Source organism: Pseudomonas sp. CCC3.1, assembly GCF_034347405.1.
Classification (GTDB): domain Bacteria; phylum Pseudomonadota; class Gammaproteobacteria; order Pseudomonadales; family Pseudomonadaceae; genus Aquipseudomonas.
In genome coordinates this window covers 2,816,510-2,874,180 of the sequence record NZ_CP133778.1, presented here as the reverse complement: position 1 = coordinate 2,874,180, position 57,671 = coordinate 2,816,510, and the positions used below count along the sequence as shown (strand labels likewise).

The 57,671-nt window shown below is 57.7% G+C and carries 37 protein-coding genes and 1 pseudogene (1 of these 38 cut by a window edge); 23 read left to right on the top strand and 15 right to left on the bottom strand.

The genetic code is table 11. The annotated features are described in order from the left end of the window. From RHM56_RS12735 to RHM56_RS12655, 17 genes are all read left to right on the top strand, one after another. Positions 1 to 11,769, top strand: the 3' portion of a protein-coding gene (locus tag RHM56_RS12735; protein ID WP_322241600.1) for a filamentous haemagglutinin family protein. The gene continues 741 nt to the left of window position 1, outside the view; the window shows 11,769 of its 12,510 coding nt (coding positions 742-12,510); the start codon falls outside the window, past its left edge; its stop codon occupies positions 11,767 to 11,769. A 1,252-nt stretch (positions 11,770 to 13,021) separates the two neighbouring features. Beyond that, entirely contained in the window at positions 13,022 to 14,626 is a 1,605-nt protein-coding gene (locus RHM56_RS12730) for a ShlB/FhaC/HecB family hemolysin secretion/activation protein (RefSeq protein WP_322241599.1), read from the top strand. Between the two features lie 25 nt (positions 14,627 to 14,651). After that, on the top strand, positions 14,652 to 16,469 hold the full coding sequence (locus RHM56_RS12725; protein ID WP_322241598.1) for a DUF2341 domain-containing protein: 1,818 nt from the start codon (positions 14,652 to 14,654) through the stop codon (positions 16,467 to 16,469). An 11-nt stretch (positions 16,470 to 16,480) separates the two neighbouring features. Then, positions 16,481 to 16,906 carry an ExbD/TolR family protein gene (locus RHM56_RS12720; RefSeq protein WP_019409629.1) on the top strand — a complete coding sequence of 142 codons (426 nt, stop codon included), beginning with the start codon at positions 16,481 to 16,483 and terminating at the stop codon, positions 16,904 to 16,906. A 6-nt stretch (positions 16,907 to 16,912) separates the two neighbouring features. Next, positions 16,913 to 17,593, top strand: a complete 681-nt coding sequence (locus RHM56_RS12715) for an energy transducer TonB (RefSeq protein WP_322241596.1) — start codon at positions 16,913 to 16,915, stop codon at positions 17,591 to 17,593. Between the two features lie 38 nt (positions 17,594 to 17,631). Further along, positions 17,632 to 19,329, top strand: a complete 1,698-nt coding sequence (locus RHM56_RS12710) for a putative porin (RefSeq protein ID WP_322241594.1) — start codon at positions 17,632 to 17,634, stop codon at positions 19,327 to 19,329. An 18-nt stretch (positions 19,330 to 19,347) separates the two neighbouring features. Continuing rightward, entirely contained in the window at positions 19,348 to 19,986 is a 639-nt protein-coding gene (locus RHM56_RS12705) for a DNA repair protein (RefSeq protein ID WP_322241593.1), read from the top strand. Between the two features lie 18 nt (positions 19,987 to 20,004). Further along, a complete protein-coding gene (locus RHM56_RS12700) occupies positions 20,005 to 20,496 on the top strand; it encodes a YbjN domain-containing protein (RefSeq protein WP_322241592.1) in 492 nt (163 codons plus the stop codon). Beyond that, positions 20,493 to 21,434 (top strand): peptidylprolyl isomerase, encoded by a 942-nt coding sequence (locus tag RHM56_RS12695; RefSeq protein ID WP_322241591.1) that lies wholly within the window; start codon positions 20,493 to 20,495, stop codon positions 21,432 to 21,434. The genes RHM56_RS12700 and RHM56_RS12695 overlap by 4 nt, the downstream gene beginning before the upstream one ends. A gap of 223 nt (positions 21,435 to 21,657) precedes the next feature. Then, complete coding sequence (locus tag RHM56_RS12690) at positions 21,658 to 22,662, top strand: LysR family transcriptional regulator (RefSeq protein WP_322241590.1); 1,005 nt, start codon at positions 21,658 to 21,660, stop codon at positions 22,660 to 22,662. A 166-nt stretch (positions 22,663 to 22,828) separates the two neighbouring features. Further along, positions 22,829 to 24,112, top strand: a complete 1,284-nt coding sequence (hisD, locus tag RHM56_RS12685) for a histidinol dehydrogenase (protein ID WP_322241589.1) — start codon at positions 22,829 to 22,831, stop codon at positions 24,110 to 24,112. Positions 24,113 to 24,626: 514 nt separating this feature from the next. Then, the gene (locus tag RHM56_RS12680) at positions 24,627 to 26,300 is read left to right on the top strand and encodes a thiamine pyrophosphate-binding protein (protein ID WP_322241588.1); all 1,674 of its coding nucleotides are present in this window, start codon (positions 24,627 to 24,629) and stop codon (positions 26,298 to 26,300) included. Between the two features lie 109 nt (positions 26,301 to 26,409). After that, the gene (locus RHM56_RS12675) at positions 26,410 to 27,327 is read left to right on the top strand and encodes a sugar ABC transporter permease (RefSeq protein ID WP_322241766.1); all 918 of its coding nucleotides are present in this window, start codon (positions 26,410 to 26,412) and stop codon (positions 27,325 to 27,327) included. An 82-nt stretch (positions 27,328 to 27,409) separates the two neighbouring features. Beyond that, complete coding sequence (locus tag RHM56_RS12670) at positions 27,410 to 28,219, top strand: carbohydrate ABC transporter permease (protein ID WP_322241765.1); 810 nt, start codon at positions 27,410 to 27,412, stop codon at positions 28,217 to 28,219. Positions 28,220 to 28,224: 5 nt separating this feature from the next. Continuing rightward, the gene (locus tag RHM56_RS12665) at positions 28,225 to 29,328 is read left to right on the top strand and encodes a sn-glycerol-3-phosphate ABC transporter ATP-binding protein UgpC (protein ID WP_322241587.1); all 1,104 of its coding nucleotides are present in this window, start codon (positions 28,225 to 28,227) and stop codon (positions 29,326 to 29,328) included. A 127-nt stretch (positions 29,329 to 29,455) separates the two neighbouring features. Continuing rightward, a complete protein-coding gene (locus RHM56_RS12660; RefSeq protein WP_322241586.1) occupies positions 29,456 to 30,751 on the top strand; it encodes an ABC transporter substrate-binding protein in 1,296 nt (431 codons plus the stop codon). Positions 30,752 to 30,826: 75 nt separating this feature from the next. Then, a complete protein-coding gene (locus tag RHM56_RS12655) occupies positions 30,827 to 32,431 on the top strand; it encodes a GMC family oxidoreductase (protein ID WP_322241585.1) in 1,605 nt (534 codons plus the stop codon). 375 nt (positions 32,432 to 32,806) lie between these two features. Here the strand turns inward: RHM56_RS12655 and RHM56_RS12650 are convergent, their stop codons facing one another. After that, a complete protein-coding gene (locus RHM56_RS12650) occupies positions 32,807 to 33,082 on the bottom strand; it encodes a peptidylprolyl isomerase (protein ID WP_019409622.1) in 276 nt (91 codons plus the stop codon). A 72-nt stretch (positions 33,083 to 33,154) separates the two neighbouring features. Beyond that, positions 33,155 to 34,462, bottom strand: a pseudogene (locus tag RHM56_RS12645) (ATP-binding protein); the annotation flags it as partial. A 241-nt stretch (positions 34,463 to 34,703) separates the two neighbouring features. Here RHM56_RS12645 and RHM56_RS12640 point away from each other — a divergent pair. Continuing rightward, positions 34,704 to 36,005 carry an OprD family porin gene (locus RHM56_RS12640; protein WP_322241584.1) on the top strand — a complete coding sequence of 434 codons (1,302 nt, stop codon included), beginning with the start codon at positions 34,704 to 34,706 and terminating at the stop codon, positions 36,003 to 36,005. A gap of 116 nt (positions 36,006 to 36,121) precedes the next feature. On the opposite strand, the gene RHM56_RS12635 is transcribed toward RHM56_RS12640, so the two are convergent. The 8 genes from RHM56_RS12635 to RHM56_RS12600 form a co-directional block, all read right to left on the bottom strand. Continuing rightward, positions 36,122 to 37,060: a carbohydrate kinase gene (locus RHM56_RS12635; protein WP_322241583.1), complete on the bottom strand. Its 939-nt coding sequence runs from the start codon at positions 37,058 to 37,060 to the stop codon at positions 36,122 to 36,124. A gap of 5 nt (positions 37,061 to 37,065) precedes the next feature. Next, positions 37,066 to 38,559, bottom strand: a complete 1,494-nt coding sequence (gene xylB / locus RHM56_RS12630) for a xylulokinase (RefSeq protein ID WP_322241582.1) — start codon at positions 38,557 to 38,559, stop codon at positions 37,066 to 37,068. 97 nt (positions 38,560 to 38,656) lie between these two features. Then, positions 38,657 to 40,138, bottom strand: coding sequence for a mannitol dehydrogenase family protein (locus tag RHM56_RS12625; RefSeq protein WP_322241580.1), 1,482 nt, complete (start codon positions 40,136 to 40,138; stop codon positions 38,657 to 38,659). Positions 40,139 to 40,167: 29 nt separating this feature from the next. Further along, on the bottom strand, positions 40,168 to 41,271 hold the full coding sequence (locus RHM56_RS12620) for a sn-glycerol-3-phosphate ABC transporter ATP-binding protein UgpC (protein ID WP_322241579.1): 1,104 nt from the start codon (positions 41,269 to 41,271) through the stop codon (positions 40,168 to 40,170). Positions 41,272 to 41,293: 22 nt separating this feature from the next. Then, positions 41,294 to 42,127, bottom strand: a complete 834-nt coding sequence (locus RHM56_RS12615; RefSeq protein WP_322241578.1) for a carbohydrate ABC transporter permease — start codon at positions 42,125 to 42,127, stop codon at positions 41,294 to 41,296. A gap of 7 nt (positions 42,128 to 42,134) precedes the next feature. Then, positions 42,135 to 43,061 (bottom strand): sugar ABC transporter permease, encoded by a 927-nt coding sequence (locus RHM56_RS12610; protein ID WP_322241577.1) that lies wholly within the window; start codon positions 43,059 to 43,061, stop codon positions 42,135 to 42,137. A gap of 136 nt (positions 43,062 to 43,197) precedes the next feature. Then, positions 43,198 to 44,508, bottom strand: a complete 1,311-nt coding sequence (locus RHM56_RS12605; RefSeq protein WP_322241575.1) for a sugar ABC transporter substrate-binding protein — start codon at positions 44,506 to 44,508, stop codon at positions 43,198 to 43,200. Between the two features lie 141 nt (positions 44,509 to 44,649). Continuing rightward, a complete protein-coding gene (locus RHM56_RS12600) occupies positions 44,650 to 45,585 on the bottom strand; it encodes an AraC family transcriptional regulator (protein WP_322241573.1) in 936 nt (311 codons plus the stop codon). A gap of 101 nt (positions 45,586 to 45,686) precedes the next feature. On the opposite strand from RHM56_RS12600, the gene cobF reads away from it, so the two are divergent. Further along, complete coding sequence (gene cobF, locus RHM56_RS12595) at positions 45,687 to 46,439, top strand: precorrin-6A synthase (deacetylating) (protein ID WP_322241572.1); 753 nt, start codon at positions 45,687 to 45,689, stop codon at positions 46,437 to 46,439. 123 nt (positions 46,440 to 46,562) lie between these two features. After that, positions 46,563 to 48,590 carry an acyltransferase family protein gene (locus RHM56_RS12590; protein ID WP_322241571.1) on the top strand — a complete coding sequence of 676 codons (2,028 nt, stop codon included), beginning with the start codon at positions 46,563 to 46,565 and terminating at the stop codon, positions 48,588 to 48,590. Here the strand turns inward: RHM56_RS12590 and RHM56_RS12585 are convergent. Next, a complete protein-coding gene (locus tag RHM56_RS12585) occupies positions 48,548 to 49,837 on the bottom strand; it encodes a glycosyltransferase family 4 protein (RefSeq protein WP_322241569.1) in 1,290 nt (429 codons plus the stop codon). The two genes, RHM56_RS12590 and RHM56_RS12585, sit on opposite strands and share 43 nt — an antisense overlap. Positions 49,838 to 49,926: 89 nt before the next feature. Beyond that, entirely contained in the window at positions 49,927 to 50,928 is a 1,002-nt protein-coding gene (locus RHM56_RS12580) for a DNA-binding protein (protein ID WP_322241567.1), read from the bottom strand. A gap of 178 nt (positions 50,929 to 51,106) precedes the next feature. On the opposite strand from RHM56_RS12580, the gene RHM56_RS12575 reads away from it, so the two are divergent. The 3 genes from RHM56_RS12575 (at position 51,107) to ahpF (ending at position 54,472) form a co-directional block, all read left to right on the top strand. Then, positions 51,107 to 52,045 carry a site-specific integrase gene (locus RHM56_RS12575; RefSeq protein ID WP_322241565.1) on the top strand — a complete coding sequence of 313 codons (939 nt, stop codon included), beginning with the start codon at positions 51,107 to 51,109 and terminating at the stop codon, positions 52,043 to 52,045. Positions 52,046 to 52,217: 172 nt separating this feature from the next. Then, positions 52,218 to 52,781, top strand: a complete 564-nt coding sequence (gene ahpC, locus RHM56_RS12570; protein ID WP_322241564.1) for an alkyl hydroperoxide reductase subunit C — start codon at positions 52,218 to 52,220, stop codon at positions 52,779 to 52,781. A 128-nt stretch (positions 52,782 to 52,909) separates the two neighbouring features. Further along, positions 52,910 to 54,472 (top strand): alkyl hydroperoxide reductase subunit F, encoded by a 1,563-nt coding sequence (gene ahpF, locus RHM56_RS12565; RefSeq protein WP_322241563.1) that lies wholly within the window; start codon positions 52,910 to 52,912, stop codon positions 54,470 to 54,472. 55 nt (positions 54,473 to 54,527) lie between these two features. On the opposite strand, the gene gloA is transcribed toward ahpF, so the two are convergent. The 3 genes from gloA to RHM56_RS12550 all read right to left on the bottom strand — a co-directional run bounded on the left by gloA (position 54,528) and on the right by RHM56_RS12550 (position 57,566). Next, positions 54,528 to 55,049, bottom strand: a complete 522-nt coding sequence (gene gloA / locus RHM56_RS12560) for a lactoylglutathione lyase (RefSeq protein ID WP_322241562.1) — start codon at positions 55,047 to 55,049, stop codon at positions 54,528 to 54,530. 382 nt (positions 55,050 to 55,431) lie between these two features. After that, the gene (locus tag RHM56_RS12555) at positions 55,432 to 55,794 is read right to left on the bottom strand and encodes a histone-like nucleoid-structuring protein, MvaT/MvaU family (RefSeq protein WP_322241561.1); all 363 of its coding nucleotides are present in this window, start codon (positions 55,792 to 55,794) and stop codon (positions 55,432 to 55,434) included. A 221-nt stretch (positions 55,795 to 56,015) separates the two neighbouring features. After that, a complete protein-coding gene (locus RHM56_RS12550; protein WP_322241559.1) occupies positions 56,016 to 57,566 on the bottom strand; it encodes an EAL domain-containing protein in 1,551 nt (516 codons plus the stop codon). Between the last annotated feature and the right edge of the window lie 105 nt (positions 57,567 to 57,671).

The following is a 57,671-nucleotide window of genomic DNA, read 5'->3' as shown; positions in this document are numbered from 1 at the left end:
CAGCGCGGTATTTACGTGGATGTGGACGGCTCTAGTCCGACCTTTACCGACGCCGCAGGCAAGGTTGAAGTGCAGCGCGGCGCGGTGATTCAGACCCACGCTGCCACGCTGTCTACCGAATCCGGTGGTTACGCCTTGTTGCTGGGCTCGGAGGTTGAAAACGCCGGCACCGTCATCACCCCAAAGGGCCAGACCACACTGGCCGCGGGTGATAGTTTTTACATCCGCCGTGGCGTGGGGACCTCGGGCAACCAGAACTCCACCACACGAGGCAATGAAGTCGCAACCAGCCTCGAAGCGGGGAGTACGGCGGGCGCGGTCAGTAACAATGGCCTGATCATGGCTTCGACGGGGGACGTCACGCTGACCGGGCGTAAGGTCGAGCAAAACGGCGTGGCCTTGGCCAGCACCTCGGTGGATTCCCGAGGCACTGTCCACCTGTTGAACTCGGTCACTGACAGCACTGGCACAGTCACCCTGGGCAAGGGCAGTACCACGGCCATTTTGCTGGATGGCACCGACGCCACTGCGCTTAACAGCCAGCGTGATAATGGCTTGCTCAACCTCGACGGGCGTCCGAACCCGGTCAACAATGCTACCGGACTGTTCGATAACCTGAGCACCATCAGTGATCGTATCGACCAGTCGCGGATCGACATCGTCAGCGGCGGCACCGTTGAGTTCAAGGACGGATCCACCACCTTGGCCACGGGTGGTCAGGTTGCTGTGACAGCTGGCCAGCGCAGCCTGGTTCGCGACGGGGCAATGATTGACGTGTCTGGCGCGGTTGGCGTCAAGGTGTCGATGGAATCCAACAGCATCAAGATCAACATTCAGGGTAATGAGCAGCGCGATGCGCCGGTCAACCGGGATGGTGGCAAGCTGATCAACTACGATGTCTGGGTCGATCTGCGTGAGCTGGTATTTGTGCCAGCGGGCACTAACGGCTATGCCACTGATCGCTGGTACACGGCCGGTGGCCTGCTGGAAGTCGGCGGCTATCTGGGCACTCAAGGTCATAGCGTCGGTGAGTGGATGGCTCAGGGCGGCACATTGACCTTTACCGGTAACGAAGTGGTTAGCGAAAAGAACGCGCAATTCAACCTGTCGGGTGGCACGGTCGATGTGCAGAGCGGCTTAATTCGCCAAACCTGGCTTAAAGGCCCGGATGGTCGCTTGTATGAGTTGTCCAAGGCGCCGGGCGACATTCTTTACTCCGGTATCTACAAGGGATTTGAAGACACCAACGCGCGCTGGGGTCGCACCGATTTTTACTACAACCCGCTGATTGCCCCGAAAAGCCGAAACGAGGCCGGTTATACCGTGGGCCGCGACGCTGGCAAGCTGGTGATCGGCACCTCCAGCGCGGTGCTTGAAGGTCAGTTGATCAGTGATGTGTTCCAGGGTGAGCGCCAGGTCAAGACCCCGACGATCAATACGGATGGTTATCAGCAGACACCCAAAGCTGCCGCTCAGCGCGCGCAACTGATCATCGGTAACTACACGCCAGTCTTTAACAAGAGCACCGGCACGTTGCGCTACAGCCTGAACCCGGTCACCAACGAGATTGTATTTGAGTCCAATGCGCAAAAAATCGCTGATGGCCTGAACCTGGACACCGCATTGCCTACGGATCGTCAGGGCAAGGTGGTTCTCGACAGCGACCAGATTAATGGCGTTGAACTAGGCGCAATCAAGACCTCCGCCAATCAGCAGATCACGGTCAACGGCGCACTTAAAGTTGCCGATGGCGGCGACATAACGCTGTTCACTCCCCAGGCGACGATTAATGCCAACCTGACCGCTCATGCGGGCAGTATCAACGCGGGCAACCTATTCCTTCAGCCCGACAGGGAACGCGAAATGGCAGTGGGTGATGTGTACCTACAGCCCACAAATGAGGCTCCGGCGTGGGTCAAGTTGGCCAGCGGAGTCAACGTCGACACAACCGGACGCTGGAACAACCTGGCGCAGGACGGCGTGAACAACAGTGGCGCCGCGTACATGAATGGCGGCAATGTGTCGCTGCGTACCACCGGCGACCTGAATCTGGCGCAAGGTAGCGTGATAGATGTGTCTTCCGGCGCCACCGTTGGTCTGGACGCAAAGTTCATCGGCGGCAAGGGCGGCAGTGTAACCCTGGCGGCCATGGATACGCTTGAGTTGGGCAGTGAACTGCGCGCTTACGGGGTCACGGGCGGCGGTAAGCTGGCGGTACAGGCGCGCAAGGTGCAGATCGGCGACAGCGCCACAGCACCTGACGCCGACACCCTGCATGTCTCGGCTGATTTCTTCAAAAAAGGTTTCTCGGCCTACGACATTACCGGCAACGAAGGCCTGCTGATCACTGATGGCACTCAGGTAGATGTCACGATGCCGGTATACCGCCAAGGTGAGAGGGCGTCGACCTCGCCAACGGGCATCGACCCAGCCTCCGTGCTAGAGCGCTGGACACCCTCGCTGTACCAGGAAAATGCACTCAAGGGGGTGTTGACTCAGCGTCGTGGCGCGAGTTTGAACTTGAACGCGGGCACCACTATCGCCTCCGGCGCGCTGGCTGAGACCACTGCACTGACTGTGGGCAAGGGCGCAGTGGTTAATGTCGACCCTGGCCAGGCGATCAACCTGCGCAGCATCGGTCAACTGACGGTCGATGGCACGTTGAACGCTTGGGGCGGCAGTGTCAGCCTTGCGGGCCTGAGCAACAGCGAATCCAGTGCAGTCGATGGCATCGGTCACGGCCGCTCGATCTGGATCGGTGGGCAGGCAGTGATTGACGTGGCCTCACGTGCCGTGACCGCCGTCGACAATCTCGGCCGTGTGTATGGTCAGGCGCGCAATGGCGGGCAGATCATCGTCGGCGGCGATGTCGACCCCGGCACCGGCATCGCCAAGGCCAGCGATCTGTTTGTGGTCGTGCGCGAAGGCGCACGCCTGGATGCGTCCGGTAGTCAGGCGTTACTGGATATACCGGGGCAGGGCCGAGTCAACGTGGCCAGCAATGGCGGCAATATTGCCTTCGCCTCCAATAATGGTCTGTACCTGGACGGCCTCTTCAAGGCCAATGCCGGAGGCGAGGGTGCCGCAGGCGGGCGACTGTCGCTGGCGCTGGAAGCCCCGTATTACTTGAAGGAACACGTCACAGACCGAGTGTTGCCAGTGCGTGAACTGGTACTGAGCCAGCAGCATAAAACCCTCTCCGTGCCTGACAGCGCTGAAGCTGCGGCAGACTCGTTAATTTACGGTCATGGCGCGCTGGGTGTGGACCAGGTCAAATCCGGTGGTTTTGACAACATGACGTTGCTGGTCCGTGGTGTGTTTAACGTTGACGGTGATATTTCGCTGAACCTGGGGCAAAGCCTGCACCTGTACACCGGTGGCATTAACCTGACACGCAACGCCAACCCAACGTCGCGCGTTAATCTCAGTGCTCCGCATGTGGTGCTCAGTGGCATGCTTGAACCGGACAAATCCGGCATGGAAGCCTGGACCCGACCTTACATCGCTGACACCTCGCCAGGGTTGCGCAGTCAGGGCACGTTAGTCGTTGACAGCGGCTTGCTGGACATTCGCGATCGCGTTGGTTTTGGCGACACGCTGAGCTTCGATAACGTCCAGCTCAACAGCAGTGGCGATCTGCGCTTTCTCGCTGGGCGCGATGGCGGCGACACTTCTAGTGGCTTCAGCACCCAATTACGTGCGGCAGGTGACTTGACCCTGCGTGCCGCGCGCATCTATCCGGGTTCTGACATCAAGGCTCAGGTGCTGGTGGGTAACATCGGCGTCACTGACAACCGGGTGGTTTTCGATCCGACCCGCACCCTGACCATCGAAAAGGTCGGCGATGATCACGGCGTGGCCCCGGACTCGGTGTTCGGGCGTCTGCAACTGGGGGCTTACACCATCAAGCAGGGCGGCGTGTTGCGTGCGCCGCTGGGGTTGATTGAACTCGGTAACGTGGGCAACTCCCGGGTCGAGCTGTTGCCGGGCAGCCTCACATCGGTCAGCGCCAAAGGCCTGGTGCTGCCGTATGGCGGCACAGTGGATGGTCAGGTTTATCGCTATAACGGTAAAAATGTGGTTTTCGTCGGGCAGGGCGGCTTGGGGCAGACAGGCAGTGGTGAGCTCACAATAGGCGTGATTCTAGGGGGTACCAAGGCAACGGTATTGCCCGGTGCCACACTGGACTTGTCTGGCGGCGGCGAGCTGCTGGGTGCAGGCTTTATTTCCGGGCGTGGCGGCTCTACCGATGCACGCTTCAATCCGCTGGTGCAGTTTGGTGCCACCGGCGGCTTTAGCCTGCCAGGGCTGGGTACTAACCCGATCTATGCCATTGTGCCGGGCGTTCAATCGGGTTATGCACCGGCTACGGGCGAAGCCGGCGCGAGCACGCCGCTGGTGGGCCAACAAATCACCCTTGGCGCAGGCGTACCAGGCTTGCCTGCCGGCACCTACACGTTAATGCCGTCCACCTACGCCTTGAAAGCGGGCGCCTTCCGGGTGGAAATCAACGATTTTTCCGGGCAGGGCAGTGATAGCGCAACAACACTGATGCGCAACGGTTCGTGGTCAACGGCCGGGCAACTGTCGATTATCAACACCGGCATTCACAACAGCGTTAACAGCCAGGTCATCCTGACGTCTGGCGACACCCTGCGCCGCTATTCGCAGTACAACGAAACCAGCTACGCGCAATTCGCTATCGCCGACGCTGCCAAGCTCGGTGTACCACGGCCCATGCTGGAAGTGGATGCCAAAACCCTCAAGTTGGCGTTTGGCGGCGGCGCAGGCAAAGAGACCTTCACGTTCGAGGGCATTGGCCAATTTGAAGCGGCCAAAGGCGGTTACGGCGGTACCGTGGGCGTTATCAACCTGGGCGGCGAAACTGTTGAGAACTGGTACACCCAAATCGTCGATGCCAACAGCCCTCTGGAGGCCTTCGAAGGGCTGACGCTCACGGCCCAAAGCCTTAACAATCTGAATGCCAAACGCATCTTTATTGGCGGCTTGCCGCAAGTGGAATATGGCCGCAACGGTAATATCGTCAAGTTCCCATTTGGTGTGAACACACCGGGAAACTCGGTGTTCCTGCGCAGCGGTGCGACCCTTTCGGCCCCCGAAGTGGTGATCGTGGCAGGCCCCGGCAATATCGTGGTCGAACAGGGCGCTTCGATTACGACCTTAGGCCGTGGCGCAGCGATCTATGACGCCCGTGATGGCTTTATTTATGAAGGCGTGCCGAGCCTGTTGGCCGTGTCCAATGGACTGCTCAATGTGCTGCCTTATCTCAACCTCAATAACGAACCGACGGGCAATATCCAGATCGGCGTGTGCCCGAACAGTAACTGCTCAGGCCAGACCACCATCTATTCCGAGGGCAGTATCGTCGCCGCGACCGACAAAGCCCTGCAACTGGACGATGCCGTGCGTTATGGCACCCGTCACCTGACGCTGGCCTTGAGCAATATCAACGTTGGCAGCACGGCCGGGCTGGCGGATGCCGCTGCGCGCAATGTGTTGCCATCGGGTTTGACCCTTAACCAGCAAGTGCTCGAACGCTTGATGCGCGGTGACACCAGCACGGGCGCCCCGGCTCTGGAAACCCTGCAACTGTCAGCGGGCCAGGCGTTCAACTTCTATGGCACCACGCTTCTGGACACTTACGACGCGCAGACCGGCAAGTCGTTGCTGAACAACCTGGTGTTGTCGGCCCCGGCGATCTACGGCTTGGGCAATGCCGATGATGTCGCGACCATTCACACTGCCAATCTGATCTGGCAAGGCGCCACGGGTTCACCGGGCGCGGTGATCACCGACGGCGCCGGGACCGGCAGCGGGCGTCTGGATATCAACGCCGAGCGCATCGAGTTCGGCTATGGCCCATTCGCCCAGCCCAGCAACAACACCGTGTTTGACCGTCTGGTGCTGGGCTTTGCCAACGTCAACCTGAATGCCAGCGATCGCATCACGGCCAACTACAAAGGCAGCCTGTCGGTGTATCAACGTCAGGGCGCGTATGACCCGGTCACTGGCTTTGCCTACAGCGGCGGCAATCTCAACATCGTGACGCCGTTGATGACCGGTGAAGGTGGCTCGCTGAACCGCATTACTGCGGGCGGTGCGATTGATGTCTCGGCCTCTGCCGGTCCTCGTGGCACGGTCAATGGCTACGGCGGCGAGCTGTCTTTCAAGGGCGACACCATTCGCCTGGCCTCGGTGGTGGTGCTGCCGAGCGGCAAAGTCACGCTGGATGCCACAGGCGATGTGGTATTGACCGATGAATCGTTGATCGACGTCGCCGGTCGTGCGGTGGTGTTCAACGACATCACTAAGTACGGCGCTGGCGGCGATGTGCTGCTCGACAGCCGACACGGCAATATCCACCAGGCGTTGGGTTCGACCATCGACGTGTCGGCCCAGCATAACCAGGGCGGCAAATTGCGCGCCGTGGCGCTGGACGCGGCGGGCGGCATGGTCGATCTGCAAGGCAAGATCCTGGGCGGTAACAGCGGTTACTACAATGCCGGTGGCACCCTTGTGCCGTATCAGGGCAGCAGCGTTGAAGTCCAGGCCCAGCGCCTGGGCGCCACTGGCGCGCTGGATCAGCAGTTTGCAGCGCTCAACCAGCGCCTCAATGACGGCGAAGTCTTCGGTGCACGCAGCTTCCAGCTCAAGCAAGGTGACCTGACCATTGGTAACGGCCTCAAGGCCAACATCATCAACGTCTCGGTCGACAACGGCAGCCTGCGCGTCGCGGGCTTGGTGGACGCCAGCGGTGAGCGCGTCGGTAGCATCAACCTGGCCGGTAAAAAAGGCCTGACCCTGGACAGCAGCGCGGTACTCGATGCCCACGGCAGCCAGGTGCGCGTCGACAGCTACGGCAAAATCATCGATTCACCGAACCGGGCGATGGTGGTGCTGGGTTCCGGCACAGGGCAACTGAACCTGGCGGACGGCGTGCGCATCGACCTGCGTCACGGCACTGCGGGCACTCCGGGCAATGACGGGCGTAACCGCGGCACCCTGGAAATGAACGCCCCACGCCTCAACAACAACGACATCGCCATTGATGCCAGCGGCCGTCTGGACATTCAAGGTGCGCGCGCAATCACCCTCAACGGCATGGCGACTTACGACGACGCGCCCGTGATGACCGATCCGACTGCCAGCGGCAGGCCGTATCAGGTGATTGATCAGGCGTATCTGGATGGCAAGCACGTCTTGAGCACGGCGTTTATCAATGCCGCGTTGCAAAACAGCAATCTGTTGAACAACAAACTGGCCGGTTTGAACAACGCGACCTACGCCGACACCTTCCACCTGCGTCCGGGTGTGGAAATCGTCAGCAAGACCCCAAACGGCGATCTGGTGGTGCAGGGCGACGTCGACCTGTCCGGCTATCGCTACGCCAGCCTCAACCGCAATAGCCAGAAAACCTCGGTGTACGGCTCGGGTGAGCCCGGCAGCCTGACCTTGCGCGCCGGGGGCGATCTGAGCATTTACGGCAGCATCAACGACGGCTTCGCGCCCCCGCCGCCCACTGTCGATGACAACGGCTGGGTACTGTTAAAAGGACGCGACTTTAGCAGCGGCGGCACCATCGTGCCGGGCAATGGCGTGGTTCTGGCGGATGGCACCACGTACATGGCGGGCTCGGTGCTGAACTATGATTTGCCGATCAAAGGCACGACGGTGGTGGCTGGAACGCGCTTGCCAGTACGGGCGACATTGGCCCAGGAGGTTACCTTGCCTGCTGACACGGTATTGGCAGCGGCAGTACTGGACGCTTCGGGCAATACGCTGCTGGCGGCAGGCACGCTGCTTAACCAGCCGGTCACCCTGCAAGCAGGTACTCAACTAGAAGCCGGTACCCTGTTGGGTCAGCCCATCGAACTGCTGGCTATGCTTTGGCCTAAAGGGGTGCCATTGCCAGCCCTGTACCAAGCGCTGGACCCAAGCCGAAATGTCGTCACCCTAGATGGCAACATTACGCTGGCGCGTGGGTCGCTGATTCCGACGGGCACCGATGTGAAGCTGGTAGGCAACGTCGATTCGATCAAGTTGCGGCCTGAAGTCGCAGGACGCCAGGGCAAAAACTGGGCGATTTCACCGATGCTGGCCGAAGGTTCGCAGTCGTGGTCATTGCGCCTGGTGGCTGGGGCGGACACCGAAGCTGCGGACAGTCGCCTACTTCAGCCTCATCCGAGCAGCGGCACACTGCGCCTGGCCGACAGTCACTTCGGCATGTTTGCCAAACTGTTGCCGCCCAAAGGTGTGCTGGTATGGAGCGCTTATGCGGTGGAAGACCTCGGGAATGCCGGCGTTGAGGTCAAGGAAGGTGATCCGGTTGATCAATCGATCCTGGATCAGTTTGAGCTGGGGACGATTGCCGATTTTTGCACCAATTTCTCCGACTACTGCCAAGCCAAAATGATGTACGTCTGGACCTCGTACGCAGCGGGCATCCTGCAGAGAAGAGGCATCATCGTTGAGGTAGGAAGCGTGGTCGAAGATCAGATCCTGGAGGCTCTTGGGGTGAGAGGGGGCGCGTCTAAATTCTGCGTGGCCACACCGAGCTACTGCGTATCGATGAGCCCCAAGGAATATGCACCTCTGCCGACCAGCTCGCGCTTCAGTGTGGTCCGTACCGGCACCGGCGACTTGCAATTGCTCAGCGGTGGCAACCTGAGCGTGGACTCTTCGTATGGCGTGTACACGGCAGGCACCTCGTCCACCGGCACTTACTCGGATGATCCCTTCAACCAGCCTCGGGCGCTGAAGGGCGGTAGCACCGTGCTCAAGGAAAAACCTAGCTACTTTGAGCAGTTCGTCAACGGCGGCAGCGAAAGTCTGTATCGCGCGTGGTACCCGGAAGCGGGGGGTAACTTGACGTTGAACGTGAACGGCAACCTCACCGGCAACCTCGACAACGGGGGGAGCTACAGCCAATTCAGGCCTAACTCTGATGACAGCGGCAACAATACGGCCGATGTCGGCAACTGGTTGTGGCGCCAAGGCAGCGGTGATATCGAAACAGGTGGGAAGGCTCAGCCGACGGCCTGGTGGATCAACTTTGGTACTTACACCAACATCATCTCTGACAACCTGATTGGCTTCACGGGTTTCGGCACGCTGGGCGGCGGTGACTTGGACGTTACCGTGGGGGGCGACGCGGGCTCCTTAAAAGAACCGACCTTCACGATTGATGGAAACAACAAGCGCACCCAGGGCCTGGTACTGGCCGTTGGCAGCACGGGCCGGGTGAGCAGCGATGGCAGCCTGCAACTGACCGGTGGCGGCGACTTGCGTCTGCAGGTCAGAGGCGCGCTGAACCCTGTGAGCATTATTGAAACGGCCGGCAATCGTGACGGTGTGCTGACTAACACACGCGGTAATGTGCACGTGCAGGCCGCCAGCATCGGGCGCGTCGATACGTTATACGGCACTACGGCTCAAGTGCCGGGTGATGTGCGTGCGGCTGACCCCCTGCGTGCCAGCCGCAGCCGACCGCAAGGCGGGGTGACGCTAGTGGCAGGCGATGCAACGTTCAGCTTGCATACCTTGGGCGACCTAGTCGTGCAAACGGTTGAGGACGCAGGGCGCGTGCGCCAGTACAACCAATCGGCCTTCAGCCGTAATGACGTGACTGGCGGTTCCAGCAGCTGGTTTACCTTGTGGACCCCTAACACGGCCGTTGATCTGTATGCCGAAGGTGGCAACCTGACGCCTTTTTTGAGTGGTACGAACACGGACCTGGCGGTGGTGTATCCATCGATCCTCAGGGCCACCGCTGCCAGTGGTAGTTTTTACTACGGCAAGGCCGCCACGAGCCGTGATTACGACAGCTATAGCTACCCGATACTCCTGGCTCCGGGCAAAAACGGGCAATTGCAGTTCCTGGCGCAGGATTCGATTTACGCTGGTGGCTTTAGCGTCACCCAATCCGGCACGGCGCTCAGCAGTATGGCAACCCCATGGAATCCGGCCTTTCTTGCCACCCTAGGCTGGCAGAATTACAGCAATCTATCGCAAACCGGTAACTACAACACTTACGGTAATCTGGGGCTGTCACTGTTTACGTTTGGCCCGGGGACTACGAGTGAGCCGTTGAGCAATACCGCTGATCCTTCACGCTTTTATGCGGTGCAGGGCGACCTGATTGGGGTCAACAGTGGTCGGATCATTGCTTACAGAAATGCCAACGTGGCCCATGCCGGCGAGACCTGGTACGAAGGCAGCCGCCCAGTGTGGATGATGGCCGGGCGCGATATCGTCAGCAGCGGTGCCAACCCGGGTGACAATGGCGAGATTTATCCGGAGGTGTTCACCACGGGTAACCTGTTCGTTCACAACAATGCGACCGACATTTCCATCGTTTCAGCCGGGCGCGACATCATTTACAGCAGCTTCAACATTGCCGGCCCGGGCGGTCTGGAGATCACCGCCGGGCGCAGTATCGTCATGGACGACAAGGTCAGCGTGACCAGCATCGGGCCAATCGTAGCCGGTGATTTGCGTCAAGGCGCGAGCATTGCCATGCAGGCAGGTACGGGCGCCAACGGTGCGGATTACCAGCGCTTTATCGAGGCTTACCTCAATCCGGCCAATCAGTTGGCGCAGGGTGAGCCCTTGTCGGCGTCGGGTGGCAAGGTGGCCAAGACCTACGAAAAAGAGTTGCTGGCATGGCTGAGCGAGCGCTTTGGTTTTGTCGGTGACAGCGAACAGGCGGTGGCTTACTTCAAGCAATTGCCAGGCGAGCAGCAGCGCGTGTTTGCCCGCGATGTGTATTTTGCCGAACTGGAAGCGGGCGGCCGTGAGTACAACCAGGCAGGGGGGGTGCGTGAAGGCAGTTATGCCCGTGGTCGGGCAGCGATTGCGGCACTGTTCCCGGAGAAGGACGTGGCGGGTAACGCCATTACCTACCTGGGCGATATCCGCATGTTTGGTGGCGCCGGGGTTCACACCGACTTCGGTGGCTCGATCCAGATGCTCACCCCGGGCGGCAGCCAGACGTTCGGCATCGAGGGTGTCGCACCACCGGCTTCGGCGGGCGTCATCACTCAGGGCGCGGGCAATATCCAGCTGTACTCGCTGGGCAGCATTCTGTTGGGCCAAAGCCGGATCATGACCACCTTTGGTGGCTCGATCATGGGCTGGTCCGCCGCGGGTGACATCAACGCCGGTCGTGGCTCGAAAACCACCGTGGTCTACACACCGCCGAAACGCACCTATGACAACTGGGGCAACGTCGCCCTGTCGCCTTCGGTGCCGAGTACCGGTGCAGGTATTGCCACGCTCAATCCGATCCCGGAAGTGCCAGCAGGTGACATCGACCTGATAGCACCGCTCGGCACCATTGACGCGGGTGAAGCGGGGATTCGCGTGTCGGGCAACATCAACATCGCCGCCTTGCGTATCGTCAACGCGGCGAACATCCAGACCCAGGGCAAATCGTCCGGGGTGCCGGTGGCAGCGAGCGTCAACACGGGAGCCTTGTCTTCCGCCAGTTCGGCGGGCGCGGCAGCGTCCCAGGCGGCGGACAGCGCAGCCCGTAACCAACAGGCGGCAGCGCGACAGGGCAGGGCCTCAATCGTCACAGTTGAAGTGCTGAGCTTTGGCAGCGAACCGGTGCAACACGGGCCGGAACAAACCCAGGCGGTGCCGGGTTACAACCCCAACAGCCCGGTGCAGGTATTGGGCGCAGGGCGACTGAGTGACCAGGCACGAGCGAGCTTGACCGAGGAGGAGCGGGGGCAAATCAGCCTGTAACCGCAGCACATTTTTGTAGTTCGACTTTTGGGGTGATCATTGATCACCCCTTTTTTTGTGTTTGGAGTGGGTGGGTTGTAGAAATGACCGAGTTACCGAGTTACCGAGTACATATCCTTTATGGGCGTTTAACTGAACTATCGGTTTCGCTCTTACAGCGAGTTCCTTTTGGCAAACAGCCCCAAAAGGAACCAAAAGGTCCTTGCCCTACCATTCGGCCGATCTCGCTTAGGCTCGCCCGGTGCCTTCACTCCGGCACTGTTATGGGGGCACGCTGCGACGGGCCATCCTTGGCCCGGCGCAGCTCTCCCGGCATCCATGCCGGGATACCCCCATAACAGCACCTGCGTTCAGCCTGCTGTGAGGGGCCTTTGAGTCGCATACGCAATCTCGTGGCGGCAGACGTAATTTTCAGATCAAAAAACCCAAACCGCGAGTTCTCCGCGAACCGTTTTTGATCTGGCTTGTGATCTTGATCTACCCGCCCCTTTTGGGAGGCCGAGTGCAGGTTTTGCGTAGTGGGTCGACCGGCATGGATGCCGGGAGAGCCGCGCTGGGCCAAGGATGGCCCATCGCGGCGTGCCCACGGAGCGGGACCTGCGCGAGGGAACCTGAGCGAAGCGAAGGCCGAACGGTGGGGCAAGGCCTTTTTGCTGACTTTTGTGGCTGTTTGACAAAAGTTAGCCGCCGTAAGGGCGGAACCCGTAAAAAGCCGTAATGCATCAAACGGATATGCACACAAAACACTGCCGCTTCGCACCAGATCGCAGCCTTCGGCAGCGACTACAAGGCTGTTTGGCAAAAGTTAGCCGCCGTAAGGGCGGAACCCGTAAAAAGCCGTAATCCATCAAACGGATATGTACACAAAACACTGCCGCTTCGCACCAGATCGCAGCCTTCGGCAGCGACTACAGGGCTGTTTGACAAAAGTGAGCCGCCGTAGGGGCGGAACCCGTAAAAAGCCGTAATGCATCAAACGGATATGTACACAAAACACTGCCGCTACGTCGCAGTGGCGCACCAGCCCGATCGCAGCCTTCATCAGCGATTAAAAAAGCAAGAACAACCAGCACCAGTGCCCGCCCACCACGCCACATAAAAATAAGAATGAAGCTTTTGTGACAAGAGTTCGGTAGCCCACGACCACTCCCGTCTTACCTGTGTAACGCGTTGGAGAAGGGGCAAAACGCTGTGCAAACAGCGCCACCCCCATCTCGGACAACTGGGTAATTTTGGCAATTTAGGGGGCGGTGTGGAGCATTTGTTCAAGTCAATCAGGCCGGTCGGCGGCGCTGCACTGTGCTGGCTGGCGCTGGCACAACCGGTACTCGCCGAAGAGCAAGGCGCTCAGGCGCAGAGCCCGGAGCGGCGGGTAGACGTCAACGAGTACTTCGTGCGCGGCAATACCGTGCTCGACGCCCGAGCCATCGAAGAAGCGGTCTACCCGTTTCTCGGGCCGCAAAAAACCTTGAAAGACATCGAGGGTGCCCGTGACGCTCTGCAGAAGACTTACCAAGAACGCGGCTATCAGTCGGTGTTTATCGAACTGCCTGAGCAAAAAGTCGACGACGGTATCGTTTATCTGCAAGTCAGCGAAACCAAGGTTGGCCGCGTACGTGTCGTCGGCGCCAAGCACTATTCACCCGTGGAAATCCGTGAAGAGGTGCCCGGCCTCAAGGAAGGCTCCGTACCGGATTTCGCCACCGTGCAAACCCAGCTCGCAAGTCTCAATCGCACCGCCGGACGCCAGGTCACACCTCTCGTACACGAAGGCCAGCGCCCCGGCACCATGGACGTCGACCTGCAAGTCGAAGACCAAAGCCCATGGCACGCCAGTCTCGGCCTGAACAACGACTACAGCGCCGACACCGAAAAACTGCGCAGCGTCGCCACCGTGGGTTACGACAACCTGTGGCAGTTGGGCCACAGCGTTTCTCTGACGTTTTTCACCTCCCCCCAAGACATGGACAACGCCAAGGTCTGGTCCGGCTCCTACAGCGCGCCGTTGAGCGAGCGCTGGAGCGTGCAGTTCTCGGGTTACCAGTCCGACAGCAACATCGCCACTATCGGCGGCAGTAACGTACTGGGTAAAGGCCATTCCTATGGCGTATCGGCTATTTACAGCCTGCCGGCCAGCGGTACGTGGGCCAATTCGTTTTCGGCCGGGATCGACTTCAAGGACTTCGACGAGCAACTGCGTTTCGGCGACAGCAGCGACCAGGTCCCGCTCAAGTACGCACCGCTGAGCTTCGGCTACAACGGTTACAACTACACCGAACAATCGCAGCTGGGGCTGAGCCTGAACCTGGTGATCGGCACCCGAGCCTTCTTCGGCTACGGCAGCGATTCCCAGGAGTTCCGCGACAAACGTTGGGACTCCAGCCCAAGTTTCGCCGTGCTCAAGGGCGATGGGAATCTGACTACGGCGTTCAAGAACGATTGGCAATTGGCGTCCAAGGTCGGGTTCCAACTGGCGTCCGGTCCGCTGGTCTCCAACGAACAGTATTCCGCTGGCGGCGCCACGTCGGTGCGCGGCTATCTGGCGGCCGAGCGCACCGGTGACGAAGGTTACTTGCTGTCGCAAGAGCTGCGCACTCCGTCGCTGGCCAAATACCTCGGCAGCTATGTACAGGAATGGCGCTTCTACGCCTTCGCCGACGCGGCGCAGTTGTACCTGCGCGACGCGCTGGAAGAGCAAGAAGATGATTACCGGTTGGCCAGCGTTGGCCTGGGCACCCGCGCCAGTTTGAGCAAGTGGCTGTCCGGCAGCCTGGATTGGGGCTACCCGCTGGTTGATGGCCCGAACACCCAAAAACATGACTCTCGTCTGCACTTCAGTATGCAGGCGACTTTCTGATTCGTTTTCACGGAGATCCTTTCACATGCAACGCTTATTTCTGAGTCTGTTGATCTGCCTGGGCTTCGCGCTCCCGGCCACCGCACACGCCTGGTGGCAGGATGACTGGCACTATCGCAAGCAAATTTCGGTCGACACTACCCCGCAAGGCGCGGCGATTAATCAGGCTTTGGGTCGCACTGCACTGCTGGTGCGCCTGCACACCGGCAATTTCTCGTTTGATGGGGTCAAGGACGACGGCTCCGATCTGCGTTTTGTCAGCGCCGATGACAAGACTGTGTTCAACCATCAGATCGAAAGCTTTGACCCGCTGATGGGCATGGCGCTGATCTGGGTCGATGTGCCTAACGTCGAAGGCGGTCAGCGTCAGGACGTGTGGATGTACTACGGCAATCAGAAAGCAGTGGCCACGTCGAATGGTCAACTGACGTTCGATCCGAGCTACACCGCGCTGTACCATTTTGAAGGGGCTAACGGCACACCGACTCGTGATACCACGGCATACGGCAACACCTCACAAAACGCCACTGGCGTGAGCATTGATGGCGTGATCGGTCGGGCGCTGCAATTGAATGGCCAGCCTTTGCTGCTGCCAGCGAGCCCGTCGTTGCAACACAACGCCGGTGGCGCTTTTACCTTGAGTACCTGGTTGCGTCTGGACCAGGCCAATGGCGAGCAACTGCTGCTGGCCCGTCGCGAAGCCGGTAACAGCCTGCTGGTCGGCGTTGACCAAGGCGTACCGTTCGTAGAAATCGACGGCCACCGCGCGGTGTCGACTCAGCCTCTGAACCCGGGCCAATGGCAACATCTGGCGGTGACCGCTGAAGGCGACAAAGTCTCTCTGTTTGTCAACGGTCGCGAGACCGCGAGCCTGGCGGTCGCCATGCCTGCATTCAACTCGGCAATGGCCATTGGTGCAGATCTGCCGCATGCCGCCGACGCTGAACCCAGCCACTACCTGCCGTTCGCCGGCGCTATCGATGAATTGCGCCTGTCCAAGGTCGCTCGCCCAGCCAGTCTGTTGTTGGCGGATGCCACGGCACAAGGTTCGGAATCCAAACTGGTGGCTTACGGTGTAGACGAAGAACAGTCGGGTTTTGGCTTCGGCAGCCTGGGTTTCTTGTTCAACGCAGTCCCGATGGATGCCTGGATCATCATTGTGGTGCTGGTGGGCATGATGATTCAGTCGTGGATCATCATGATTCGCAAAAACAGCATGGTCACTCGTGTCAGCAAGGCCAACGAGATTTTCCGCGAGCAGTTCTCGCAAGTGGGCACCCGCCTGGAAATGTTTGCCGATGACAAAGCCCTGGCCGAGCGTCTGACCCACTCGCCGCTGTGGCGCCTGTACCTGGTGGCCGTCAAGGAAATCCGTACCCGTCGCGCTCAAGGTGCAGACACTTCATCTGTTTCCGCCGCCACCATCGAAGCCATCCGCTGCTCCATGGACGGTGTGCGTACCCGCGAAAACCAGCAACTGAGTTCCAAGCTGTCGACCCTGTCCAACGCCATTGCCGGCGGCCCTTACATCGGCCTGCTCGGAACGGTGATGGGGATCATGGTGGTGTTCCTCGGTACGGCGATGGCCGGTGACGTGAACATCAACGCCATTGCTCCAGGGATGGCCGCCGCCTTGCTGGCTACCGCCATGGGCCTGTTCGTCGCGATCCCGGCACTGTTTGGCTACAACCGCTTGATTACCCGTAACAAGGAAGTCAGCGCCGACATGCGCGTGTTTGTCGACGAGTTCATCACCCGTCTGGCGGAAACGCACGGCGAGAGCCAATTCAGTGAGGCAGCGCATCAGCGCGGTCAACACGCCAACGCCGCTTTGCCGGCCTGAGGAGAAACGTCATGGCTTCTGTAAACGCCGCCCACGACGATGACGATGATGCTCCGGTAGACAGCATCAACATCACGCCCCTGGTGGACGTGCTGATGGTGGTGTTGGTGATGTTCATCCTCACCGCCACCGCGCAGGTCTCGGGTATTCAGATCCACCTGCCTAAAGCCAGCGCCTCGGTGTCGTTATCCGAGGCCAAGACCAAGGCGATTTCGGTGAACGATGCCGGTCAGGTGTTTCTGGATGCCTACCCGGTAACGCTGAGTGAACTGGAAGAGCGTCTGCGCATCGAGAAAGCGCAGAGCCCGGACTTTCCGGTGATCGTGCGCGGTGACGCCATGGTGCAGTACCAGAAGGTCATTGAAGTGCTGGACCTGCTGCGTCGCCTGGAGTTGTCGCAGGTCGGGCTGGTCACCGGCAAACCGAATCAGGGCTGATACGACATGACCGCACAGCGTCAAAACAAACTCTTGCGCCCGCTGAAGTGGGGCGCCGGTCTGCTGCTGACCGGCGTCGCTGCCTGGTTTATCTGGCAGTGGGCCAATGACATGAGTGGCGTGCGCAGGGAAGCGCCGAAGGTGCCAACGATTATCCCGTTGCCACCACCGCCACCGCCGCCACCCGAGAAACCCAAGGAACCGGAACCTCAGGTGGAAGAGAAAGTGGTTGAGCCTGAGCCGTCGCCTGAGCCCGAGGACGTCAAACCCGAGGAAGAGGCACCGCCTTCGCCTGCGGATGACTTGGCTAACCCGATGCAGATCGACGGTGACGCCCAGTCCGGTAACGACGGTTTCAACGTTGGTGCAGGCAAAGGCGGCGGTATGGCGGGTTCTGGCGGTGGCGGTCTCGGCACCGGGACTTACAAGCAGTATCTGGCAGGGGTGTTCCAGCGCTTGCTGCGCGAAGACCCGGAGTTACGCAAGAAGGCCTACCAGGTGCAGGCCGACCTGTGGTTGAGCGCTGACGGCCAAGTCACCCGCGTGGTGCTGGTGCAGTCCAGTGGCGATGCCCAGACCGATGCCCAAGTGCTGGCCGCGTTGCGTGCACCGCATGCAACGCAACGTACACCGGCTTCGCTGACCTTGCCGGTTCGTCTGTCCCTGAAGGGCCGACGCCCGGATTGATCGAACTTTTTACAGTTTTTAACAGGAGTTGTGCGCACATGATTTCCCCCGTGAATCGACTGACCCTGGCGGTCGGCATGGTCATCGCGACCCTGGTTGGCCAAGCGACGGCAGCCCCTGCTGCGCCCTCGGAAAACGCCACGATCAACCTGATCCGCCTGTTGGTAGAACAAGGCGTGCTCAAGCAATCAGCCGCAGACGGCCTGATTGCCCAGGCTGAAAAAGAAGCCCAGCAAGCACGTCAGACCAGCGCCGCCGTGGTGGCCGCTGGCCCCGTGGCAGCACCGGGTGATGTCCGCGTGCAATACGTACCGGCCGCCGTGCGTGATCAGATCCGTGATCAGGTCAAGGCTGAAGTGATGACCACTGCCAAGAATGAAAACTGGGCCCAGCCCAATACATTCCCGGAGTGGGCATCGCGTATCAGCTTCGACGGTGACCTTCGTCTGCGCACCGAATCGCGCTATTTCTCGGGTCACAACAGCAACGAAATACTCGATTACGCCAAGCTCAATGAGAGCGGGCCTTACGACGTCAACAAAGACACCAACACCAAGTTGCCGCCGCTGCTTAATACCCGTGAAGACCGTGAAAACCTGATGCGCCTGCGTGCGCGTCTGGGCATGAAGGCGATCATTTCGCCAGAGTGGACGGCGGGCATTCGTGTGGGCACGGGTAACGACAGTAACCCGGTGTCGGCTAACCAGACCCTGGGTGGCGGTTTTGGCAAGAAAGACCTGTGGCTCGACCAGGGTTACCTGACCTGGAAAGCCACCCAAGACTTGACCCTGACTGGCGGCCGATTCAGCAACCCGTTCTATTCGACCGATATGATGTACTCCAAAGACCTGAACTTTGACGGCGTGGCGGGCATGTTCGACCACAAACTCAATAAAGACTGGGGCCTGTTCGCGACCCTCGGCGCGTTCCCGGTTGAATACAGCTCCGACACCGCCAGCAGCAACGGCAAAGACAAGGAAGACAGCCGCAACAAATGGATGTTCGGCGGCCAGATCGGCGCTGACTGGAAGATCAACAACAGCAACAGCCTGAAAGGCGCGATGGCTTACTACCGCTTCGAAGACATCGAAGGCCAGCGCTCCAGCCCTTGCAAACCCTGGGAAGGCCAACCGGCGTGCGACACCGACGGTTCTCGTCTGACGTTCATGCAGAAAGGCAACAGCGTGTTTCTGCTGCGCGACATCGTGCCCAACCCGGACACCCCGGGCCTGACTCCGCAACCCCAGTTCGTGGGCCTGGCCTCCAAGTTTGATGTACTCGACCTGAACCTGGTCTGGGACACCGAACTGCCGCAAAACATGATGCTGCGTACTCAGGGCAACTACATCCGCAACTTGTCTTATGACAAGGGCAAGATGCTCAAACGTGCTGACTACGAGATCGTCAACAACATCAACAGCGAAGGCCAGTTTGAGAGCGGTGGCAACGCGCTGATGGTGCAGTTCACCCTCGGCAACGCACTGGACATGCGCAAGCGTGGCGACTGGAACGTACTGGCTGGTTACAAGTACATCCAGCCTGACGCTCTGCCTGACGGCTTCAACGACTCGTCCTTCCATTTGGGCGGCACCAACGCCAAGGGTTACTACATCGGCGGCAGCTACGGCATCGACAAGAATATTTACGCCAGTGCTCGTTGGTTGAGCGCCTCCGAAGTGTATGGCACACCGTTTGAAGTCGACGTCATGCAGCTGGAACTCAATACGCGCTTTTGATGCGCCGGGAGACACCACATGAACACGCGAATTTGCTGCTTGGTATTGGCCTTGAGCAGTCTGGCCGCTGCCACCACCGTTTCGGCTGAAACCATGGAGGAGCGCCTGCGCACGCAACTGCGCAGCACCACTGCGCAATTGCAGACGCTGCAAAGCGAGCAGGCCCAGGCCAGCGCCGCGCGCATCGCTGCCGAGAACCAGGCCAAGCAGGCTCAGGCGCAGATCAAGCAATTGACGGGCGAACTGGAAAAAACCCGTGGCCTGGCCGAGCAACTGGTCGGCCAGCAACAGAACCTGCACAGCCAGGCACAGGCTCAGGTCACGGCCAGCAACGAACAGACCGGCAAGTACAAGAAGGCCTATGAAGAGCTGTTGGTGCTGGCTCGCGGTAAAGAGACAGAGCGTGCGCGCTTGCAGACGCAATTAACCGAACGTGACACACAAGTGCAGCAATGTTCAGCCAAGAATCAACAGATGTACGGCGTGGCCCAGCAACTGCTCGCGGCTTACGAAAAAATCGATGTGGCAGAAGTGATGAGCATCCGCCAGCCGTTCGCCAGCGGCGCGCGGGTCAAGTTTGAAGAACTGGCCCAAGGCTTTGGCGACGATCTGTACAAGACGCGTTTTGATGCACCCCAAGCGGCACTCAATCATTGATAGACAAGGAAGCACACCATGAGCGATTTGATCACTAGCGTTACCGTCAAGAGCCTGACTGAGCTGCTGCAAGCTGCTGGCTACCGAGTTAACGAAACCGAGCAGAACGGCATCGTGCAACTGCTCAGCGCCAGCCAGGGCATCGGCTTTGCTGTGCGTTTCGGTAACCTGGCAGTGGAAGAGGGCAGCTACGTTGACTTCACGTACAGCTGCGCGCTGCGTGTGCAAGGTCAATTGCCAGAAGGCCTGACCCAGGTCTGGAACGCCTCGCGTCGTTTTGCCCGGCTGTCGCTGCAAGGCGAGTTTCTGCTTATGGAAATGGACGTGGTCGTGGCGGGCGTGGGCGAAGTTCACCTGCGCAGCCAACTGGAACTGTGGGATCGCCTGCTGCAAGAGTTCATCGTTTACCTGCGTGAATACAGCCAGCAAGCTGCCCAGCTTCAGGCGCAAGGCGAAGAAGCCGAGCTCGCCGAAGCCGAAGTCTCGCGTGAAGAGGCGACTGCCCAGTGAAAAAGCCAACCCTGGTGGTCGGCGCGGGTGCGCTGACCTTGCTGGTGGTTGCCGTGGGGTTGATTCTGCGTCCGGGTAACGACCCGGTCGCAGCTCAGCAACCGACGCCGCTGCTGAGCCTTGAGCGCAGCGGCCCGGCCGTCGCCCGTCTGGGCAGCCAGCAAATCGATGTACAAGAACTCAAGGCCGTGATGGCGACCTTGCCTGCTGAATCCCGCGAGCAACTGCGCGCTAACCGCAGCGCCCTGGAAACCTGGCTGCGCTCACGCCTTGCGCAAAAAGCGGTGCTGGAACAGGCCGATGCCCAAGGCTGGCGTCAACGTCCGGAAGTGGAACAGCAGACCCGAGCCGCTGCCGAGCAGATTGTGTTCCGCGACTACATGTTGTCGGTCAGCAAGGTGCCCGCGAACTATCCAAGTCAGGCCGAACTGCAAGCGGCTTATGACAGTGGCAAGGCGCAATGGATGACACCGCCGTTGTACCGGGTGAGCCAGATATTCCTGGCAGTGACTGACTCGCAAAACGTCGATGTCGTGGCACGCAAGGCTCAGGAACTGAGCCGCAAGGCGCAAGCAGCACCGGGCGAATTCACCGCGATGGCCAAGCAGTACTCGCAAGAACCTGACAGCGCCAGTCGTGGCGGTGATTCTGGCTTGCAACCGTTGCAACAATGGGTGCCAGAGGTGCGTAACACAGTGGCCCGGTTGAAAGTAGGTGCGGTGTCGGAGGTGGTACAAAGTGCGGCCGGTTTTCATGTGCTAAAACTGACCGAGCAACAACCGGCGCGCACGGCGACCCTTGATGAACTGCGCGAGCGCCTGACCCAGGCCCTGCGTGATCAGCGTCAGGAGCAAATCGCCAAGTCATACCTGGAAGGTATGCTCAATACGGCAACCCTGAGTATTGATGGCGCCGAGCTGAACAAGCTGCTCGAGTAAATCATTTGGCACGGATGCAATAGACCGATCTGCAGCGTCTGTCGACACCGTCGTTTGTGGGCGACCCCTGTGGGAGCGGGCTTGCCCGCGATGATGTCGACGCGTTTTAACAGAAAAACCGCATCGCCTGCCTCGCTGACAAGCCAGGCTTCCACACGTTTTTCGCTGTATTTGCAACGGCGTTGCGTAGAAATCTATGCCCACAAGACAAGGAGCGTCCCCCATGGCATTTCTAGAACCCGCTACACCCCAAGGCAACACCCCGTACCGTAAACCCTGTGATGTGCCAGAGCCAAGGACGGCTCTGGCACACACTGTCGACCCCGAAGTCGCCCGTTATTTTCTGGTGAGCGCCCGTTGTGGTTGCTTCACCCAGGCAGCCCGTAGCTTGAATATCAAGGCGACGCTGTTGCGCAAACAACTGGCTCAGTTGGAAGAGCAGATGCGCACCACGCTGTTTGTTTTCCAGGGCCGATCACTGGTTCTCAGCCCGCAAGGGCAACGCTTGCAGGCGCAACTGATCGCCTTGGCCCATGAGCAGAATTTGCCGGTGTCCGCCTCCGAGCAGCCGCGAATCCGCCTGGCCGTAGCCGAACCGATCCTGCATGACATCCTTGGCCGTGACCTGATTGCCTTGTTACGCCGTAATGCCAGCGTGCGCCTGGACATCATCTCGCTTAACAGCGAACAGGATGTGCGCAAGGTCGAGGCTGACGTCGTGGTGTGGCTATCAGATATGCACGCCAGTGGTTCTGGTCCGGGTTTTGCCATCCAGCCTGCAAAGCCCTTGGCCTGCGTGAAATACCTGCCGCATATTGCCAAGCGTTATTCGCGGCTGATCAGCCGTCCTGACTGCCTTGAAGACTTGGCTGACTACATGCTGGTGCAATGGCAGCCCGACGATCAAATCGAAGCCCTGCGCCCCTGGAACAGCCTGATTGAGCAGCGCCGGGCGGCCGTGGTGCACGTCCACGACTACTCACTGATGCTCGAAATGATCCGTTGTGGCGCGTGCATCGGCTTGTTGCCGCGCTACATGAGCTACTTCGACCGTGCGCTGATTGCCATCCCGGGATTATTGCCCGAGAGCTTGCAACGTCAGGCGTGGATGGCGGTGAATGCGGATGTGAGCCACCCGCAAGAAGTGCAGATGCTGGCGGACTTGATCGTCAGCACGTTTGAAGGGCGCAAGGAGTGGTTTGACAGCCCGCCGCGCCCGGAACTGTAGGAGTCTGGATGCAGGTGCGTCATGCTGCGTCACTATGGTGTTCAGTGCGAAATTGTGAGCGCTGGGTCACGTCGCGAAAATAGCTGCCAGTACCGTTGCGTTGCTGCAAGCCCTTAGATGCCGTGCAGTGCGCGCCGCTTTCTCGTGATGTGAACCGGAGTTAGAGATGATTCGATACCTGAAAACCAGTAAGCCGGTGGACGCGCAGGCTGAAATCGCGAGCCAGGTTCGCGATATCGTGGCAGGCATCATTGCCAATGTCGGCAGCCAGGGTGATGCCGCCGTACGTGAGTATTCCCTGAAGTTTGATAAGTGGTCGCCCGCGAAATTTCGCCTGAGCGATGAAGAAATTGCGGCCTGTGTCGCGAGTCTGTCCAAGCAGGAACTGGATGACATCACCTTTGCTCAAGCCCAAGTCCGTCGCTTTGCCGAGGTGCAGAAATCGGCGCTGATCGATGTGGAAGTCGAGACCTTGCCAGGGGTGATCCTGGGCCACAAAAACATTCCGGTGAACTCGGTAGGTTGCTACATCCCCGGTGGCAAATACCCGCTGTTGGCGTCGGCACACATGAGCGTGCTCACGGCCAAGGTCGCAGGCGTCAAGCGTGTGGTTGCTGTAGCGCCGCCATTTGATGGCAAGCCGCACCCGGCTATCGTCACCGCCATGTACCTGGCAGGTGCGGATGAAATTTACTGTGTGGGCGGGGTGCAGGCCATTGCCGCTCTGGCTTTGGGCACAGATGAGTTCACGCCGGTTGACATGGTGGTGGGCCCCGGAAACGCCTATGTAGCAGAGGCAAAACGCCAATTGTTCGGGAAAATCGGCATCGACCTGATCGCAGGCCCTACCGAGACGCTGGTGATCGCTGACGAGACCAGCGATGCCGAAATCGTGGTGGCTGATTTGCTCGGTCAAGCCGAGCATGGTGTCAACTCGCCTGCCGTGTTTCTCACCAACAGCCAGGCGCTGGCGGATGCGATCCCTGCCGAAATCGAACGCCAACTGGCGGTGTTGCCAACCGCTGCGGTTGCCAGCGTGGCCTGGCGCGATTACGGCGAAATCATTGTGTGCGACACCGTTGAGGAGTTGGTCGAGGAGGCGGACCGCATTGCCTCTGAACACGTTCAGGTGATGACCCGCGATCCGCTGTACTTCCTTGAGCACATGACCAACTACGGCGCGCTGTTTCTGGGCGAACGGACCAACGTGTCTTACGGCGACAAGGTCATTGGCACCAACCACACCTTGCCTACCACTAAATCTGCCCGCTACACCGGCGGCCTGTGGGTCGGCAAGTTCATCAAGACGTGCACCTACCAGCGCGTGTTGACCGATGAAGCCTCGGTGATGGTCGGTGAATACTGCTCGCGCCTCTGCGCCATGGAAGGGTTCGCGGGCCACAAAGAACAGGCCGATATTCGTATCCGCCGCTACAAGAAAGCCATTTAAGCAATCTGCGGACGCGTGCAATGCGCGCCGCTGGTGTGGGGGCATGGTCACTCATGAAACCCCTGGACATTGCGTAGAAGATGGATCGGTACTGGGGTAAACAGTGTCGATACAGGTTGGTCGCCTGTGTCTCTTCGTGCGCATATCCCTCAGCCGCCCCTCTTTATGAGAGGGGCGCGATGAGGGCAAATCGATTGATCCCCGGTATTCCTCGACATCGTGTTCCGTTTCGCCTGCCTCAGCGTGCGCGTTGGCGGCGGCGCGAAATGACGCACTTTTTGTGAGCGGCCTTTGGCGGCTGATCATGGGCGCTTTTTAGCCGCCATTTTTCCATTTCTTGTAATGACAGGCCTCTAGAACGGTATTGTTGGCGTTGCGTCAATGTGCGTCGTTTTTGTCGGGGCTGCGAAATTGAGCGCAGCAGATTTGCAGCGAATACTTCTACACAACGGCTAGCCAGCGCGCATTCATACAGACACTGGCGGCATTTGTTTCGACCCGATCGGAGTTCACTGTGAAGCTCACCGGCAGCCAAACCCTCGTTAAATTGCTCAAAGCCCATGGCGTGGAATATGTGGCGGGCATTCCCGGTTACGGCTCTTGGGCAATTGTCGATGCGTTGCAGTCGACGACACAGGGCATTCCGTTTATTCAGGTGATGCAGGAGCAAAGCGCTGTGTACCTGGCCGATGGCTACTACCGGGCCTGCGGTCGGCCGATGGTGGCGCTGGTGCCCACCGCTATCAATGTCTCCAAGGCGGTGACCGGGCTCGCGTGCGCCTCGGCCGAAGGCAGTTCGGTGCTGGTGATCAGTGGTGGTCAGACCGCTCACATACCCTGCCAGGCGTTTGAACCGCCCTCTGACAATGACTGCGCGACCCTGCACGTGAAGGCGCACCTGATGGCTGAAAGCCCCGCCGAACTGCCTGCCATGTTGCGTGCAGCTTTTTCGACGATGCTCTGCGCAGTGCCTGGTCCGGTGAGCCTCACGCTCCCTTTGGATGTGCAAACCGAGCGTGTCGAACTGACACTGACACCGGGTCAGGTGCGGGCTGTTGCTGAACGCAACACTGCGTTGGCGACGCACATTAGCGTGGCCTCTGAATGCCTGGCAAAAGCCTTGCGTCCGGTGATTGTGGTGGGCGGCGGGGTCATCGCTGCAGACGCGTGCAGCGAGTTGCTGAATGTAGCCGAACGCTTTTGCGCGCCCGTGCTCACCGGTATCGATGGCAAAGGTTCTATCGCCGAGGATCACCCGTTGGCTGGCGGATCTTTGGGCCGTTGGGGCAGCGCCTGTGCCAACCAGTTGTTGGCCAATGCCGACCTGGTGTTGCTGGTCGGTTGCCGTCCCGTTGATCTGGAGGGCGCGACCTCGGTCATACAGATTGACTGCGACCCAGGCACGCGAGGTCGATCTGCGCAATTAGTGCTGGGCATCGAAGCGGATATACGCAGCGCGCTGCACGATTTGTCTGAGTCGTTATCGGCGTTACAGCGCCAAGCGATCTCACAGCAGCGCCCGGACTACCTGCAACAGGTAGCCGCGCTGCGCACGGCCTGGGAGTTGCGTCTTGATAAAGAGCGTGCGGATGAGTCGTCGCCGTTCATGATCCAACGGCCGCTGGCCGAATTGCGGGCGGTGCTGGAGCGCGACGCGTTGATTGTGGTCGGGGCCGGAGGCGTTCGCCGAGCGGTGCAGCAGATGTTCCCGGTGTATATGCCACGTACCCACTTGTCTTCCAGCACCTTTGACGCACTTGGCTGGGCGGTGCCCGCGGCCATTGGGGCCAAGCTGGCGCTGCCGGCACGTCAGGTGGTGTGCGTAGTGGGTGACGGCGATTTCTTGCAGGCGCTGCAAGAAATGGCGGTGTGTGTGATGCATTGCATCCCGGTGCTGTTCATGGTCTTCAACAACAGCGGCTATGTGTCGCTGCGCGATGGCCAGACGCAGCTCTTTGGCCGTCATAACGGCAGCGAATTCAACCTGCCCGATGGCAAGCCGTATTCGCCCGACTTCACTGAAGTAGCCCGCAGCTTTGGCCTTGAATCATGGCGCGTCGAGCACCCGTCACAACTCTCACCTGCCTTGCATAAAGCCCTTAACAGCAAAGGCCCGGCTTTGGTCGAGGTGATGATTTCGCGGCAAAGCAGTGGGGTTATTGACCCTTTTGCTGACGACCTTGCTTGAGTTTGTCGCTTGATTGCGTAGCGCTGCCGATAGAGCTGCGCACGCCCTTTATGCCTTAACAACAAGACTGCCCTCGAGGAGAGACATCGTGAGTCCAACCCCATCAAGGCTGCCCCATGCCACTGATGCAGATCCCTTGCGTCGATCTAAAAAAACACGCTGGAACCCCGCAGCACTGGCTGTTGCACCGACCTTCATTTTGGTGGCGATCAGTGTGTACGGATTTATTGGCTGGACGACTTTGATCTCGTTCACCAAGTCCAAGTATTTCCCTGAATATGACTTCGTCGGGTTGAGTCAATATGTGCGGCTATGGGAGTCGGATCGCTGGAATACATCGGTCATTAACCTGGTTTTATTTTCGATTGGTTTTGCGCTCATATCGCTGTTGATCGGTTTGCTGATAGCGATCTTTCTGGATCAAAAAATTCGTGCCGAAAATACATTACGCATGATTTATCTCTACCCAATGGCTATCTCCCTGATCGTCACCGGTATTGCCTGGAAATGGATTCTTAACCCCGGCACCGGTATAGAACATTTATTGCGCAGTTGGGGCTGGGAAAGTGCCAGTTTCAATTGGCTGGTTGATCCCAAGATGGCGGTGTACACATTAGTGATTGCAGCTGTTTGGCAAACCGCAGGTTTTATCATGGCGATCTTTCTGGCTGGACTTCGCGGCGTGGACTCTGAAATCGTCAAGGCGGCGCAACTTGAAGGAGCCGGACTGTTCAGGATTTATACCGTGATCATTATTCCGATGTTACGGCCGGCCATGTTCTCGGCCATCATCATTCTTATTTATCAGGCCGTGCGTTCGTTTGATCTGGTTGTTGCATTGACCAATGGCGGCCCGGGTTATTCCAGTGATTTGCCAACCACCTTTATGTACAACTCGACGTTCTTGCGCGGTCAGATGGCTCAAGGGGCGGCAAGTGCTGTGATGATTTTGTTGGTGGTGGTTGCCATCGTTGTTCCTTATTTGTATGCGGAGTTCAAACGTGAACACAACGACAGCAGCCATTAATAGTCGCGCCGTGCCTGGCCAGCGAAAAACAACACGTGTTGCCATCAAGTCTCTGCGCCGTATTGCGCTGTATCTGGTACTGATGGGTTTCGCCGCGTTCTTTCTGTTTCCTTTGATTGTGATGGTCTTTGCATCATTCAAAGACATGGATGCCATTTTGCATTCTTCGATTCTGGATCTGCCCTTGAATCCGACGCTACAGCCGTGGCGTGAAGCGTGGTCGAGTGCGTGTATTGGTACCAGTTGCGTGGGGTTGCGCAGTTATTACCTCAATACCATCCTGATTGTTGTGCCATCGGTATTGGTGTCGGCACTGATCGGCGCCGTGAACGGCTTTGCACTTTCAAAGTTTCGATTTTACGGCGCCAACCTGGTGTACGGCCTGATCTTGTTTGGCACGTTTGCGCCCTATCAAGTGATGTTGGTGCCGATCTCGAAGATGCTGGGGATGTTGGGTTTATCCAACGGGATTGGCGGCCTTATTTTGTTGCACACGCTTTACGGTCTGCCGATGACCACGATGTTCTTTCGTAATTACTTCATGACGGTGCCACAGGATTTGATCAAGGCGGCCCGCGTAGACGGTGCCGGGTTCTGGACCACTTTTTTCCTGATCATTTTGCCCATGGCCACCCCGATGATCGTGGTCACCGTGATCTGGCAGTTCACCAGTATCTGGAACGACTTCCTGTTTGGCGTCTCGTTCACCAGCGGTGCCAACACGCCAATCATGGTCGCACTCAATAACCTGGTCAGTTCGGCCGGTGGCGAACGGCCTTACAACATTCATATGGCTGGCGCTTTGCTATCGGCATTGCCAACGTTGGTGGTGTACCTGCTGGCGGGTAAATATTTTGTGCGAGGCCTGATGGCTGGCGCGGTCAAGGGGTAAATGAAATGGCATCTCTGAATATTCGTAATGTAGAAAAACACTACGGCGATTTACGCACATTAAAGAACGTCAACATTGATATTGAAGACGGGGACTTTCTGGTGCTGTTGGGGCCGTCTGGTTGTGGCAAATCAACCCTGTTGAGTGCTATTGCAGGTTTGGCGCCGGTGACCAGTGGCGAAATCGTGATTGATGGCGTGGTGGTCAATGACATGGAGTCCGCCGACCGCGACATTGCCATGGTGTTCCAGTCATACGCGCTGTACCCGACGATGACCGTGCGCCGCAACCTGACCTTTGGCATGCGCGTTCGCGGAGCTTCGCGCCAGGAGCAAGATGAGGCAGTCAAACGCGTGGCGGCGGTGTTGCAACTGGGCGAACTGCTCGATCGCAAGCCTTCTCAACTGTCGGGTGGTCAGCGGCAGCGCGTCGCCATGGGCCGGGCGATGGTTCGCCAGCCGAAGATTTTTCTGTTTGATGAGCCGTTATCCAACCTTGATGCCAAGTTACGCACCGATATGCGGGCGGAAATCAAGAAACTGCATCAACGTGAAAAAACCACCACGGTGTATGTCACCCACGATCAAATCGAAGCCATGACCCTGGCAACCAAGATTGTTGTGATGAAAGGCGGTGAAGTTCAGCAAATAGGTTCTCCGCAAGAGATTTATGAACATCCCAATAATTTGTTTATTGCACGCTTTATTGGTTCGCCTGCCATGAACTGTATTAACGGAACTTTGGACGTTGAAGGTTCAGCTGTCTTTTTTCAAGGCGCGTCCAGGAATCAAGCCGGGTTGCGTATCCATCTTGGGCCGCTGACTGAACGTTACAACGCTTATAGAGGAGGCAACGTGGTATTGGGCATTCGTCCCGAATGGCTCGCTTACGCCGAACCCGGATCGGCTCCCCAATTAATTGATGCAGTGGTTGATGTGGTTGAGCCAACCGGTTCGGATAACTTTGTATTGCTTGAGGCCAGCGGTGAAACATTAATGGCACGCTTTGCTCCCGGAGTGGGTGTATCAGGTCAGCGCGTAGGTCTGACGGTTGATATGGATAAAACATTGCTGTTTGACGCTGTCACTGAACAACGAATTTCACGCTGATCCAACTATTGAAGTTCAAATAAAACCCAGTTGTATCCCGGCATGACTGTTGTTCGGTGACGTGTCGGGCGCTCACTTTTACATGATCGACTGCCAATTTTCCTTCCAAAACAAAAGAGAGAATGTGATGAAAAATAGCGTAAGCGTTCAACGTAATTCGTTACTCGGTTTTCGCCAGAAAGTGGTGGGCAGTGCCTTGCTGGCTTTATTGTTGGGTGCACAAACAGCCGTCGCTGCGGGGCCTTCGGTCGAAGTGGTTCACCCATGGTCTTCAGCGGGTGAAGCCTATGCATTGGATGCATTAAAAGAGGCCGTCAAGAAGGCGGGTATGACCTGGCAGGATTCTGCCATCGCCGGCAATAACAGTAATAACCAGCAGCAGGCATTACAGGCCCGGTTGTCGGCGGGTAACTTGCCGGATGTGACGCAGACCGTTCCGAACTTGATGCATGCCTATGTTGATCAAAATGTGCTGACCAACCTGGATGCACAAGCGAAGGAGCAGGATTGGGATAAAAAACTGTCGCCGGAAATGCGCAAAGTGGCGATGTACAAAGGTTCTTATTACGCGATCCCGCTGGTTGAACACCGAGAAAACATGATGTGGGCCAACAAGGCGTTGCTGGCCAAGTATGGCGGCGAGTTGCCGACCACGTGGGAGGCATTCAACGCCTTGGCCGAGCGTATGCAGAAAGATGGCGTGATTCCCTTGGCGCTTGGTGGTGAAGACTGGCAAGAAGGGCAGATGTTCACCTCGGTGATTTTGGGTGTGGGCGGCAAGGACTTTTACAACAAGGCGATTATTGAGCGTGACCCAGAGGCGTTGAAAGGGCCCCAGATGGTCAAAGTATTTGACCAGTTCCGCAAAATGATCAACTTCTCGGACAAGAACCGCATTGGTCGCGATTGGAACGCAGCGACGCAGATGGTGATTGATGGCAAGGCCGTTTTTCAGTTCATCGGTGACTTTGCCAAGGGTGAATTCCTGCGCGCAGGTAAACACCCTGGAGAAGACTTCCTGTGCGCCAGCTCGCCTGGTAACGGTCAGAACTTTGTCTACCTGACAGACGAACTGGCGTTCTTCAGCCAGAAAGACCCGCAGCGCCAAGCCAATCAGAAGAAGTTTGCCGAGCTGGTGATCGACCCGGCTGTGCAGATCGAGTTCAGCCGTCGTAAAGGGTCTATCCCGACCATCATGGACGTGCCGCTGGAGAAGTTTGACGCCTGCGCGCAGATCAACCTTGTGGACCGCAAAGCCAATCAGGAAAACGGCGGCATGCTGCCCTCGTTCATTGAGAACATTGCCGTGGATCGTGATGTACGTGGTGTATTGATGGATGTCATCACTCATTTTGCCAACACACCGTCAATGACTTCTCAGCAAGCGGCTGATCGCATCGTCAAGGATCTGCAAAACATCTAACCGAGGCCCGGGCCGGGGTCATGCTGATCCCGGCGCCGCACGTCTGTGTTCATTTCTTTAAGTGGTAGCGTTTATATGTCCCGGCATCCCTCGTACGTCATCATCGGTGGTGGCACTACTGGCTGCATTCTCGCGGCTAAATTATCTGAAGACCCGGCAGCGCGTGTAGTTTTGCTTGAAGAAGGGCCCAGTGATCGAAACCCCTATATTCGTTTTCCGGGCACGTACTACAAAACCTGCCAAGGGCCATTGCTCAAGCGTTACCCGTGGGACTCACCTGCCGAATTTGCCCGTGCGCCAGGGGACAGCATGATCCAGGCAAGTGTGTTGGGCGGCGGCAGTTCGATCAACGGCATGGTGTACGCCCGTGGCAACCCTGGCGACTACGATGAGTGGGAAAGCAGCGGCGCAACTGGCTGGAGCTATGCCGATGTGTTGCCTTACTACCGACGCAGCGAAGACAACTCCGATTTCTGCAATGAAGCACACGGGATCGGCGGGCCTTTGGCGGTGTCGTTCAATAACCACGTGCATCCGCTGACCCGTAAATGGTTGCAGGCGTGCCAGCAAGCCGGTTTTGCGTTTAACCCGGATTTCAACTCGGGTGAGCCTGCGGGCTGCGGTTACTATCAGATCGCCGCTAAAAACGGGCGGCGTGCCAGTTCAAGCAGCGCCTACCTGCGCCCGGCCATGGGTCGTTCCAACCTTGAAGTCATCACCGGGGCCAAGGTCAATCGCATCCTGATCGAGCAAGGCCGCGCGGTGGGAGTGGAGTACTGCCACAGCGGGCAGGTGCTTGCGCTCAGGGCTGAATGCGAAGTCATCCTCAGTGCGGGGGCGATCAACTCGCCCAAATTGCTGATGCTGTCCGGTGTTGGTGAAGCGAAAGCACTGACCCGGTTGGGGATCAAGGTGCAGGCCGACGTGCCTGGGGTGGGGCAGAATCTGCAGGATCACCTTGAGATGTCGCAGGTGTATCAACTTAAAGGTGTTCAGAGTTATGACCGCTACAAAAAGGCCCACTGGAAGGCCTGGGCAGCGTTGCAGTATCTGGTGGCGCGCAGCGGCCCGATTGCCTCGAACCTGATCGAGGGCGGGTTATTTGCGCGGGGTTCGCAGGTCGACAAAATGCCGGACCTTCAGTATTTCTTTCTGGTCGGAGCCGGGATCGAAGAAGGCACCGACAGCGTGCCGGGTGGCACGGGGTGCACTCTTAACTTTGAGCACGTGCGACCGCGTTCTCGCGGCAGTGTGAGCTTGCGCAGTGCTGATCCTGGGCAATTGCCGCGAATCGCTCCCAACTACATGAGTGACCCGTATGACCTTGAGCGTTTGATAGAGGGGTATCTGATTGGTCAGGACATCATGGCGCAACCGGCCTTTAGCACGTACGTTGCGGCGCAGCACTATCCAGGGCGTGCTTTTGCTGATCGGGCAGCGTTGGGGGCGTATTTGAAGCGTAATGCCCGTGCGGCATTGCACCCGGTGGGCACCTGCAAAATGGGGACTGATGTGCTGAGTGTGGTGGATCCGCAATTGCGGGTGCTGGGGATTGAGAGTTTGCGGGTGGCTGATGCGTCGATCATGCCCAATATTGTGTCGGGTAATACCAATGCGGCGTGCACCATGATTGGTGAGCGGGCATCGGACATTATTCGGGGGCTGCCAGCGCTGCGTTGATGGGGGCAGTGGCAGCGTTTCTAAGGTTTTGCGTACATATCCGTTTGATTTATTGCGGCTATTTACGGGTTTCGCCCTTACGGCGAGGCACTTTTGTCAAGCAGCCACAAAAGTTCCCAAAAAGGCCTGGCTCCCACGTACGGCCTTCGCTTCGCTCAGGTTCCCTCGCACAGGTCCCGCTCCGTGGGCACGCCGTGACGGGCCATCCATGGCCCAACACGGCTCTCCCGGCATCCTGCCGGTCAACCCTCTGCGCAGAACCTGCACTCGGCCTCCCGAAGTCGCGGGTAGATCAAGATCAAAAGCGAGATCAACAGCCAAGATCGCGGCGAACACACACTTTGTAGTCGCTGAGGAGCGCAGCGGCTACAGGATTCAATCGCGATAAAACACTTGCACCAGGTGGTAGCCAAACTTGCTTTTCACCGGCCCATGTACCACACGCAACGGTTTTTTGAAGATGATCTGGTCAATCACGCCGACCATTTGTCCTGGCCGCACTTCGCCCAGATCACCGCCGCGTTTGCCTGACGGGCAAGTAGAGAATTTCTTCGCCAGTACATCAAAGGCTTCGCCTTTGGCGATGCGTTGTTTGAGCGATTCGGCTTCTTCGGCGGTTTTCACCAGGATATGGCGGGCTTGAGCTTTCATGGGACGTTTACCTTGCAACTGTGGGGCTCTTTACGAGGGCGCGGATTATGCCTGAGTTTTCTCGTCTTCGTCGTGGTGGCGGGGCAGGTGCAAACGCACCCGCGTGCCATGGCCAGTTTCACTGATGATGCTCACATGCCCGCCCGATTGCTGGGCAAACCCGTAGATCATTGACAAGCCGAGGCCGGTGCCTTGGCCCACCGGTTTGGTGGTGAAGAAGGGGTCGAAGGCTTTCGCAAGGATTTGCGGGGTCATGCCCGAACCATTGTCGCTGACTTCAAACATCACATATTCCCCAGCCTTGATCGGCTCCAGGGTGCTGGTGCGGCTGTCTTCGAGGTAGAGGTTGGCAGTTCTGACCACCAGCGTGCCACCTTCAGGCATGGCGTCTCGGGCGTTGATGATCAGGTTGAGCAGGGCGCTTTCCAGTTGCCCGGTGTCGGTGCTGACGGCCCAGATGTCTTTGCCCAGTTCAACCACCAGCTCAATATGTGAACCCTTGGTGCTGTTGAACAGTTCCTGCAGCGAGCTCACCAGGTGGTTCGGGTCCAGCGGTTTGCGGTCCAGGGATTGGCGACGGGAAAACGTTAACAAACGATGGGTCAGTGCCGCAGCACGGCGGGCTGAGGAGACGGCGGCCTCGGTAAAACGGCCAACTTCCGCGCTGCGCCCAGCGGCAATGTAACGCTTCATCAGGTCCAGGCTGCCGATAATTCCGGTCAGCATGTTGTTGAAGTCGTGGGCGATGCCGCCGGTCAACTGGCCAACTGCTTCCATTTTTTGCGCATGACGCAAGGCTTCTTCGGCCCGTTCACGCTCTAGCATCTCGCGTTGCAACTGTTCGTTGGCCTCGGCCAGTGCTTGAGTACGCTGCGCGACTCGCTCTTCAAGGGTGTTGTTGAGTTCGCGCAAGGCGTGTTCGGTTTGCATGAGCGCTGCACGTCTGCGATGCAAGGTTTTGACCGCAGTCATCAGCAGCCCGGCGACCTGGCCTTGCTCATCGCGTATCGGACTGAATGTCAGGTCCAGCCCCATTTCTGTCGCCTGCTGTGAGTCCGGGCGTAAAAAGTACTGATCGGTAAACGAACGGTGTTGACCGGCCCAGACGGCTTTGATGATTGGCTGACTGAAATCAGTGTATTGCGGCCAACTCAGGTGCAGCGGCTGGCCAAAGGCGCACGGGTGCTTGTTACCTACCAGGGTGGCAAAGCTGTCGTTGTAGATTTGCGTCAGTTGCTCGCCCCACAGCAACAACATCGGCATGGGCGAGTTCATCACCACCTGCGCGCAGGTGCGCAAACTGTGTGGCCAGCCGGCGACATCCCCCAAGGGGCTCTGTGCCAACGCCGCGAGTTGGCGAACGGTAAAAACGGCGCTCATGGATAGGTCCCGAGAGTGAATCTTAAAAGAAGTGTATTTAATGCCGGATACCGGCCCAAGGTATCAATGTTCATGAAAAGCCCGTTCTTGAGCGTGCGACTAAGGTCCAATGAGTGTGAAGCATAGCCTTTCGTACAATTGCGGCCCTTTTTTGCATTGAATGGACTCGCTTCGGTTTTTCACCGCAGGTACGCAGTCCCTTGTCTTTGTTGTGCGAATGATTCGCTGCTGGAGCGTGTACATGGTTCATCCTTTTTCATCGTCAGTGCCACGTCGCATGGCGCGCGTGAGTGCGCTGGCGGTCTGCGCAGGTTTTGCAGCGCAGGCACAATCGGGCGGATTTATTGAAGACAGCAGCGCTTCGCTTGAGGCCCGTACGGTGTACTTCAACCGCGACTTTCGCGATGGCAGCAGTTCAAGCCCGCAAGGCGCCTCCAAGCGTGACGAGACCGCACAAGGCTTTATCCTCAACCTGCAATCGGGCTACACCGAAGGCACTGTGGGGTTTGGCCTCGATGCGCTGGGCATGCTGGGGATCAAGCTGGACTCCAGCCCATCGAGCAGTAACAGCGGCTTGCTGCCTTCGACCGGCAGCGACCCGCGTCGTTCCAAAGATCAGTACGCAAAAGGCGGCCTGACCGCCAAAATGCGCGTGTCGCAGACCGTGCTCAAGGTCGGCACGCTGCTGCCCGACCTGCCATTGCTGAAGTACAACGACGGGCGTTTGCTGCCGAACATGTTCAGCGGTGCGATGCTCGAATCCCAGGAAATCAAAGACCTGAAGTTCATGGCTTCGCGTCTTGACCGTTACACCGCGCGCGACTCCACGGACTCTCAGGAATTGCGCCTGAACTGCAAAAACAAGCGATACGCGTGCAACATCACGGCTGACCATTTCTCGATGTATGGCCTGGATTACAAGGTCAATGAGCGCCTGACAGCGCAGTATCACTACGCTGAACTGGAAGATATTTACCGCCAGCAATTCATCGGCCTGTTGGCTAAACAGCCCATCGGCCCCGGCGTGTTGGCGGCCGATGTACGGTTGCTGAAAAGTGATGACGCGGGATCGGCCAAAGCATCGACCATCGATAACCGCGCCGTGGGCGCGATGCTGACTTACTCGCTGGGCGGACATAAGTTGGGGGCTGGCTGGCAACGTCTGAACGGCGAAACCTCGATGCCGTATCTGGATGGCACCAACCCGTACCTGGTCAACTATGTGCAGGTCAACGACTTCGCCAATGCGCAAGAGCGCTCGTGGCAACTGCGTTACGACTACGACTTCAAGGCCATGGGCATTAATGGCCTGTCATTCATGACCCGCTACGTGAATGGCGACAACATCAACGTGGTGGGTCGCAGCGAAGAGGGCAAAGAGTGGGAGCGCGACAGCGAGTTGAAATATGTGGTGCAGAGCGGCACCTTCAAAGACCTCAGCGTGCGCTTTCGCAATGCGACCTATCGCACCAACTACTCGAAGTTCGCCCGCGACGTGGATGAAACGCGCCTGATCGTCGGCTACAACCTGTCGATCTGGTAAACCCACACCATTATTGTGGGAGCGGGCTTGCCCGCGATTGAATCAACACGGTGTATCAGACAAACCGGGTCGGCTGCATCGCGAGCAAGCCCGCCCCCACAAGGGATTGGCGTTTATCAATCCAACTGATGCCTGTACGGCAGGTCCGGCCCGGTTTTACTACATGTCAGCGCTGCCGCCCGGCAGGCGAAGTCGAGCAGGGCGTCGACCTGCACTTTGCTCAACGTGTGCAAACCTTCGATTGAATCCAATCCATGCTCGGTCAGCCAGGCAATCACGGCCGCCTGAAAGGTGTCACCCGCGCCCACGGTATCAGCGACGGTTATCGGCTGCGCCGACAGCGACGATTGCCCGTGTTCGCGACTGAACACACTGGCGCCCTGACTGCCACGGGTCAAAAACAGCAATTGGCAACGCTGCCCCAGCCAGGATTGAGCGATCTGTAGCGGGTCTTGGCCTGGATACAGCAACTCTAGGTCTTCATCGCTGACTTTAATCAGGTCGGCATAAGGGATCAGTTGATTGATTCGCTGACGCCAAACCTCAATGTCCGGCTCAGGATTCAAGCGCACATTGGGGTCGAGGCTGATCAGGCGCCGCCCGCTTTCGCGCTGCACCAGTGACAGCAGCGTGTCGGCAATCGGTTGCACCACCAGTGAAAATGACCCGATATGCAACCCCCGTACTTCTGGCCCCAATGCGGGCAGGTGCTGTGCGTGCAGTTGCCGGTCGGCGCAACCTTCGCCGCGAAAGCTGTAGGCGGGCACTCCGTTGGCATCCAGCGCAACCATGGCCAAGGTGGTGGGCGCGTCAATCTCCAGCCAAAACTGATCACTCACGCCTTCATTCAGCAGCACGTGCTTGAGGCGTTTGCCCAGGTAGTCAGTCGACAGCCCGGCAAACAGCCCGGCATCAACCCCCAGTCGGCGCAAACCCACAGCCACGTTGAACGGCGAACCTCCAGCAATGGCCTTGAAGCCCACCTGGTTAGCCTGCTCGTTGTTGTCCGCTTGCGCGAAAAAATCAAATAACGCTTCACCACATACCAGATACATAAGGTTCACTCGGTTAAGGCGGCTACCTGCTCGCGGTAGTGCTGATAGAGACGTTCATAGGCCGCGACATGCGTCGCATCAGGTTTGGTCTGACTGTCGGGGTCGAGCCGCACACAGCGCCCGCACAGGTCTGCGAGCGTCTCGGTGCCTGCGCTGACACACCAGGCCGCTTGAATGGCGGCCCCCAGTGCAGCCGCTTCGCTTTGCTCGGCGCAGACCACCGGGGTATTCATGATGTCGGCCACCATTTGGCGCCAAAGAGGACTTTTTGACCCGCCGCCGATCAGTCGAATGGTGTGGCTCTGCAAGCCGTTGCGTCGCAGCAAGTCGAGGCCATAACGCAGACCAAAGGTCGTGCCTTCAAGAGCGGCTCGGCAGAGATTGGCTGGGTTCAGGTTAGTCAGGGTCAACCCCTGAAGACTGCCGGTGGCGTTGGGCAGGGCGGGCACTCGTTCGCCGTTTAGAAACGGCAGCATGCTGACCCCATAAGCCCCAATGGGCGCCTGATTGGCCAACGTATTGAAGCCCTCAAGCGAGAGGGCTAACAGCTCACGAATGGCGCCGGTGACGTTGGTCAGGTTGAGCGTGCAGATCAACGGTAACCAGCCGCCGCTTGAAGAGCAGAAACTGGCCACGCTGGCGTCCGGGCTGACCTGCGGGTGCTCGTTAAACGCGTACAAGGTGCCCGAAGACCCCAGGCTCATGGTAATGATCCCGGGCGTGATATTGCCGGTGCCGATGGCGCCCAGCATATTGTCGCCGCCACCGCTGGACACCACGGCATCCAGGTTTAGCCCCAGCAGATGAGCAACTTCCGGGCGCAGCGTGCCGACTGGCTGACTGGACTCGATCAGTTCAGGCAGGGCGCGTTCAAGTGCTCCGCTCGGGTCGATATGGCGCAGGATGTCGAGGTCCCACTGGCGGGTTCGTACATTGAAATAGCCTGTGCCGGAGGCATCGCCGTACTCACTGCAACTGCGCCCCGTCAGCCAGAAATTCAGGTAGTCGTGGGGCAGCAGAATATGGGCGGTTTGTTCAAGCACCTGCGGATGGTGGATGCGCGTCCAGAGCAATTTGGACACCGTATACCCTGGCGCAATCACCAGCCCCAGACGTTCTAGTGAACCGGCGTCGCCTCCCAGCCAATCCAGTAATTGCTGGTTTTCGGCCGTGGACTCGGTGTCACACCAGAGTTTGGCCGGGCGCAGCACGTTGCCGTGCTTATCCAGCAACACCAGCCCGTGTTGTTGACCGCTAACGCCGATGCCTTTGATGTGCTGGCCGCTGACTCCAGCGTTGGCCAGCGCTTGGCGAGTGGCTTCTCGTAATGCATGCAGCCATTGTTCGGTGTCTTGCTCGCGGCGCCCGTTTTCGCCTTGAGTCAAGGTGTGCGGTGCCGCCCCCAGCCCCAGCACTTGGCCGGACTGGCTGTCGAGAATCAGGGCTTTAGTGCCCTGAGTGCCGCAATCGATGCCGAGGTACAAGGTTGAATCGTTCATGGCGGTCCTATCGGATTCCAACGCTGTGAAGGCCATCGCTGGCAAGCCAGCTCCCACAAAAGCAGCTCTAACCTGTGGGAGCGGGCTTGCCCGCGATTCAGGCAACGCGGTCTACCAGTTGCTCCAGGGTTTTACTAACGCCCACCTCACGCAGGCTGTTGAGGCACCACTCAAACGCCGCCACAAACTCCGCAGACTGCGGGATTGCTGTGCCAAAAATAGCTTCAACCCCCAGCAACCGCTGCGCGATCAACGCATCGTCGCTCACCAGCGCCTGACAAAACTGCGCCCGCGGATCAGGAATCACATACTTCTGACCCTTCTCATCCACCCCTTTGAGGTACAGCGCCCAAGCGGCGACCACCAAGGCTGCACGTTTCAACTCGCCGCCATCGGCGATCAGGCGATTGATAGTCGGGACCGTAAATTTAGGAAATTTCGACGATCCATCGGAGCACACGCGCTCCAGTTGGTCGGCGATGGCTTGATTGGAGAAACGCTCGATTAAGGTGTTTTTGTACGTCGCAAGGTCAATCCCCGGCACGGGTGCCAACTGCGGGGTCACGTCCTTGTCCATATAGGCGCGCATATAAGCCACAAACAGCGGGTCGTTCATGGTGTCGTGGACGAAGCGATAGCCTTTCAAAAAGCCCAGATAGGTCAGCGCCAGGTGGCTGCCATTGAGCAGTTTGATTTTCATCTCTTCATAGGGCGTGACGTCATCGGTGAGCTGCACACCCACGGTTTCCCAGGCTGGGCGGCCGTTGCTGAATTTGTCTTCGAGCACCCATTGAATAAACGGCTCGCAAACCACCGGCCAGGCATCGTCGATGCCGAGCTGATCGTGCAGTTGCAGGCGATGGGCGTTGCTGGTCATGGGCGTGATGCGGTCGACCATGGCATTCGGGAAACTCACATGGGTGGCGATCCAGTCGTGCAAGTCCGGGTTGCTCAGGGCAGCGAAAGCCAGCAGGGCTTTACGGGCCACGCGTCCGTTGTGCGGCAGGTTATCGCACGACATCACGGTAAAGGGCGCAGTGTTGCTGGCGCGGCGTTGGGCGAGGGCGGCACACAACACGCCAAACACCGAGCGTGGGGCTTCGGGGTGTGCCAGGTCTTGCTGAATCTGCGGCAGCGAGGCCATGAACTCGCCTGTGCTGTCGTCGATGCAATAACCGCCCTCGGTGATGGTCAGCGAGACGATGCGGATCTGTGGGCTGGCCAGCTTGTCGATCACCGCCTGAGCGCTGTCTTCGGCCAGCAGCATGTCGCTGATCGAGCCGATAATGCGGCTTTGCGTTTCGTCACTGTCGCCCAGTTCAAACAAGGTGTAGAGGTAGTCTTGGCCAGCCAGGTCATCGCGCACTTTGCGGTCTTCGGGGCGTAAGCCGATGCCGCAAATGCTCCAGTCAAGATCACGTCCCTGATTCATCAGCGCATCGGTGTAAAACGCTTGGTGTGCGCGGTGAAAGCCCCCGACCCCGATGTGGGCGATGCCGTGCTGCGTGACGCGGGCAAGGTAGGTAGGTTTGACCACTGCGTCGTTCAGATTGTCGAGGTTACGGCGATTCAGTTTCATGGGTGCGATCTCAAAAAAGGTCGTCAGCGTCAGGCAGCAGCGCGCAATGGGCGGCTGATAGCCAGCCCTTGAGCATCGAATAAATGGCAATGTTCACTGTCCAGGTGCAGGTGCAATTGCTCGCCGTACTGGCTCGCCATGTCACCGCGAATACGCATGGTCAGGGGTTCGCCACAGGCGGTAATCACGTGGCAATAGGTGTCGCTGCCCAGGCGCTCGCCGACGTCAGCGGTAACGGTCAGGGTGCAATCCCCGGGCTTGGCAAGGTTGAGGTGTTCAGGGCGTATGCCCAGGGTCACGGCGCTGCCAAGGCTCAGTGAAGGGCCACTGAGTGGCAGTTGGATGCGCGTGCCGGCGTCCAGCGCCACTTCGCAGCTCTGGGCTTCAATACGGCTGATCTTGCCTTTCAAGAAGCCCATTTTTGGGGTGCCCAGAAACCCGGCCACAAACAGGTTGGCTGGATGATGGTACAGCTCCAGCGGCGAGCCAACCTGTTCGATTTTCCCTGAGTTGAGCACCACGACCTTGTCGGCCAAGGTCATGGCTTCGACCTGGTCGTGGGTCACGTAGATCATGGTTGCCTTGAGCTCCTCATGCAGGCGCGCCAGTTCCAGGCGCATTTGCACCCGTAGCGCCGCATCAAGGTTGGACAGCGGTTCGTCGAACAGGAATATCTTGGGGTTGCGCACAATCGCCCGGCCAATCGCGACGCGTTGGCGTTGCCCGCCCGACAGGTGCTTGGGTTTGCGCTCCAGTAACGGTGCAAGTTCGAGAATGCGTGCGGCTTCGTTAACTTTTTTCTCGACTTCAGCTTTGGCGACGCCCGCCAGATCGAGGGCAAATGACATGTTTTTGCGCACGGTCATGTGCGGGTACAGTGCATAGGTCTGGAATACCATGGCCAGGTCGCGCTTGGCCGGGCTGACTTCGGTGATGTCGCGTCCATCCAGTTCGATGGTGCCATCGGTGACTTCTTCGAGCCCGGCAATCAGTCGCAGCAGCGTGGATTTACCGCACCCCGACGGGCCAACAAACACCACGAACTCGCGGTCATGCACTTCAAGGTCAATGCCCTTGATGATCGAGAAACCTTCGAAGCCTTTTTGCAAATTCTTGATTTTCAGGTGGGCCATGATGGGCCTCCAATCGTTATTTTTATTTAACTGCGCCGAAAGACAAACCGCGCACCAGTTGCTTCTGGCTGATCCATCCAAAAATCAGGATGGGCGCGCAGGCCAGGGTCGACACCGCCGACAACTTGGCCCAGAACAAGCCTTCGGGGCTTGAGTAAGAGGCGATCAGGGCCGTCAGTGGCGCAGCGCTGGAGGAGGTCAGGTTCAGCGACCAGAACGCCTCGTTCCAGCACAGAATCAGTGACAGCAGCAGGGTCGAAGCCAGTCCGCCCTTGCTGATGGGCAGCAGCACGCGAACCATCTCTTGCCACAGGGTGGCGCCGTCGAGCCGGGCTGCTTCGAGGATGTCTTTGGGGATGTCCTTGAAGTAGGTGTAAATCATCCAGACCACAATCGGCAGGTTGATCAGGGTGTAGATGATGATCAGCGCGGCGCGGGTATCGAGCAGGCCGAAGGTCTTGGCCAGCAGGTAAATAGGCATCAGCACGCCCACCGGCGGCAACATTTTGGTGGAGAGCATCCACAGCAGCGTGCCCTTGGTGCGCTTGGTTTCGTAGAACGCCATCGAGTACGCGGCCGGGATCGCAATCAGCATGCACAGCAGGGTAGCGCTGAACGAGATCAGCACCGAGTTCCAGGCAAAGTGGAAGTACCCACTGCGCTGTTCAATGTGCAGGTAGTTCTCCAACGTAGGGGTAAAGATGAACTGTGGCGGCGAGGCAAACGCGTCGAGTTCGGTCTTGAAGCTGGTCAGGACCATCCAGAAGATCGGGAAGAAAATCAGGATGGCGATGGCCCAGGCCAGCGTGCCGAGCAGCACGCTTTGCAGGCGGCGAGATTGTTGAAGTGTCATCACTGGGCCCTCACGGCTTGTCTGTCAGGTTTTTGCCGAGCATGCGTACCAAAATGATGGCCGCAATATTGGCAATGACCACGGCGATCAACCCACCGGCCGAGGCCATGCCAACGTCGAATTGCACCAGTGCCTGGTTGTAGATCAGGTACGCCAGGTTGGTCGACGCGTAGCCGGGGCCGCCGTTGGTGGTGGTGAAAATTTCGGCGAACACCGACAGCAGGAAGATGGTTTCAATCATCACCACCACGGCAATCGGCCGCGCCAGGTGCGGCAAGGTCAGGTGCCAGAAAATCGCGATCGGCCCCGCACCATCCAAACGTGCGGCTTCTTTTTGCTCCTGGTCCAGCGACTGCATGGCCGTCATCAGAATCAAGATGGCGAAGGGCAGCCATTGCCACGACACAATGATGATGATCGACAGCAGCGGGTAGTGCGCCAGCCAGTCAACCGGCTGGGCGCCGAACAGCTTCCAGACGGCAGCCAGCACGCCGGACACCGGGTGAAAGATCAGGTTTTTCCAGATCAGCGCTCCCACTGTGGGCATGATGAAAAACGGCGAAATCAGCAGCACCCGCACAATGCCGCGCCCCAGGAAGTCAGTGGCCTCCAGCAGGGCACTGATCAGCACCCCGAGCACCACGCTGATCAGCAACACACTGCCCACCAGCAGCAAGGTGTTGGTCATGCCAGGCATAAAGCCTGAATCGGTGAGGAAGTAGGTGAAGTTTTCCAACCCCACAAACTGGTTTTCACCGGGGTACAGCAGGTTGTAGCGGATCAACGAAAAGTACAGCGTCATGGCCAGCGGCACGATCATCCACAGCAGCAACAGCGCCACTGAGGGTGTGACCAGAAACCAGCCGGGGTTGAACAGCCGGGATTTACGCACCGGGGGCGGGGCGTCAATCGCTGTCGTAACAGTCGAAGTCGTCATGGTGAGTACACCGAATAGGGCAGACAGTTTTCCTGTAGTCGCTGCCGCAGGCTGCGATAAGGTCCGCAGGACCTTCTAAAGGGTCGCTACGCAACCCATCGCAGCCTTCGGCAGCGACTACTGGGTTCGGAAACTTTTACTTGGGATAACCCGCGCGTTTCATTTCGCGCTCGGTGGTTTGCTGGGCGGCCGTGAGGGCTTGATCCACCGTGGTCTGGCCAATCAGCGCCGCCGAGAAGAATTTGCCAACCTGGGTACCGATTGCCTGAAACTCCGGAATCGTCACCAACTGGATGCCCACGTAAGGCACGGACTTGAGGGTCGGGTCTTTGGGGTTGGCAGCTTTGAGTGACTCCAGCGTGACTTTGGCAAACGGCGCGGCCTGGAGGTAGGCGTCGGTGTAGGTCGAGTTGCGGGTGCCTGGTGGCACGTTGGCGATGCCGTCTTTTTCAGCCACCAGCGCGCCGTACTCTTTAGAGGTGGCCCAGGTGCTGAAGGTTTTAGCGGCGTCTTTGGCTTTGGAACTGGTCGGAATGGCCAGTGCCCAGGAGTACAGCCAGGCGCTGCCTTTGTCGGTGACTTGATGCGGGGCGAAGGTGAAGCCGACATGCTCAGCGACTTTGCTCTGCGTCTTGTCGGTGACAAACGAACCGGCCACGCTGGCATCGACCCAGATGGCGCATTTACCGCTGTTGAACAGCGCCAGGTTTTCGTTGAAACCATTACTGGTGGCACCCGGCGGACCGGATTCTTTCAGGGTGTTGACGTAGAAATTCAGCGCGTTTTTCCACTCGGGACCGGTGAATTCTGGCTGCCATTTTTCATCAAACCAGCGCGCGCCGTAGGCATTGGCGACAGTGCTGATCAACGCCATGTTCTCGCCCCAGCCCGCTTTACCGCGCAGGCAAATGCCGTATTGCTCCTTTTCAGGTTTGTTCAGCTGTTTGGCAAAGCCTGCGATCTGCTCCCAGGTCGGGCGCTCAGGCATGGTCAACCCGGCATCCTTGAACAGGTCGGTGCGGTAATAGGTCATTGAGCTTTCGGCGTAAAACGGCAGGGCGTAGAGCGTGCCTTTCACTGACAAGCCGTCGCGCACAGACGGGAAGACGTCTTCGATAGCGTATGTGGCTGGCAAGTCGGTCATGGGCTCAAGCCAGCCCTTGGCGCCCCAGAGCGCAGCTTCGTACATGCCGATGGTCAGTACGTCGAACTGGCCGCCCTGGGTCGCAATGTCGGTGGTCAGACGCTGGCGCAGTACGTTTTCTTCCAGGACCACCCAGTTGAGCTTGATGTCGGGGTGCTCGCTCTCGAAGGTCTTCGAAAGCTTTTGCATGCGGATCATGTCGCTGTTGTTGACGGTGGCAATGGTCAGGGTTTGCGCGCCCAGGCTGATGCCGCTGAGGGTCATGCAAGTCGCGACACACAACGCTTTGACAGGAATATTCATCGAGCACTCCTCTTCATCGGCCAGACGGCTTTTGAAGGACGGTTATTGTTTTTATGACTGCTTACCCCAGGGTAAGCACGTGGGCTGATTACAGCCCTCAATCACCGCCAAGACAAAGCTTTGGCAACACTTGAACCGATACTATTTTGCACTGCGCAAACGTTCACTCTGTGCCGGCAGGTTTTGCTCGGTTAAACGCTGCACCGCAAGGCGTCGATAGTGCGAAGGGGTCATGCCTTTTAGCTGCTGAAAGCGCCGATTGAAGTTGGAAATATTGTTGAACCCCGACTCGAAACACACGTCGGTAACGGCTTTCTCGCCGTCGGCCAGTAATTCGCAGGATTTGCTGATGCGCAGGCGGTTCACAAACTCGATGAAACAGCGCCCGGTAGCTTGCTTGAAGACGCGAGAAAAATAGGTGGGTTTCATGCCCATGTACGCCGCGACCTCTTCGAGCGTCAGCTCGCGGGCGTAGAGGCTAAAAATATAGTCCACGGCGCGGTTGGTGCGATCTATGGTCTGTTCGTCAGCGAGGTGCCCTGCGGTCACGCCGGACAGCAACTGATAGTCGTCACAATCGGCCAGCAATTGCAGGAGGATCAAGAAGTGCCCCAGGCGGGTGATACCTGTGGCGTCGGCAATCGCCTGCATCAGGTCAACGGCCTGACGAATAGTCGTTTTGCAGCGAAATTCGATGCCGTACTGCGCCCGGTCTAGCATCGGTGTCAGGCTTTTAAGCTCGGCAAACACCGAACTGGCGCCTTCTAGCAGTTCATCGGTGAAATTGACCAGCATGTCGCGCAGCGGCACAACTTCATGCTCGGCCACTTGGCTGATCCAGTTGTGCGGCAGGTTAGGCCCGGTCAGAAACAGTGTTTCGGGGTAAAAATTGCCGATATAGTCGCCGACAAACACCTTGCCACTGCTGGCCATAATCAGGTGCAGCTCGTATTCCTTGTGAAAATGCCAGCGCACCAGTGGGCAAGGGAAGCCATGCTGGCGATAGATGATCGACAACCCGTTATGGTCGTCCATCAGTTCGTAAGACGGGTCTGTTGCTCTGGCAAGTCGAGTCATGGGCGCAGGCTTTGAGTGTTGTTATGCGGCAGATCATGCTGCCTTTTGAAACTTCCTACCAGTGACGGATAAGTTTCCTGCCTGCAAAAGGATACGGCTCAATGAAAACACTGTTACTCATCGGCATCGGCGCGGGCGACCCTGAACATATCACTGTGCAGGCGATCAATGCGCTTAACCGCGCCTCGGTTTTTTTTGTGCTGGATAAAGGCCAAACCACCGAAGACCTGGTGCGCCTGCGTCTGGAAATCTGCGAGCGCTACATTACCGAGCCCAATTACCGCGTAGTGCACGCCAGTGACCCGCAGCGTGATAGCGCAACGCCTTCGTATGCGCAGGGCGTGGCAGACTGGCATGAGCAGCGGGCCGAGATATTCAAGCACCTGATAGAGCAAGAACTGGCCGATGGTGAATGCGCGGCGTTTTTGCTTTGGGGCGAGCCAGGGCTGTATGACAGCACCTTGCGTATTCTGGATCGGGTGCGCGCCAATGGCTGCTCGGACTTTGACTACGAAGTGATCCCCGGTATCAGCAGCGTGCAGGCGCTGGCAGCTCGGCATCGCATACCGTTGAACGGGATTGGCCAGCCGATTCGCATCACCACGGGGCGACGCCTTGTTGCTGATGACTTGGACAACGTGGTGGTGATGCTCGACGCGCACTGTGCATTTCAGCAATTTGTGCACGAAGACGTCGATATTTACTGGGGCGCTTATATCGGCACAGCGGATGAAATTCTGATTGCGGGCAAGTTGTCGCAGGTGTGTGAGCACATCAAGTACACCCGCGAGGCTGCCCGGCAGCGCAAAGGCTGGATCATGGACACGTACTTGCTGCGTAAGCGTGTCGATTAAAGGAGCTGTAGGGCTGTGAATAGATCAGTTTCCTACACGTAAAAGGGATTGTGATTACCGCGCTTGCCCCGAAAGGGGGGTTAGTTTCTGTGTGTGAAACTAACTGCAAAAAGGAAGCGTGCAATGCGTGAGTTCTCGCATGCCTACATCCCCGCAATAGATGGCCTACGTGCCATCGCTGTTCTCGCTGTCATTATTTTCCATGTCGACTTCCTGGATTTTCTCCCTGGGGGCTTCACCGGGGTCGATCTGTTCTTTGTGATCTCCGGCTATGTGATTAGCCAATCGCTGAGCCTGCGAGGTAATGCGGACTTTGCCGATTTTTTAATGGATTTTTACCGTCGGCGTTTATTGCGTATTTTGCCCGCGTTACTTGTGGTTCTGCTGGTCAGCTTTCTGGTATCAGCCCTGTTCATGCCGCAGTTCTGGCTGAGTGAGCAGATGAGTCGCACGGGGCTGGCAGCTTTCTTTGGCGTCAGCAATGTGGCGTTAGCCTGGACCACGGACACTTACTTTGCGCCCGGGAATCACCTCAATCCTTATGTGCAGACCTGGTCGCTGGGGGTTGAGGAGCAGTTTTATCTGATTTTTCCTGCGCTTTACTTCATCTGGCTTCGTTACAGAAAGCGTATCGCTATGGTCTGGGCTGTGCTGCCGCTATTGGCCATTGCCTCGCTGGCTGTCAGCGCCGTTGAGACAAAAACCGATCAGTTGGCAGCCTTCTATTTATTACCTGGGCGCTTTTGGGAGTTGGCGGTCGGGGCCATGCTGTTCCAGGTTGTGGGGGCGCAATGCGGCTTGATGCGTTCCAGAGCACTGGCTGACGGGTTACTGGCATGCGGGTTTGCGTTGCTGGTGTCAGTTTTTTTGCTTGCCGGGGGTAATGCTTTTCCTTTTCCTTGGGCGATTATCACGGTCTGCGGGGCGGCGCTGATGATTGCCGCAGTGGTGTTGCCTGCTGAAGGCTATGGCTCAATCTTTCAAAGTATTTTGCAGGTGCCTTTGCTGACGTATATCGGTCGCTTGTCTTACTCGTTGTACCTGTGGCACTGGCCAGTGCTGGTGTTATTGAGATGGACCGTTGGAACTGAACTGCTGATCGTCCAGTGGTTGTACCCGGTCGTGGTTTGGGGGTTGGCAGCCAGCACCTATCGCTGGATTGAAATGCCATTACGCGCAGGCAGATCGTTTTGGCAGAACCGGGCGTGGGCCACGGTCGCGCTGAGCATCAGTTCAATTTGCTTCGCGGGCTGGGGCGCGTATTGGATGAGCCAGAATGCTGAGCGCCTGTCGCTCAGTCAGACGCGCGACACGTATAACTGGTACGCCTACAAACACGATCCCCAAGAACCGTTTGCCAGAATCGAGGCTCCACGGGTGTTGGGGCGTCAGTTGTTTGTGATTGGCGACTCACACTCGGCGGCCTATCGCACGCTGCTCAACCTTGCGTCGCTCAGGTTGGGGATCAAGGTAATCGAGTACGAACAGGGCGGCTGCGGCGTGGTCAGTTTGATGGCCGCTGACCCCATTGAGTGTGCGGCACGCCGGGTAGTCGATTTCAAGGACATTGAGACGCGTGCCAAACCCGGTGACATTGTGTTTCTTGCCTCGCTGAGAATGCCCGAACTTGAGGGGCGTGGCTGGGAGCGTGGGACCGAAGTGGTGTTGAGCGAGATCCTTTCTGAGCAGACCCTGGACCTTAGCCACGCCGCCCGACACTCAGCCGAAGCGGTGATTACGCGCCTGCAGGCGGCAGGGGTAACGGTTCTGATTGACGCACCCAAGCCTCTGTTCAAAGCGCCTGCAAACCGTTGTTCAGACTGGTTTAACCACATGAACCCGATTTGCGCGGCGGGCCTGACGATAAACCGCGACCTGCTTGAACGTTTGCGTGCCCCGCAAATGCGTCAACTGGAGCAGTTGCAGCGCGAATATCCCAGTCTAATCGTCTGGGATCCGTTCCCGCTGCTGTGTCCGGGCTCGGTCTGTTCGGCTTATGACACCCGTGGCCAGCCGCTGTTTTTTGACTCAAATCACCTCAGTGGTCACGGTAACCGTGTGCTTGAGTCTTCCTTTGTCCAGTTATTGCTGAGGATATGGAACAAACCCTACGCGCGGTTTTTCGCCTCGATCCACTGCGACATGTACTGAGTACTTTTGTGCTGATGATGGCGCAGCATGGCGCCGGTGAAGTTGTTGCGGCGGTGCTGTTCAAGTCCGGCGCGGCAGTCCTTGATACGTTGCACCAGTGCAGGGCCGTGGCTGGCCTGTAAGTAGCGCGCATTGAGCAGTGCCTGCCCCTGTTGTTGCGCAAGGTGCCACGCGTGCGGGTTTCGATACAACTCGACAGCGGCCGCAGCAATGGTAGTGGCGCTCTGTTCAATGGCTCCGGCCCACGGCATGTCGCCGTGCATGCCTTCAGCGCCGATCGGGGTGGTCACGTTCGGCGTTCCGCAAAGCATAGCGTCGGCGATCTTGCCTTTAATACCTGCGCCAAAACGCAGGGGTGCCAGGCAAATGCGCGCGCTGCTCATCACCGCCAGTGCATCTTCGGCCCAGTTGAGCACGTGGAAGCCTTGCTTGGGGTTGTGCAGCGCCGTGGCTTTAGGCGGGGTATAGGCGCCATAGATGTGTAACTGCGCCTCGGGAAGCTGTTGGCGGATCAGTGGCCAGATATGGGTTTTCATCCATAACACTGCGTCCCAGTTCGGCGCATGGCGAAAGTTGCCGATGCTTAAAAAGTGTTGGCGTTGTTCAAACGGCACACATTCCACTGGCGCGCTGTCGACCATCAGCGGGCACCAGTGCAGCAGTTCCTTGGGGACGTGGAACTGCTCGACCAGCAGGTCAATCTCGTACTCGGAAATCATCAGGTTAAGGTCGCTGCGATAGATAGCAGCGATTTCTCGTTGCGCCAGATCGGCATCGGCCATGTGCTCAAAGGTTTCGACGGGTGACGGCGCGAACAGGTGACTGAAATCGTCCTGTTCGGGGTTGTGCTTGAGGTGTGCCTTGAGCTGTTGCTGGCGGGCGTCACGCAGGCTTTGCAGGTCGGAGGTTTCGAGCACGCGCAGGGCGTTCGAGCATTGCTTCTCGACACGCCAGCCGAACTGCTCTTCCATCATGAAGCGGTCAAACAGCACGATGTCCGGGGCCAGCTCGCTGATAAAGGCATCAAAGCTGCTGTTGTTCAGCTCGATAGTGACTTCATTGATGCCCTGCGCCGCCAGATCGGCTTTGTGCTCGCCAATGCCAGCGGGGCTGCTGAAGGTGATTTGCCAGCCTTCCTGCAAAAAACTCTCGATGATTTGCATCATGTGGCCGCCCGCCGCCGAGGAGCGTGGCTCGGGCCACACGTAGCCAATGATCAGGACGTGGGTAGGGCGGGACGACGGCATGGGCAGATCCTTGGAGCCTGGAGACTGAAAAAAGGCGGCAATTAAAGCACAACTGGGCTGACGCCTTGGGTGGGAGCTGCAGTAATTGGCTAGAGGTCCTCTGTTTTTTGCGAGGGCTCCGTCGGGATGGTCTTGAGGCTTTCCAACGTGGTTTCCGCTTTCATGGCTCTTAAGGTCAGTGCGGCATTGGCTTCTTGGGCTTGTACGTGTGCATGCTTCAGCGCCTCACTTTCTTGCGTTGCCACGCGCAGGCGTTCCTGAAGCAAGGTGCGCTCGCTGTCCTGCTGGCTTATTTGCGCGCTCAGTCGCTCATTGAGGTTGCTGAGTTTGTGTTGCTGGTCGCTGGCCTGGTTCAGTTCTTTGCTCAATGCACGGCTCTCGCTCAGAACGCGCTCGTTGTCGCGGTGCAACTGGGTTATTTCATCCTGGCGCACCAAGGCGCTTTGCTGTGCCTGGCGCAGCTCCATTTGTATCTGCTGCAACTGGCCTTCATGGCGACGCTGATCCTGCTCGCGCTGCTCTTTGACGGCGCTGCGGTAGTGCTCAAGTGCGTCGCGGGCGTGCAGGTGTTTTTCTTCCAGTGAGCGAATTTGCTCGTCGCGGTCATTCAGGCGCAGCTCAAAATCGCTGCACGCCTGATTGAGTGCAGCGTTGCGGGTTTGCTCGGTTTGCAGCATGGAGCGCGTGGATTCCAGGCTGGCCGTCTCCTGGTTCAAAGCGTTGCCCTGAATCTCAAGCTGCTGCTGGAGTTGCACCTGCGTCTGTTGCGCTTCGGCCAACTGATCCTGCCATTCGGTTTTGAGCTGTTCGTAGTGCGCAAGAGCGCGATCAATCGGCTCTTGCGCCTGTTCTTGCAGGCGCTGAGCAAGGCGGGCGACCAATTCGGTCAGCTCTTCGCCTATCTGCTCTCGAGGCGCACCTCGGCGCGAATCGACTTCGTCCAGCTCTTTCAGGTAACGATGGATCGTGGTTTTCGAGCCTGTATTGCCCATTTCAATACGTACTGCATCGATGCTGGGGTGTTCGCCGCGAGCCAGGATTGCCGTGCGTGCAATTTGCACCACCGCCTTGTTTACGCCGCCACGAGCCATGGCTTTCTCCTACGATTATGTACTGTGGTATGTACCCTGTAATTACATACTATATTAGCACTTATTTTTTATCTTTATTTGATATTTTACATGCGGGATATACTGGTATTATCCCGTGCTAGAGCCTTAAAACTGTTTTTTAGGCGCTGTTTCAGTACGCCAATCAAGAGAACCGTGCATGAGTGAGCTGGATCGCTACTTAAACGCCGCGACCCGCGACAACACCCGCCGCAGCTATCGGGCGGCCATCGAGCACTTTGAAGTGATCTGGGGCGGCTTCTTGCCCGCGACCAGCGACAGCGTGGCGCGTTATTTGGTGGCGCACGCCGGGCAACTGTCGATCAACACGCTCAAGCTGCGTCTGTCGGCGATTGCGCAGTGGCATAACAGTCAGGGCTTTGCGGATCCGACCAAGGCGCCTGTCGTGCGCAAGGTGTTCAAGGGCATTCGCGCGCTGCACCCGGCGCAAGAGAAACAGGCCGAGCCGTTGCAATTGCAGCACCTGGAAAAAGTCATCGACTGGCTCGAAGGCGAGGCGCACACCGCGCAGGCCAGCGCCGATCAACCCGGCCTGCTGCGCGCGCGACGCGACGCGGCACTGATCCTGCTCGGGTTTTGGCGCGGGTTTCGCAGTGACGAGCTGTGTCGTTTGCAGGTCGAGCACGTGCAGGCCGTGGCAGGCTCTGGCATTACCCTGTATTTGCCGCGCAGCAAAAGTGATCGCGACAATTTGGGTAAAACCTTTCAAACCCCGGCCTTGCTTCGGTTGTGCCCAGTGCGCGCCTACATTGAGTGGGTCAATGCCTCGGCCTTGGTGCGGGGGCCGGTCTTCAGGGGGATCGATCGCTGGGGCAATCTGGGGGAGGAGGGGTTGCACGCCAATAGCGTGATTCCATTACTGCGCCAGGCGCTGGAACGTGCCGGGATTGCAGCCGAGCAATACACCAGTCACTCGCTTCGTCGCGGTTTTGCAACATGGGCGCATCAAAGTGGGTGGGACTTGAAGTCGCTGATGAATTACGTCGGCTGGAAAGACATCAAGTCAGCCATGCGCTATGTTGAATCCACCCCGTTTGCCGGGATGAGCATCACCGCTGAAAAACGCATTGGAAGCTGATCAAGGTCAACTTGAAAGCTGAGCACATGATCCATATTTGGTTTTTGACTCTATATAGGGTCGCCTGATAGCCAAAACCAATCATGAGCATCAGCTTTGCCAATGAGCCAGATACGAAATGAGTTGTTAGGATTCACCCCATCAACTTTTCAACCCTGACGGAGAGTCAACGATGCCTATCATCAACAGCCAAGTAAAACCGTTCAAAGCAACTGCATACAAAAACGGCAACTTCGTGGAAGTGTCGGACGCTGACCTGAAAGGCAAGTGGTCTGTCGTGTTCTTCTACCCAGCTGACTTCACCTTCGTTTGCCCAACCGAGCTGGAAGACCTGGCCGACAACTACGAAGAGTTCAAGAAACTCGGCGTGGAAATCTACAGCGTGTCGACTGACACCCACTTTGCTCACGCTGCCTGGCACAACACTTCGCCAGCCATCGGCAAAATCCAGTACACCATGATCGGCGACCCTACGCTGACCATCTCCCGCAACTTCGACGTGTTGATCGAAGAAGCTGGCCTGGCTGACCGCGGTACTTTCGTGATCAACCCAGAAGGTCAGATCAAAATCGTTGAACTGAACGACGGCGGCGTTGGCCGTGACGCATCCGAGCTGCTGCGCAAAATCAAAGCTGCTCAATACGTTGCTGCTCACCCAGGCGAAGTGTGCCCTGCCAAGTGGAAAGAAGGCGAAGCCACTCTGGCTCCATCGCTGGACCTGGTTGGCAAGATCTAAGTCTGTGAACCAGCCAAGGGCGGTGATCCGCACCTGAGTTGCAAGCTGCATCGCCCTCAAAACGCCCGGGCGACATTCGCTCGGGCGTTTTTTTTACACAGAATTTATCGTTTAAGGAGATCGCCCGTATGTTGGACGCCAATCTAAAAGCTCAGTTGAAGTCATACCTGGAGCGGGTCACACAGCCGATCGAGATCGTTGCTTCGCTCGACGACGGTGCGAAATCCCGCGAAATGCATGACCTGTTAAAAGAAATTACCAGTCTGTCCAGCCACATCACCTTGCTGGATAACGGCAACGATGCGCGCAAGCCTTCGTTTTCGTTGAACCGCCCGGGCGGCGATATCAGCCTGCGTTTCGCCGGTATCCCGATGGGCCACGAATTTACATCGCTGGTGTTGGCCTTGCTGCAAGTGGGCGGCCACCCATCGAAAGCCAGTCCCGAAGTGATTGAACAAATCCGCTCGCTCAAAGGTGAGTTCAACTTCGAGACCTACTTCTCGCTGTCATGCCAGAACTGCCCGGATGTGGTGCAGGCGCTGAACCTGATGGCGGTACTTAATCCGAACATTCGCCATGTAGCGATTGATGGTGCGCTGTTCCAGGACGAAGTCACCGAGCGCCAAGTGATGGCGGTTCCTAGCGTTTACCTGAACGGGGTTAACTTTGGCCAGGGCCGCATGGGCCTCGAAGAGATCCTTGGCAAGCTGGATACCAGCGCCATTGAGCGTCAGGCCGAGAAGATCAACGCCAAAGAAGCATTTGATGTGCTGGTCATTGGTGGCGGTCCTGCCGGTGCGGCCGCTGCAATTTATGCGGCGCGTAAAGGTATTCGTACCGGTGTGGCGGCTGAGCGTTTTGGCGGGCAGGTCCTTGACACCATGGCCATCGAGAACTTCATCTCGGTTCAGGAAACTGAAGGGCCAAAACTGGCTACAGCGCTGGAAGAGCACGTCAAGCAGTACGACGTCGACATCATGAACCTGCAGCGTGCCGATAAGTTGCTGCCAGGCAAGGCGGGCGAACTGCACGAAGTCAAATTCGCCAGCGGCGCTTCGCTGAAAGCCAAGACTGTGATTCTGGCAACCGGTGCCCGCTGGCGCGAGATGAATGTGCCCGGTGAGCAGGAATACCGCAGCCGCGGTGTGGCGTATTGCCCGCACTGTGATGGCCCGCTGTTCAAAGGCAAGCGCGTTGCCGTGATCGGAGGTGGTAACTCGGGTGTTGAAGCCGCCATCGACTTGGCCGGTATCGTGTCACACGTGACCCTGCTTGAGTTTGACACCAAGCTGCGCGCTGATGCCGTGTTGCAGCGCAAGCTCAACAGCTTGCCTAACGTGACCGTGATTACCAACGCACGGACCACCGAAGTCACGGGCGACGGCCAAAAAGTTAATGGCCTGCGTTATGAAAATCGCGAAACCAAAGTGGTGCATGACATCGCGCTGGAAGGGATTTTCGTACAAATTGGCTTGCTGCCTAACACTGATTGGCTCAAAGGCACGATTGAGCTTTCACCTCGCGGCGAGATCGTTGTTGATGCACGCGGTGAAACGTCCATCCCTGGCATCTTTGCTGCTGGTGACGTTACGACCGTGCCTTACAAGCAGATTGTGATTGCGGTAGGTGAGGGGGCCAAAGCCTCGCTGAGCGCCTTTGATCACTTGATCCGTTCTAGCGCGCCGGAATAATCCTGCGGACATAAAAAACCCATGAGCAATCATGGGTTTTTTTTGGGCCCGATTTTTACAGCGGTGTGGGCTGAATGATTTCTACCCAATAAGCGTCAGGGTCTTTAACGAATGCCAGCGATTTCATGCGGCCGTCAGTCAGACGCTTCTGGAAATCTACGCCCAGAGTCTCGAAGCGCTCGCAGGCGGCAACAATGTCGGGCACGGAAATGCAGATATGGCCAAAGCCACGCGGGTCAGTGTTGCCGTTGTGGTAGGCAAACTCAGGGTCGTTTTCGGTGCCGTGGTTGTGAGTCAACTCAAGGATGCCGGGAATCGACTTCATCCATTGCGTGCGTTCTGCATCGTCTGCCGGGATTTGTGCCTTGTTGACCAATGCCAGGAAGTACAGGCTGAATTCGGCTTCAGGGAAGTCACGTTTTTCAACCAGCGAGAAGCCCAGGACGCGGGTGTAGAAATCGAGGGATTTCTCGATGTCCTTGACGCGCAGCATGGTGTGGTTAAAGACGAAATTTTGGGTAGCGCTATCCGGTTGTGGTGTAACGCCAGGGATGTTGCTCAGATCTTGCAGGCTCATGAACCCTCCGAAAGTGATGCATGGGTAATGGGTCGATGGGCGAATGATACGGAATGTGACGGCTTGCGCCAAACCCGTTTTGCGGCAAAAGACCTTTGTCCGAGGGCATCCCTGATGATCAGAATGGGGGGGGTTGACAAAATCCAGGCAAAAAGAAGCCCGCCGAAGCGGGCATGGGGCGCTAATCCTTTAGCAGTCTCTATCCTGTGACGCATCGTGTGAAAAATCTGTGAAAGATTCTGATCCTGCTCGGCCTTTCAGCTCAAAAGGCTAGCCGGTCGTCCGCCACGGACTTTTCCTACGAAGCTTTGTGCAATTAGATTTCATTGCTAGTTGCACTGTAGCCATTTAAGTCAACAGGGCTCTTTATAACACTGAAGTATTAAGTCCGAAGCCAAGACTCGACGGTGGCCGCGCCGTATTGTTCTTTCCATGCCTTAAGGCCACGGTGGTTGCCGCCTTTGGTTTCAATCAGTTCGCCAGTGTGTGGATTTTTATACACTTTCAAAACCCGCGCCTTGCGCTGCTGCTTCGGAGCCGCCGAATGCTTTGCAGCAGAGGGGTTTGGATCAAGTATGGCCACTATCTCGCGCAGGCCTTTGCCATAAGATTTCATCAATGACTGGAGTTTTTGTTCGAACTCGATTTCCTTTTTTAGTCCCGCATCATTTTTCATGGCTTCCAATTGCGCCAGTTGTGCTTGAAGCGCTTTTTCGGCAGCGCGGTACTCTGCAAGTCTAGACAAAGTCATTACTCCAGTCATAGCTTCGGCGTAGAGGAGCCGAAGTGAATTAATGAGGCGTGGCATGCAGCTAGTAGACAGGGTCGTGAGCCAACAGTTCAGCCTTAATTAAAAGGTCTTGATGCTCACTAATAACAGTCTTCAACCGGTCAAAAAAATTGTAGTTGTTAATTCCCACAGTGCCAGCCGATATTCGTCCGACATGAACAACAGTCCGAGTGTTTTTAGTCTGGTTTTGCGTGCTTCGCCACTAATGATTTGATGAAGTCCTCCGCCGTCAGTGGTCGTGCAAAGAGATAGCCTTGTAAAAAGTCAACGCCTTTAGACACCAGATACCGGCTTTGTTCCTCTGTTTCTACGCCTTCAGCCACAACATCCAAATCCAGTTTGGCGCTGAGTTCAATAATGCTGTCGAGAATATGTATGGACAGCGCATCGGCGCCGATCATGGCAACAAAACTTTGGTCGATTTTCAAATAGTCGACGTTGAAATCATGCAAGTAACTCAGGCTTGAGTGACCTGTACCAAAGTCATCAATGGCTATCATGACTCCCAGTTCGTGCAGTGCCGCAAACAGCGTGTGGGTAGTTTTGTCAGGGATGATCAATTCGCGTTCGGTCAGCTCAAGCACAAGATTAATATGCCCCTCGGGAAAGGCGTTGAGGAATTGTCGGCAGTCTTCAATTAACTCCAGGTCCTGGCAGTGGCGGGCGGTGATATTAAAAGCCAAATGAAACCCAGGGCTCATGCTATTGACGTGAGGCGCCAGCAACGCTGAGGTTTGCTGCATCAGTGAGCGCGTCATTGGAACAATCAGGCCAGAGTGTTCGGCGAAAGGAATAAACAAATCAGGTCGCACCAGACCTTCTTTCGGGTGTTGCCAGCGCATCAGTACCTCAGCGCCGGCCCATTGCTGGGTATCACCGCGTACGACCGGCTGGAAGTACGGAATAAACTCTGCGGCGTCGAGACCGCGTTGTAATTCCTGGGTTGGCGCGGATGAGCGTTTTTGCAAGCGCTGAACCGTCGCCGCTGAGATCAGGCCCAAAAAGACAAGTAAGCCGATAAACCCTGAGTATTCGTCAAGCACATGCCGCACGATGACCCCGTCCTTAAATCCCGCCACAACTTGATAGGGGAATTGAGTCGAAGGGACGATGACGTTCGCCACCGCAAAGGTCGGTGGAGGCGTATCGCGTACTTGGCCGTACCGGTCAATCCAGCGGTTGCCCACTTGAATCAGTAGTTGGGTTTTCTGGTTGATCAGTCCCAACACGTTAACCAAGTGAAACCCATAAATACTCACCAGCACTCCTTTATGGTCTTCCTGTTCCCGGTAAACCAGCAGGGGTTCATCTGGGGTCACCGGATTGCCGGGTAACAGCCACAACGCGCCGCCGGCATAGTTGTCCGGGATGACTTCTTCTTTAAAGCTGCCAAATAAAGAGGTGCAGTAAATCTGGTTGTCCCAGACCAGGTTCACGGAGCGCACGAAGGGCCGCCGCGTGACTTGATCACGCAAGGCCAATTCAACCTGGGCGCAATCCTGACCTGAGAGTGGCAACACCACGTCGGCAGCAAGGGATGCATTGTCTAACATTAAATCAAACTGGCGAACTGCCTCGGTGGCGGTCTCGGTGGCGAGTAACTCCAGTGAGCGCTGGGCCTGCCAGGTAATAATGAAAACACCCAATACAATGGGAAGTAATCCACTGAGCACAATCAACGCGTAGCGATCGGTCCATCGTCGAGTCAACTTCAGCGTGAGAGGCATTAGGGATCCTGCGGTCTAGAGAGGGTTTGAGCATACGTTAGCTCGCAACAGCGTAAGGCTAGCACTGCTTGCAGGCTATTTCACATGGGGGTAGGACAAACCAGA

What these genes read in the sequence shown, in the direction of transcription:
- RHM56_RS12725 (WP_322241598.1), top strand. Translation starts at nt 14,652, where the DNA reads ATGCAACGCTTATTTCTGAGTCTGTTGATCTGCCTGGGCTTCGCGCTC.
- RHM56_RS12720 (WP_019409629.1), top strand. Translation starts at nt 16,481, where the DNA reads ATGGCTTCTGTAAACGCCGCCCACGACGATGACGATGATGCTCCGGTA.
- RHM56_RS12715 (WP_322241596.1), top strand. Translation starts at nt 16,913, where the DNA reads ATGACCGCACAGCGTCAAAACAAACTCTTGCGCCCGCTGAAGTGGGGC.
- RHM56_RS12710 (WP_322241594.1), top strand. Translation starts at nt 17,632, where the DNA reads ATGATTTCCCCCGTGAATCGACTGACCCTGGCGGTCGGCATGGTCATC.
- RHM56_RS12705 (WP_322241593.1), top strand. Translation starts at nt 19,348, where the DNA reads ATGAACACGCGAATTTGCTGCTTGGTATTGGCCTTGAGCAGTCTGGCC.
- RHM56_RS12700 (WP_322241592.1), top strand. Translation starts at nt 20,005, where the DNA reads ATGAGCGATTTGATCACTAGCGTTACCGTCAAGAGCCTGACTGAGCTG.
- RHM56_RS12690 (WP_322241590.1), top strand. Translation starts at nt 21,658, where the DNA reads ATGGCATTTCTAGAACCCGCTACACCCCAAGGCAACACCCCGTACCGT.
- hisD (WP_322241589.1), top strand. Translation starts at nt 22,829, where the DNA reads ATGATTCGATACCTGAAAACCAGTAAGCCGGTGGACGCGCAGGCTGAA.
- RHM56_RS12670 (WP_322241765.1), top strand. Translation starts at nt 27,410, where the DNA reads ATGGGTTTCGCCGCGTTCTTTCTGTTTCCTTTGATTGTGATGGTCTTT.
- RHM56_RS12665 (WP_322241587.1), top strand. Translation starts at nt 28,225, where the DNA reads ATGGCATCTCTGAATATTCGTAATGTAGAAAAACACTACGGCGATTTA.
- RHM56_RS12660 (WP_322241586.1), top strand. Translation starts at nt 29,456, where the DNA reads ATGAAAAATAGCGTAAGCGTTCAACGTAATTCGTTACTCGGTTTTCGC.
- RHM56_RS12655 (WP_322241585.1), top strand. Translation starts at nt 30,827, where the DNA reads ATGTCCCGGCATCCCTCGTACGTCATCATCGGTGGTGGCACTACTGGC.
- RHM56_RS12650 (WP_019409622.1), bottom strand. Translation starts at nt 33,082, where the DNA reads ATGAAAGCTCAAGCCCGCCATATCCTGGTGAAAACCGCCGAAGAAGCC.
- RHM56_RS12640 (WP_322241584.1), top strand. Translation starts at nt 34,704, where the DNA reads ATGGTTCATCCTTTTTCATCGTCAGTGCCACGTCGCATGGCGCGCGTG.
- RHM56_RS12635 (WP_322241583.1), bottom strand. Translation starts at nt 37,060, where the DNA reads ATGTATCTGGTATGTGGTGAAGCGTTATTTGATTTTTTCGCGCAAGCG.
- xylB (WP_322241582.1), bottom strand. Translation starts at nt 38,559, where the DNA reads ATGAACGATTCAACCTTGTACCTCGGCATCGATTGCGGCACTCAGGGC.
- RHM56_RS12625 (WP_322241580.1), bottom strand. Translation starts at nt 40,138, where the DNA reads ATGAAACTGAATCGCCGTAACCTCGACAATCTGAACGACGCAGTGGTC.
- RHM56_RS12620 (WP_322241579.1), bottom strand. Translation starts at nt 41,271, where the DNA reads ATGGCCCACCTGAAAATCAAGAATTTGCAAAAAGGCTTCGAAGGTTTC.
- RHM56_RS12610 (WP_322241577.1), bottom strand. Translation starts at nt 43,061, where the DNA reads ATGACGACTTCGACTGTTACGACAGCGATTGACGCCCCGCCCCCGGTG.
- RHM56_RS12605 (WP_322241575.1), bottom strand. Translation starts at nt 44,508, where the DNA reads ATGAATATTCCTGTCAAAGCGTTGTGTGTCGCGACTTGCATGACCCTC.
- RHM56_RS12600 (WP_322241573.1), bottom strand. Translation starts at nt 45,585, where the DNA reads ATGACTCGACTTGCCAGAGCAACAGACCCGTCTTACGAACTGATGGAC.
- cobF (WP_322241572.1), top strand. Translation starts at nt 45,687, where the DNA reads ATGAAAACACTGTTACTCATCGGCATCGGCGCGGGCGACCCTGAACAT.
- RHM56_RS12590 (WP_322241571.1), top strand. Translation starts at nt 46,563, where the DNA reads ATGCGTGAGTTCTCGCATGCCTACATCCCCGCAATAGATGGCCTACGT.
- RHM56_RS12585 (WP_322241569.1), bottom strand. Translation starts at nt 49,837, where the DNA reads ATGCCGTCGTCCCGCCCTACCCACGTCCTGATCATTGGCTACGTGTGG.
- RHM56_RS12580 (WP_322241567.1), bottom strand. Translation starts at nt 50,928, where the DNA reads ATGGCTCGTGGCGGCGTAAACAAGGCGGTGGTGCAAATTGCACGCACG.
- RHM56_RS12575 (WP_322241565.1), top strand. Translation starts at nt 51,107, where the DNA reads ATGAGTGAGCTGGATCGCTACTTAAACGCCGCGACCCGCGACAACACC.
- ahpC (WP_322241564.1), top strand. Translation starts at nt 52,218, where the DNA reads ATGCCTATCATCAACAGCCAAGTAAAACCGTTCAAAGCAACTGCATAC.
- ahpF (WP_322241563.1), top strand. Translation starts at nt 52,910, where the DNA reads ATGTTGGACGCCAATCTAAAAGCTCAGTTGAAGTCATACCTGGAGCGG.
- gloA (WP_322241562.1), bottom strand. Translation starts at nt 55,049, where the DNA reads ATGAGCCTGCAAGATCTGAGCAACATCCCTGGCGTTACACCACAACCG.
- RHM56_RS12550 (WP_322241559.1), bottom strand. Translation starts at nt 57,566, where the DNA reads ATGCCTCTCACGCTGAAGTTGACTCGACGATGGACCGATCGCTACGCG.